Source organism: Streptomyces sp. NPDC041205 (assembly GCF_055591765.1).
In genome coordinates this window covers 889,571-945,959 of record NZ_JBVIZH010000001.1, presented here as the reverse complement: position 1 = coordinate 945,959, position 56,389 = coordinate 889,571, and the positions used below count along the sequence as shown (strand labels likewise).

At 72.3% G+C, this 56,389-nt stretch carries 51 protein-coding genes (2 of these 51 cut by a window edge); 28 read left to right on the top strand and 23 right to left on the bottom strand.

From position 1 onward, the window contains the following. From ACZ6BG_RS04215 to ACZ6BG_RS04175, 9 genes are all read left to right on the top strand, one after another. Positions 1–1,713: the 3' portion of a S41 family peptidase gene (locus tag ACZ6BG_RS04215; protein ID WP_468996675.1), read on the top strand. The gene continues 1,533 nt to the left of window position 1, outside the view; 1,713 of the gene's 3,246 nt are visible here — the last part of the coding sequence; its start codon lies off the left edge, out of view; it ends in the stop codon at positions 1,711–1,713. 303 nt (positions 1,714–2,016) lie between these two features. Next, positions 2,017–2,370, top strand: coding sequence for a histidine triad nucleotide-binding protein (locus tag ACZ6BG_RS04210; RefSeq protein ID WP_468449665.1), 354 nt, complete (start codon positions 2,017–2,019; stop codon positions 2,368–2,370). 54 nt (positions 2,371–2,424) lie between these two features. Continuing rightward, positions 2,425–3,333, top strand: a complete 909-nt coding sequence (locus ACZ6BG_RS04205; RefSeq protein ID WP_468996673.1) for a ribonuclease Z — start codon at positions 2,425–2,427, stop codon at positions 3,331–3,333. An 80-nt stretch (positions 3,334–3,413) separates the two neighbouring features. Further along, complete coding sequence (locus ACZ6BG_RS04200) at positions 3,414–4,415, top strand: adenosine deaminase (RefSeq protein WP_468996671.1); 1,002 nt, start codon at positions 3,414–3,416, stop codon at positions 4,413–4,415. 66 nt (positions 4,416–4,481) lie between these two features. Next, positions 4,482–5,636 carry a carbohydrate kinase family protein gene (locus ACZ6BG_RS04195; protein ID WP_468996669.1) on the top strand — a complete coding sequence of 385 codons (1,155 nt, stop codon included), beginning with the start codon at positions 4,482–4,484 and terminating at the stop codon, positions 5,634–5,636. 144 nt (positions 5,637–5,780) lie between these two features. After that, on the top strand, positions 5,781–7,982 hold the full coding sequence (locus tag ACZ6BG_RS04190) for a PhoH family protein (protein WP_468996667.1): 2,202 nt from the start codon (positions 5,781–5,783) through the stop codon (positions 7,980–7,982). A 15-nt stretch (positions 7,983–7,997) separates the two neighbouring features. Beyond that, positions 7,998–8,495, top strand: a complete 498-nt coding sequence (gene ybeY / locus ACZ6BG_RS04185; protein ID WP_030357706.1) for an rRNA maturation RNase YbeY — start codon at positions 7,998–8,000, stop codon at positions 8,493–8,495. A 4-nt stretch (positions 8,496–8,499) separates the two neighbouring features. Beyond that, positions 8,500–9,807: a hemolysin family protein gene (locus ACZ6BG_RS04180; RefSeq protein WP_468996664.1), complete on the top strand. Its 1,308-nt coding sequence runs from the start codon at positions 8,500–8,502 to the stop codon at positions 9,805–9,807. Next, the gene (locus ACZ6BG_RS04175) at positions 9,804–10,160 is read left to right on the top strand and encodes an MmcQ/YjbR family DNA-binding protein (RefSeq protein ID WP_468996661.1); all 357 of its coding nucleotides are present in this window, start codon (positions 9,804–9,806) and stop codon (positions 10,158–10,160) included. The genes ACZ6BG_RS04180 and ACZ6BG_RS04175 overlap by 4 nt, the downstream gene beginning before the upstream one ends. A 31-nt stretch (positions 10,161–10,191) precedes the next feature. Here ACZ6BG_RS04175 and ACZ6BG_RS04170 read toward each other — a convergent pair whose 3' ends face one another. After that, a complete protein-coding gene (locus tag ACZ6BG_RS04170; protein ID WP_468996659.1) occupies positions 10,192–11,670 on the bottom strand; it encodes an MFS transporter in 1,479 nt (492 codons plus the stop codon). 85 nt (positions 11,671–11,755) lie between these two features. Here ACZ6BG_RS04170 and ACZ6BG_RS04165 point away from each other — a divergent pair, with 85 nt between their 5' ends. From ACZ6BG_RS04165 to era, 3 genes are all read left to right on the top strand, one after another. Beyond that, positions 11,756–12,664 carry a helix-turn-helix transcriptional regulator gene (locus ACZ6BG_RS04165; protein WP_468996657.1) on the top strand — a complete coding sequence of 303 codons (909 nt, stop codon included), beginning with the start codon at positions 11,756–11,758 and terminating at the stop codon, positions 12,662–12,664. 30 nt (positions 12,665–12,694) lie between these two features. Further along, a complete protein-coding gene (locus ACZ6BG_RS04160) occupies positions 12,695–13,048 on the top strand; it encodes a cytidine deaminase (RefSeq protein ID WP_468449656.1) in 354 nt (117 codons plus the stop codon). Between the two features lie 286 nt (positions 13,049–13,334). Continuing rightward, positions 13,335–14,297 (top strand): GTPase Era, encoded by a 963-nt coding sequence (era, locus tag ACZ6BG_RS04155; protein ID WP_468996654.1) that lies wholly within the window; start codon positions 13,335–13,337, stop codon positions 14,295–14,297. A 173-nt stretch (positions 14,298–14,470) separates the two neighbouring features. On the opposite strand, the gene ACZ6BG_RS04150 is transcribed toward era, so the two are convergent. The 3 genes from ACZ6BG_RS04150 to ACZ6BG_RS04140 all read right to left on the bottom strand — a co-directional run bounded on the left by ACZ6BG_RS04150 (position 14,471) and on the right by ACZ6BG_RS04140 (position 17,396). Continuing rightward, entirely contained in the window at positions 14,471–15,910 is a 1,440-nt protein-coding gene (locus ACZ6BG_RS04150; RefSeq protein WP_468996652.1) for a GH1 family beta-glucosidase, read from the bottom strand. Positions 15,911–15,996: 86 nt separating this feature from the next. Beyond that, positions 15,997–16,263 (bottom strand): protealysin inhibitor emfourin, encoded by a 267-nt coding sequence (locus ACZ6BG_RS04145; protein ID WP_468996650.1) that lies wholly within the window; start codon positions 16,261–16,263, stop codon positions 15,997–15,999. Between the two features lie 59 nt (positions 16,264–16,322). Next, complete coding sequence (locus ACZ6BG_RS04140) at positions 16,323–17,396, bottom strand: M4 family metallopeptidase (protein WP_468996648.1); 1,074 nt, start codon at positions 17,394–17,396, stop codon at positions 16,323–16,325. Between the two features lie 324 nt (positions 17,397–17,720). Between ACZ6BG_RS04140 and leuA the strand changes: the two genes are divergently transcribed. The 6 genes from leuA (at position 17,721) to ACZ6BG_RS04110 (ending at position 26,769) form a co-directional block, all read left to right on the top strand. Next, positions 17,721–19,445, top strand: a complete 1,725-nt coding sequence (gene leuA / locus ACZ6BG_RS04135) for a 2-isopropylmalate synthase (protein WP_468996646.1) — start codon at positions 17,721–17,723, stop codon at positions 19,443–19,445. A 306-nt stretch (positions 19,446–19,751) separates the two neighbouring features. Beyond that, a complete protein-coding gene (locus ACZ6BG_RS04130; protein ID WP_468997919.1) occupies positions 19,752–20,429 on the top strand; it encodes a TerB family tellurite resistance protein in 678 nt (225 codons plus the stop codon). A 145-nt stretch (positions 20,430–20,574) separates the two neighbouring features. Further along, positions 20,575–22,689 carry an MMPL family transporter gene (locus ACZ6BG_RS04125; RefSeq protein ID WP_468996644.1) on the top strand — a complete coding sequence of 705 codons (2,115 nt, stop codon included), beginning with the start codon at positions 20,575–20,577 and terminating at the stop codon, positions 22,687–22,689. Positions 22,690–22,816: 127 nt separating this feature from the next. Then, on the top strand, positions 22,817–24,352 hold the full coding sequence (locus tag ACZ6BG_RS04120) for a sensor histidine kinase (RefSeq protein WP_468996642.1): 1,536 nt from the start codon (positions 22,817–22,819) through the stop codon (positions 24,350–24,352). A gap of 5 nt (positions 24,353–24,357) precedes the next feature. After that, entirely contained in the window at positions 24,358–25,035 is a 678-nt protein-coding gene (locus ACZ6BG_RS04115) for a response regulator transcription factor (RefSeq protein ID WP_468997916.1), read from the top strand. Positions 25,036–25,692: 657 nt separating this feature from the next. Continuing rightward, positions 25,693–26,769 (top strand): sialidase family protein, encoded by a 1,077-nt coding sequence (locus ACZ6BG_RS04110; protein ID WP_468996640.1) that lies wholly within the window; start codon positions 25,693–25,695, stop codon positions 26,767–26,769. Between the two features lie 489 nt (positions 26,770–27,258). Here the strand turns inward: ACZ6BG_RS04110 and ACZ6BG_RS04105 are convergent, their stop codons facing one another. The 5 genes from ACZ6BG_RS04105 to ACZ6BG_RS04085 form a co-directional block, all read right to left on the bottom strand. Next, the gene (locus tag ACZ6BG_RS04105) at positions 27,259–28,200 is read right to left on the bottom strand and encodes a dihydrodipicolinate synthase family protein (protein ID WP_468996637.1); all 942 of its coding nucleotides are present in this window, start codon (positions 28,198–28,200) and stop codon (positions 27,259–27,261) included. After that, positions 28,197–29,282: an oligopeptide/dipeptide ABC transporter ATP-binding protein gene (locus ACZ6BG_RS04100; protein ID WP_468997914.1), complete on the bottom strand. Its 1,086-nt coding sequence runs from the start codon at positions 29,280–29,282 to the stop codon at positions 28,197–28,199. The genes ACZ6BG_RS04105 and ACZ6BG_RS04100 overlap by 4 nt, the downstream gene beginning before the upstream one ends. After that, on the bottom strand, positions 29,275–31,278 hold the full coding sequence (locus tag ACZ6BG_RS04095) for a dipeptide/oligopeptide/nickel ABC transporter permease/ATP-binding protein (RefSeq protein WP_468996633.1): 2,004 nt from the start codon (positions 31,276–31,278) through the stop codon (positions 29,275–29,277). Before ACZ6BG_RS04095 ends, ACZ6BG_RS04100 begins: the two co-directional genes overlap by 8 nt. Beyond that, a complete protein-coding gene (locus ACZ6BG_RS04090) occupies positions 31,278–32,237 on the bottom strand; it encodes an ABC transporter permease (protein ID WP_468996631.1) in 960 nt (319 codons plus the stop codon). Before ACZ6BG_RS04090 ends, ACZ6BG_RS04095 begins: the two co-directional genes overlap by 1 nt. Positions 32,238–32,339: 102 nt before the next feature. Beyond that, positions 32,340–33,968, bottom strand: coding sequence for an ABC transporter substrate-binding protein (locus tag ACZ6BG_RS04085; RefSeq protein WP_468997912.1), 1,629 nt, complete (start codon positions 33,966–33,968; stop codon positions 32,340–32,342). 274 nt (positions 33,969–34,242) lie between these two features. Between ACZ6BG_RS04085 and ACZ6BG_RS04080 the strand changes: the two genes are divergently transcribed. Together ACZ6BG_RS04080 and ACZ6BG_RS04075 are read left to right on the top strand one after the other, a co-directional pair. Continuing rightward, positions 34,243–35,004 carry a FadR/GntR family transcriptional regulator gene (locus ACZ6BG_RS04080; RefSeq protein WP_468997910.1) on the top strand — a complete coding sequence of 254 codons (762 nt, stop codon included), beginning with the start codon at positions 34,243–34,245 and terminating at the stop codon, positions 35,002–35,004. Beyond that, the gene (locus ACZ6BG_RS04075) at positions 35,001–36,938 is read left to right on the top strand and encodes a beta-galactosidase (protein ID WP_468996629.1); all 1,938 of its coding nucleotides are present in this window, start codon (positions 35,001–35,003) and stop codon (positions 36,936–36,938) included. The genes ACZ6BG_RS04080 and ACZ6BG_RS04075 overlap by 4 nt, the downstream gene beginning before the upstream one ends. Here ACZ6BG_RS04075 and ACZ6BG_RS04070 read toward each other — a convergent pair. After that, entirely contained in the window at positions 36,887–37,765 is an 879-nt protein-coding gene (locus ACZ6BG_RS04070) for an NmrA family NAD(P)-binding protein (RefSeq protein ID WP_468996626.1), read from the bottom strand. The two genes, ACZ6BG_RS04075 and ACZ6BG_RS04070, sit on opposite strands and share 52 nt — an antisense overlap. Beyond that, the gene (locus tag ACZ6BG_RS04065; protein ID WP_468996624.1) at positions 37,758–38,180 is read right to left on the bottom strand and encodes a nuclear transport factor 2 family protein; all 423 of its coding nucleotides are present in this window, start codon (positions 38,178–38,180) and stop codon (positions 37,758–37,760) included. Before ACZ6BG_RS04065 ends, ACZ6BG_RS04070 begins: the two co-directional genes overlap by 8 nt. A 117-nt stretch (positions 38,181–38,297) precedes the next feature. Between ACZ6BG_RS04065 and ACZ6BG_RS04060 the strand changes: the two genes are divergently transcribed. The 3 genes from ACZ6BG_RS04060 to ACZ6BG_RS04050 all read left to right on the top strand — a co-directional run bounded on the left by ACZ6BG_RS04060 (position 38,298) and on the right by ACZ6BG_RS04050 (position 40,612). Further along, entirely contained in the window at positions 38,298–38,924 is a 627-nt protein-coding gene (locus ACZ6BG_RS04060; RefSeq protein WP_468996622.1) for a TetR/AcrR family transcriptional regulator, read from the top strand. 33 nt (positions 38,925–38,957) lie between these two features. Beyond that, positions 38,958–39,914: an ornithine cyclodeaminase family protein gene (locus ACZ6BG_RS04055; protein WP_468996620.1), complete on the top strand. Its 957-nt coding sequence runs from the start codon at positions 38,958–38,960 to the stop codon at positions 39,912–39,914. An 80-nt stretch (positions 39,915–39,994) separates the two neighbouring features. Beyond that, complete coding sequence (locus ACZ6BG_RS04050; RefSeq protein WP_468996618.1) at positions 39,995–40,612, top strand: hypothetical protein; 618 nt, start codon at positions 39,995–39,997, stop codon at positions 40,610–40,612. Here the strand turns inward: ACZ6BG_RS04050 and ACZ6BG_RS04045 are convergent. Further along, positions 40,572–40,796 carry a DUF397 domain-containing protein gene (locus tag ACZ6BG_RS04045; protein WP_468996616.1) on the bottom strand — a complete coding sequence of 75 codons (225 nt, stop codon included), beginning with the start codon at positions 40,794–40,796 and terminating at the stop codon, positions 40,572–40,574. The two genes, ACZ6BG_RS04050 and ACZ6BG_RS04045, sit on opposite strands and share 41 nt — an antisense overlap. Further along, positions 40,778–41,620: a helix-turn-helix domain-containing protein gene (locus ACZ6BG_RS04040; RefSeq protein WP_468996615.1), complete on the bottom strand. Its 843-nt coding sequence runs from the start codon at positions 41,618–41,620 to the stop codon at positions 40,778–40,780. Before ACZ6BG_RS04040 ends, ACZ6BG_RS04045 begins: the two co-directional genes overlap by 19 nt. Positions 41,621–41,885: 265 nt before the next feature. Here ACZ6BG_RS04040 and ACZ6BG_RS04035 point away from each other — a divergent pair, with 265 nt between their 5' ends. After that, positions 41,886–42,101 carry a hypothetical protein gene (locus ACZ6BG_RS04035; RefSeq protein WP_468996613.1) on the top strand — a complete coding sequence of 72 codons (216 nt, stop codon included), beginning with the start codon at positions 41,886–41,888 and terminating at the stop codon, positions 42,099–42,101. 272 nt (positions 42,102–42,373) lie between these two features. On the opposite strand, the gene ACZ6BG_RS04030 is transcribed toward ACZ6BG_RS04035, so the two are convergent. Continuing rightward, entirely contained in the window at positions 42,374–42,724 is a 351-nt protein-coding gene (locus ACZ6BG_RS04030; protein WP_468996611.1) for a hypothetical protein, read from the bottom strand. 146 nt (positions 42,725–42,870) lie between these two features. Here ACZ6BG_RS04030 and recO point away from each other — a divergent pair, with 146 nt between their 5' ends. Further along, complete coding sequence (gene recO / locus ACZ6BG_RS04025; RefSeq protein WP_030357672.1) at positions 42,871–43,620, top strand: DNA repair protein RecO; 750 nt, start codon at positions 42,871–42,873, stop codon at positions 43,618–43,620. 35 nt (positions 43,621–43,655) lie between these two features. Then, positions 43,656–44,477 carry an isoprenyl transferase gene (locus tag ACZ6BG_RS04020; protein WP_468450181.1) on the top strand — a complete coding sequence of 274 codons (822 nt, stop codon included), beginning with the start codon at positions 43,656–43,658 and terminating at the stop codon, positions 44,475–44,477. A gap of 64 nt (positions 44,478–44,541) precedes the next feature. On the opposite strand, the gene ACZ6BG_RS04015 is transcribed toward ACZ6BG_RS04020, so the two are convergent. From ACZ6BG_RS04015 to ACZ6BG_RS04000, 4 genes are all read right to left on the bottom strand, one after another. Beyond that, complete coding sequence (locus ACZ6BG_RS04015) at positions 44,542–44,955, bottom strand: Fur family transcriptional regulator (protein WP_468996608.1); 414 nt, start codon at positions 44,953–44,955, stop codon at positions 44,542–44,544. A gap of 103 nt (positions 44,956–45,058) precedes the next feature. Next, a complete protein-coding gene (locus ACZ6BG_RS04010) occupies positions 45,059–45,952 on the bottom strand; it encodes a metal ABC transporter permease (RefSeq protein ID WP_468996606.1) in 894 nt (297 codons plus the stop codon). 10 nt (positions 45,953–45,962) lie between these two features. Then, the gene (locus ACZ6BG_RS04005; RefSeq protein WP_468996604.1) at positions 45,963–46,739 is read right to left on the bottom strand and encodes a metal ABC transporter ATP-binding protein; all 777 of its coding nucleotides are present in this window, start codon (positions 46,737–46,739) and stop codon (positions 45,963–45,965) included. Between the two features lie 41 nt (positions 46,740–46,780). Continuing rightward, the gene (locus ACZ6BG_RS04000) at positions 46,781–47,794 is read right to left on the bottom strand and encodes a metal ABC transporter substrate-binding protein (protein WP_468996602.1); all 1,014 of its coding nucleotides are present in this window, start codon (positions 47,792–47,794) and stop codon (positions 46,781–46,783) included. A 256-nt stretch (positions 47,795–48,050) separates the two neighbouring features. On the opposite strand from ACZ6BG_RS04000, the gene ACZ6BG_RS03995 reads away from it, so the two are divergent. After that, on the top strand, positions 48,051–49,430 hold the full coding sequence (locus ACZ6BG_RS03995; protein ID WP_468996600.1) for a glycine--tRNA ligase: 1,380 nt from the start codon (positions 48,051–48,053) through the stop codon (positions 49,428–49,430). 74 nt (positions 49,431–49,504) lie between these two features. Beyond that, entirely contained in the window at positions 49,505–49,720 is a 216-nt protein-coding gene (locus ACZ6BG_RS03990) for a hypothetical protein (RefSeq protein WP_468449632.1), read from the top strand. A 108-nt stretch (positions 49,721–49,828) separates the two neighbouring features. On the opposite strand, the gene ACZ6BG_RS03985 is transcribed toward ACZ6BG_RS03990, so the two are convergent. The 5 genes from ACZ6BG_RS03985 to ACZ6BG_RS03965 all read right to left on the bottom strand — a co-directional run. After that, on the bottom strand, positions 49,829–51,478 hold the full coding sequence (locus tag ACZ6BG_RS03985; protein ID WP_468996598.1) for a GMC family oxidoreductase: 1,650 nt from the start codon (positions 51,476–51,478) through the stop codon (positions 49,829–49,831). 104 nt (positions 51,479–51,582) lie between these two features. Next, a complete protein-coding gene (locus tag ACZ6BG_RS03980) occupies positions 51,583–52,167 on the bottom strand; it encodes a TetR/AcrR family transcriptional regulator (RefSeq protein WP_468996596.1) in 585 nt (194 codons plus the stop codon). 93 nt (positions 52,168–52,260) lie between these two features. Beyond that, positions 52,261–53,277: an aldo/keto reductase gene (locus ACZ6BG_RS03975; RefSeq protein ID WP_468996594.1), complete on the bottom strand. Its 1,017-nt coding sequence runs from the start codon at positions 53,275–53,277 to the stop codon at positions 52,261–52,263. A 125-nt stretch (positions 53,278–53,402) separates the two neighbouring features. Continuing rightward, the gene (locus ACZ6BG_RS03970) at positions 53,403–54,863 is read right to left on the bottom strand and encodes an MFS transporter (protein WP_468996591.1); all 1,461 of its coding nucleotides are present in this window, start codon (positions 54,861–54,863) and stop codon (positions 53,403–53,405) included. A gap of 95 nt (positions 54,864–54,958) precedes the next feature. Further along, positions 54,959–56,389: the 3' portion of an MFS transporter gene (locus ACZ6BG_RS03965; RefSeq protein WP_468996589.1), read on the bottom strand. The gene runs 42 nt beyond the window's last position; the window shows 1,431 of its 1,473 coding nt (coding positions 43–1,473); its start codon lies beyond the right edge, outside the window; it ends in the stop codon at positions 54,959–54,961.

Genomic DNA, 56,389 nt, shown 5'->3' with positions numbered 1-56,389 from the left:
GGCGGCGCCCGGCCGCACCTGATCACCCTCGCGGCCACGACGCCCTCGCCGTTCGGGCCGCAGCGGCACGGCCGGGCCTTCGACACCCCGGACACCCCGCACGCCGAGACGCCCGACAGCGAGGGCACGCCCACGACCCGCGTCGACCTCGACGGGCTCGCCGAACGCGTCGTGCCGTTCCCCGTGGAGGCCGCCCGCTACTCCACGCTGCGCGCCGCCAAGGACGGCCTGCTGTGGCTGCGCCACCCCGTGCACGGCGTGCTCGGCGCGTCCCGGGCCACGCCGACCGACCCCGACCCCAGCTCCGAGCTGGAGCGCTACGACCTCACCCAGCACCGCGTGGAGGAACTCGCCGGTGTCGCCGAGCACTTCGTGGTCACCGGTGACGGCAAGCGGGTGCTGCTGTGGGCCGACGGCAAGCTGAAGGTCGTGCCCAGCGACCGGCGGGCGTCCGCCGACGAGGACAGCGACACGAACATCACCGTCGACCTCGGCCGCGTACGCCAGTACATCGACCCGGCCGCCGAGTGGCGCCAGATGTACGACGAGGCGGGGCGCCTCATGCGGGACAACTTCTGGCGGCCCGACATGGGCGGCGTCGACTGGGACGGCGTCCTGGAGCGCTACCGCCCCGTCCTCGCCCGCGTCGCCACCCACGACGACCTCGTGGACCTGCTGTGGGAGGTCCAGGGCGAACTCGGCACCTCGCACGCCTACGTGACGCCGCGCGGCGGCTGGGGCGGCGGCCGCCAGGGGCTGCTCGGCGCGGACCTCTCGCGGGGCGAGGACGGGGCGTGGCGCGTCGACCGCGTGCTGCCGTCCGAGACGTCCGACCCGCACGCGCGCTCGCCGCTGGCCGCGCCCGGCGTCGCGGTGCGCGCGGGCGACGCGATCCTCGCCGTCGGCGGGCGGCCCGTCGACCCGGTGACCGGGCCCGGCCCGCTGCTCGTCGGCACCGCGGGCAAGCCCGTCGAGCTGACCGTGTCGCCCGCGGGCGGCGGCGACCCCCGGCACGCCGTCGTCGTCCCCGTCGACGACGAGGAGCCGCTGCGCTACCACGCGTGGGTCGCCGACCGGCGGGCCTACGTCCACGAGCGCTCCGGCGGTCGGCTCGGCTATCTGCACGTGCCCGACATGCAGGCGCCGGGCTGGGCGCAGATCCACCGGGACCTCAGGATCGAGGTCGCCCGCGAGGGCCTGGTCGTGGACGTGCGCGAGAACCGCGGCGGGCACACCTCGCAGCTCGTCGTGGAGAAGCTGGCGCGCCGCATCGTCGGCTGGGACCTGCCGCGCGGCTCCGGGCCGCTCAGCTACCCCGGGGACGCGCCGCGCGGGCCCGTCGTCGCCGTCGCCAACGAGTTCTCCGGCTCCGACGGCGACATCGTGAACGCCGCGATCAAGGCCCTCGGCATCGGTCCCGTCGTCGGTACGCGCACGTGGGGCGGCGTCGTCGGCATAGACAGCCGGTACCACCTCGTCGACGGCACGCTGGTGACGCAGCCCAAGTACGCCTTCTGGATGGAGGGGTACGAGTGGGGCGTCGAGAACTACGGCGTCGACCCGGACGTCGAGGTCGTGGTCACGCCCGAGGATTACGCCGCCGGGCGGGACCCGCAGCTCGACGAGGCCGTACGCGTCGCGCTGGCGGCGTTGGAGGAGAGCCCGGCGAAGGCTCCGCCGGAGTTGCCCGGGACGGGGGCGCCGTCGGCCTGACGGTCACCGCCGCGGCCGGGGGGGGGGGGGGGCACCGCGGTCCTCGCGGTCACCGCCGCGGCCGGGGGTACCTGCCCTCGGCCCGGTCCCGGCCGCGCCCTCGGCCGGGCCCCCTGTCCGCTCCGCCGCTCCGCGGCGGGTCTCCCACCCGCCCACCCGGCTCGGTCGGACCCACAGCCGCCCCCGCGGCCACCGCCCCCGCCGCCCTCGGCCCGACCCCGCGCACCCCGCCGCCCCACCACCCCCGCACCCCCCCGATACCATGCGACAAAAGTGACCCCAGTGACCCGGGAGAGTGTCCCCATGGCGGGAGAACCGCAGGCCGACTGCCTGTTCTGCAAGATCGTCGCGGGTGACGTACCCGCGACCGTCGTGCGGGAGACCGAGACGACCGTCGCCTTCCGCGACATCAACCCGCAGGCCCCCACGCACGTCCTGGTCATCCCCAAGGCGCACTACCCGGACGCCGCGTCGCTGGCCGCCGCCGATCCGAAGGCCGCCGCTGACGTGCTGCGGGAGGCCGGTGAGGTCGCCGCCGAGGAGAAGGCCGAGAGCTACCGCATCGTCTTCAACACCGGTGCGGGCGCCGGGCAGACCGTCTTCCACGCGCACGCCCACGTCCTCGGAGGCCGCGGCCTCCAGTGGCCCCCCGGCTAGCCGATCCAGCACCGCCACCCCCGCCCTCACCCCGAACAGCTGGGACAACCTCCTGTGTCCGCACGTGAATTGGTGGTCCTCGGCACCGCGAGCCAGGTACCGACCCGTCAGCGCAATCACAACGGCTACGTCCTGCTCTGGGACGGCGAGGGCATCCTCTTCGACCCCGGCGAGGGCACGCAGCGCCAGATGCTGCGTGCCTCCGTCGCCGCGCACGACCTGAACCGCCTCTGCGTCACGCACTTCCACGGCGACCACAGCCTCGGCCTCGCGGGCGTGATCCAGCGCATCAACCTGGACCGCGTGCCGCACCCCGTCACCGCCCACTACCCGGCGTCCGGCCAGCACTTCTTCGACCGGCTGCGGTACTCGACGGCCTACCGCGAGACGGTCGACCTCGCCGAGGCGCCGGTCGCCGCCGACGGCGTCATCGCGCGCACCCCCTCGTACCGCCTGGAGACGGCGAAGCTCTCCCACCCCGTGGAGGCGTACGGCTACCGCCTCGTCGAGCCCGACGGGCGCCGCATCCTGCCCGCGCTGCTCGCCGAACGCGGCATCAAGGGGCCTGACATCGGGGTGCTGCAGCGCGAGGGCAGCCTGCGCGGCGTGACGCTCGACGAGGTCAGCGAGGCGCGCCGCGGACAGCGGTTCGCCTTCATCATGGACACCCGGCTGTGCGAGGGCGTGCACGCCCTCGCCGAGGGCTGCGACATGCTCGTCATCGAGTCGACGTTCCTCGACGAGGACCACCGGCTCGCCTCCGACCACGGCCATCTCACCGCGGGTCAGGCCGCGGGCGTCGCCCGGGACGCCGGGGTGCGCCACCTCGTCCTCACCCACTTCAGCCAGCGCTACGCCGACCCCGCGGTCTTCGAACAGCAGGCGCGGGCCGCCGGGTTCGAGGGCGAGCTGACGGTCGCGCGGGACCTGATGCGCGTACCGCTGCCCAAGCGCAGCCCCTGAACCCCCTGCCCGAGCCTCCGGCCCACCTGAGCCACCCGAACCACCCGAACCACCTGAGCCACCGAGAGAAACGCGCCACCATGCCCCTCCCCAAGGCCGAACTGCACCTGCACATCGAAGGCACCCTCGAACCCGAGCTCGCCTTCGCGCTCGCCGAACGCAACGGCGTCCAACTGCCGTACGCAGACACCGAAGAGCTCCGCAAGGCCTACCTCTTCGACGACCTCCAGTCCTTCCTCGACCTGTACTACGGCCTGATGGCCGTCCTGCGCACCGAGGCCGACTTCGAGGAACTCGCCGACGCCTACCTGGCGCGGGCCGCCGCGCAGGGTGTGCGGCACGCCGAGATCTTCTTCGACCCGCAGGCGCACACCGCGCGCGGCGTCCCCTTCGCCACGGTCGTCGAGGGCCTCGGCCGCGCCCTGGACCGCAGCGAGGAGCGGCACGGCGTCTCCACCCGCCTCATCCTGTGCTTCCTGCGCGACCAGTCCGCCGAGTCGGCCCTCGCGACCCTGGAGGAGGCCAAGCCCCATCTGCACCGCATCACCGGCGTCGGCCTCGACTCCGCCGAGGTCGGCCACCCGCCGAGCAAGTTCGCCGCCGTGTACGAGGCCGCGGGCGCGCTCGGGCTGCGCAAGGTCGCGCACGCGGGGGAGGAGGGCCCGGCCGCCTACGTGCGCGAGGCCCTCGACGTGCTCGGGGTGGAGCGCATCGACCACGGGCTGCGCTGCATGGAGGACCCGGAGCTGGTGGAGCGCCTGGTGCGGGACCGGGTGCCGCTGACGCTGTGCCCGCTGTCCAACGTACGGCTGCGGGCCGTCGACATCCTGGAGAAGCACCCGCTGCCGCAGATGATGGCGGCCGGACTGCTGTGCACCGTCAACTCCGACGACCCCGCCTACTTCGGCGGCTACGTCGACGACACCTTCCACGCCGTCCACGAGGCCCTGGACATCGGCCCGGAGGGGCTGCGGGAGCTGGCCCGCAACTCCTTCGAGGCCGCGTTCCTGGACGGCGGCCCCGAGGAGGAGGCGCTGCGCGCGCGGTACCTCGCGGAGGTCGCGGCCTACACGTTCGACTGACGGACACCGGGCCGTCCCCGCGGCGTGCGACGGCGCGGTGTCACAGGCCTGGGTTACGTTGCCCTCATGGCCGTACCACCCGCTGTACCACCTGGCGCATCGCCACAGACACCCGCCGCGGCTGCGGAGACCGTCGTCGATCCCCTCAAGTCGGCGCGCAGGGCGGGCGATCCGCCCTGCGACGTGTACCTCACGGGGACCGTCTTCCTCGACATCATCTTCACCGGCCTCGACTCCGCGCCCGTGCGCGGCACCGAGTCGTGGGCGCGCGGCATGGGGTCGAGCCCCGGCGGCGTCGCCAACATGGCGAGCGCCCTGGCCCGGCTAGGCCTGCGCACGTCCCTGGCCGCCGCCTTCGGCGACGACCACTACGGGGAGTACTGCTGGGACGCCCTGGAGCGCGGCGAGGGCATCGACCTGTCGTCGTCACGGACCGTGCCCGGCTGGCACTCGCCGGTGACGGTCTCGATGGCGTACGAGGGCGAGCGGACCATGGTCAGCCACGGCCACGAGCCGCCGCCCGACGCGGACTCCCCGGACGGCGGCGCCCCGAAGTGCCCGCCGCGGGCGCGCGCCGCCATCGCCTCCCTGGTGCCCGGGGCGCGGGCGCCCTGGATCGCCGCGGCGGCCCGGCGCGGCACCCGGATCTTCGCGGACGTCGGCTGGGACGACACCGGGGCCTGGGACCTGGCCGCGCTGCCCGACCTGGCGCACTGCGAGGCGTTCCTGCCGAACGCGCAGGAGGCCATGCGGTACACGGGCACCACCTGCCCCCGCGCCGCCGCGCACGCCCTCACCGAGCACGTGCCGCTCGCCGTGGTCACCCTCGGTGCCGAGGGGGCGTACGCGGTCGACGGGCGCACCGGCGAGACCGCGTCGGTGCCCGCCATCGAGGTGGAGGCCCTCGACCCCACCGGGGCGGGCGACGTGTTCGTCGCGGGCTTCGTCACCGGCACGCTGGCCGGGTGGCCGCTCGCCGACCGGCTCGCCTTCGCCGGGCTCACCGCGGCGCTGTCCGTGCAGGAGTTCGGCGGCTCCCTGTCGGCGCCCGGGTGGGCGGAGGTGGCGGCCTGGTGGCGGCGCGTCGGCGAGTTCGACGAGCAGGACCCGGTGGCCCTGCGGCGGTACGCCTTCCTGGAGGCCCTGCTGCCCGCGGGCGGCGGCCGGGCCTGGCCGCTGCGGCGCGCGGTCCCGACGATCGGCTTCGGCCGCTCTCTGTAGGCCCCTCGGTTTCCGGCCCGCCCGTGCCCGTCCCGGAAAACGGCTTAGGCCTTGTCAGTGGCGCGTCGTACGCTTGGCAGTGCAGAAGTCGCCTCGCGGCGAGTCCCGTGACGAGGAGGATGAGCAGGCCTTCAGAGCCGGCCCATGACGCACACACCGACAGCTCAGAATCCTGCGCAGCCGCAGGACGCGGAACAGGACACGGCACGGAAGCGGGCGCCCGGAAAGGGCATCGGCAAGGCTCATTTCTCCGTCCCGGCCAAGCACCCCATGGTGATGGTCCTGGGCTCCGGAGACGCGCTGCTGCGAGTGATCGAGACGGCCTTCCCGGCGGCCGACATCCACGTCCGGGGCAATGAGATCAGCGCGGTCGGTGACGCCCACGAAGTCGCCCTCATCCAGCGCCTGTTCGACGAGATGATGCTGGTGCTCCGCACCGGACAGCCGATGACGGAGGACGCGGTGGAACGCTCGATCGCCATGCTCAGGGCGGACGACAGCGGCGAGGCGGACGGCGAGGAGACCCCGGCCGAGGTCCTGACGCAGAACATCCTCTCCTCCCGCGGCCGCACCATCCGCCCCAAGACGCTCAACCAGAAGCGGTACGTCGACGCGATCGACAAGCACACGATCGTGTTCGGCATCGGCCCCGCGGGCACCGGCAAGACCTATCTGGCCATGGCCAAGGCGGTCCAGGCCCTGCAGTCCAAGCAGGTCAGCAGGATCATCCTGACCCGCCCCGCGGTGGAGGCGGGCGAGCGCCTCGGCTTCCTGCCCGGCACGCTCTACGAGAAGATCGACCCGTATCTGCGCCCGTTGTACGACGCGCTGCACGACATGCTGGACCCGGACTCGATCCCGCGCCTCATGGCCGCGGGCACCATCGAGGTCGCTCCGCTGGCGTATATGCGAGGGCGTGCCCAGCCTGTCTTCACGAACGTCCTGACGCCCGACGGCTGGCGTCCCATCGGCGACCTCCAGGTCGGTGACCTGGTCATCGGCTCGAACGGTGAACCCACCCCGGTCCTTGGTGTCTACCCGCAAGGGGAGAAGGACGTCTTCCGCGTCACCGCCCAGGACGGCGCCTGGACCCTCTGCTGCGGCGAACACCTGTGGACGGTCCGTACGGCATCGGACAGGCGCCGCGACGAGCCGTGGCGGGTCATGGAGACCCGGGAGATGGTCGGCAACCTCCGCGCCGCGCACGCCCGCCGGTACGAACTGCCGATGCTCACCGCACCTGTCTGCTTCCCTGAGCGCGAAGTTCCCATGGACCCGTATGCGCTCGGGCTCCTGCTCGGAGACGGCTGCGTGACCGGCTCCACCACCCCGTCCCTCTCCACCGAGGACGTGGAACTCGTCCGCGCCTTCGAGGCGGCTGTCCCCGGCGTCACCGTCCGGCACAAGGGCGGACCCGACTACGTGCTCAACCGGACGAAGTCTCCTGGCGATGTGATGACCCTGGAGAACCCGGTGACCCGTGTGATGAGGGAACTGGACCTGCTGGGCACCCGATCACACTCCAAGTTCGTGCCCGACGGCTATCTGTTCAACTCCGCCGAGGTCCGCCTCGCGGTTCTCCAGGGTCTGCTGGACTCGGACGGCGGGCCGGTGGCACAGGCCGACCGGACGTGCCGCGTCCAGTACTCGACCACGTCGATTCTGCTCCGCGACCACGTGATCGCGCTGGTCCAGTCCCTGGGAGGCGTCGCCTACACCAGGCGTCGCGCCGCCGCGCACCGCAATCGGAGCACTGCGCTCGCCGCGCACCGCAATCGGAGCACTGCGCTCGCCGCGCACCGCCGAGACTCTCATCAGGTCGACATCCGTCTCCCGGAGGGCATCGAGCCCTTCCGTCTCGCACGTAAGCGGGACGCGTACCACGCGGCCGGGGGCGGCGGCCGTCCGATGCGTCACATCGACACCATCGAGCCTGCGGGTCGCGAGGAGACGGTCTGCATCCAGGTGGCCGCCGAGGACTCGCTGTACGTCACGCAGGACCACCTGCTGACGCACAACACCCTCAACGACGCGTTCATCATCCTGGACGAGGCGCAGAACACGAACCCCGAGCAGATGAAGATGTTCCTCACCCGCCTCGGCTTCGAATCGAAGATCGTGATCACGGGCGACGTCACGCAGATCGACCTGCCGAACGGCACGAAGTCCGGTCTGCGCCAGGTCCAGGACATCCTCGACGGCGTGGACGACGTGCACTTCTCGCGGCTCACGTCCTCCGATGTCGTACGGCACAAGCTCGTCGGCCGTATCGTCGACGCGTACGAGAAGTACGACAGCCAGCACGGCACCGAGAACGGCTCCCAGCAGGGCCGCAGAGGAAAGTAGCGGGACAGGCGCACCATGTCGATCGACGTCAACAACGAATCCGGAACCGAGGTCGACGAGCAGGCGATCCTCGACATCGCCCGCTACGCGCTCGCGCGGATGCGCATCCACCCGCTCTCCGAGCTCTCGGTGATCGTCGTGGACGCCGACGCCATGGAGCAACTGCACATCCAGTGGATGGACCTGCCCGGGCCCACGGACGTCATGTCCTTCCCCATGGACGAGCTGCGCCCGCCCATGAAGGACGACGACGAGCCCCCGCAGGGCCTCCTCGGCGACATCGTGCTCTGCCCCGAGGTCGCCCTCAAGCAGGGCCAGGAGGCGCCGACGCAGCACTCCATGAACGAGGAGCTCCAGCTCCTCACCGTCCACGGAGTGCTGCACCTGCTCGGGTACGACCACGAGGAGCCCGACGAGAAGGCCGAGATGTTCGGCCTGCAGGCGGCCATCGTCGACGGTTGGCGCGCGGAGCAGGGCCTCACCGGCCCGTCCCCGGCGCCCACCGTCTCCTGACGCCATGTCCGTCCAGCTCATCGCCGGCGCGGTCGCCCTGATCGTGGTGGCCTGGCTCGCCGCCTGCGCCGAGGCGGGCCTGGCCCGTGTCTCCAGCTTCCGCGCCGAGGAGGCCGTGCGGTCCGGCCGGCGCGGCAGCGCGAAGCTCGCGCAGGTCGCCGCCGACCCCGTCCGCTATCTGAACGTGGCCCTGCTCGTGCGCGTGACCTGCGAGATGGCCGCCGCCGCCCTCGTCACGTACGCCTGCCTGCAGGCCGTCGACGTCACCTGGGAGGCGCTCGCCATCGCCATCGGCGTGATGGTGCTCGTCAGCTATGTCGCGGTCGGCGTCTCCCCGCGCACCATCGGCCGCCAGCACCCGCTGAACACGGCCACCGCGGCGGCGTACGTCCTGCTGCCGCTCGCCCGCGTCATGGGCCCCATCCCGCCGCTGCTCATCCTCATCGGCAACGCCCTCACCCCCGGCAAGGGCTTCCGGCGCGGCCCGTTCGCCTCCGAGGCCGAGCTGCGGGCCATGGTCGACCTCGCCGAGAAGGAGTCCCTGATCGAGGACGACGAGCGCCGCATGGTGCACTCCGTCTTCGAGCTCGGCGACACCCTCGTGCGCGAAGTCATGGTCCCGCGCACCGACTTGATCTCCATCGAGCGCTTCAAGACCGTCCGGCAGGCGCTGACGCTCGCGCTCCGCTCGGGCTTCTCGCGCATCCCCGTGACCGGCGAGAGCGAGGACGACGTCGTCGGCATCGTGTACTTGAAGGACCTCGTCCGCAAGACACACATCAACCGCGACGCCGAGAACGACCTCGTCTCCACGGCCATGCGGCCCGCGACGTTCGTCCCCGACACGAAGAACGCCGGGGACCTGCTGCGCGAGATGCAGCAGGAGCGCAACCACGTGGCCGTCGTCATCGACGAGTACGGCGGCACCGCGGGGATCGTCACCATCGAGGACATCCTCGAGGAGATCGTCGGCGAGATCACCGACGAGTACGACCGCGAGCTGCCGCCCGTCGAGGAGCTCGACGGCGAGTGCTACCGCGTCACGGCCCGTCTCGACATCGGCGACCTCGGCGAGCTGTACGGCCTTGAGTCCTACGACGACGAGGACGTCGAGACCGTCGGCGGGCTGCTCGCCAAGGCTCTCGGGCGGGTGCCGATCGCCGGGGCCTCGGCCGTCGTGGACCTCCCCGACGGGCGCGCCCTGACGCTCACCGCCGAGGCGGCGGCCGGGCGGCGCAACAAGATCATCACGGTCCTCGTGGAGCCGGTGGCCCAGGCGGGCCCCGGCTCCGGGGAAGGCGCCGCGCGATGACCCCCGCCGAACTACGGGCGTTCTGCCTGTCCTTCAACGACGCCGTCGAGGAGTTCCCCTTCCGGCCCGAGACGTCGGTGTTCAAGGTCGCGGGGAAGATGTTCGCGCTGTCCTCCCTGGACGCGGAGCCGCTGACCGTGAACCTCAAGTGCGAGCCGGAGATCGCCCTCCAGCTGCGGGCCGCCCACCCCGAGATCGTCCCGGGCTGGCACATGAACAAACGCCACTGGAACACGGTGTCCCTGGCCGGGGCGCTCCCCGACCGCCAGGTCAGGGAACTCGTAGAGGACTCGTACGACCTGGTGGTGGCGGGGCTGCCCCGGGCGGTGCGGCTGCGGCTGGACCGGCCCTAGGGCCGGTCGGGGCCGGGGTCCGAGTCCGGGATCAGGGGCGGCGCCGGCGCAGGCCGACGGCCACCAGGGCCGCCGTGACCAGGATGATCAGGGCGTCGAGGGCCAGGACGGTGCGGGTGCCCGCGAGGACGTCCGTCGACGTCGTGGCGAGGACGCCGAGGAGGGGGATGCCGATGGTGATGCCCACCTGCTGGGTGGAGGTGACGAGCCCGGTGGCGAGCCCCTGCTCCGCGTCGGGCACGCCCGACGTCACCGTCACCCCGTACGAGACGATCGCACCGAGGTGGAACATGCTGGCCACGGAGATCGCGGCGGTCGCCAGCCACACGGACCACATCTGCTCGCCCACCGCGATGAGCGCCGCCACGAACAGACCCTGACCGAGCAGCGACCCGATCAGCGTGCGGCGCGGGCCGAAGCGGCCGATGACCTTGGGCGCGAGCATGCCCGCGACGACGGACAGAACGCCCTGCACGCCGAAGACGAGGCCGGTCTGGAAGGCGGACAGGTCGAGGACGTCCTGGAAGTAGAGCGTCAGGACGAAGACGACCGTCGACATCATCGAGAAGGTGACGAGACCGCCGAGGTTGCCCCAGGCGACCGTGCGGCGCCGCAGCATCGGCAGGGACACCAGCGGCGAAGCGGCGCGCGACTCGACGTACCCGAAGAGGGCGAGCAGCCCGACGCCCGCGATCAGCGTGACGATGACGTCGGTGCCGCCGAAGCCGCGCTCGGCGGCGGTGGACAGCGCGTAGATGAGGGCGAGCAGCCCGCCGGTGACGGTGAGGGCGCCGGGGATGTCGAGGCGGGGCCGGTCCGGGGTGCGGGACTCCGGGAGCAGGCCGGGGGCCAGCGGGAGCACGATCAGGGCGAACAGGGTGAGCAGGCCCATGGTGGAGCGCCAGCCGAGGGTGTCGGTGAGGACCCCGCCGAGGACCATGCCGACGGTGAAGCCGAGGGAGAGCAGCGTGCCGGAGATGCCGAGCGCGCGGTCCCGCTGCGGGCCCTCCGGGAAGGTCGTGGTGAGCAGCGACATGCCGGTCGGCACGATCGCCGCCGCGCCCACGCCCTGCAGCGCCCGCCCGGCGAGGAACGACGCCGGGTCCCACGCGAGCGTCGCGAGCAGCGAGGCCGCGCCGAACAGCGCGAGCCCGCCGAGGAACAGCCTGCGCCGCCCGAAGAGGTCGCCGAAGCGTCCGAAGAGCAGCAGGAAGCCGCCGGACGGCAGCGCGAAGGCGGTGACGGCCCACTGGAGCGCGGCATGGCTCATGCCGAGGTCCGAGCCGAGGACGGGCAGGGCCACGTTCAGCACGGAGAAGTCGAGGGCGACCATGAACTGCGCGGCGCACAGCACGAAGAGGATGAGCCGGTCGCGGTGGGAGAGCCGGGGCGGGGGCCCGGCGGGAGCGGTGGCCCGCGCGGCGGCCTTGGGGGCGGCGGCCTTCGGGGCCGCGGTGGTGGTCGAGGTGCCTGCGGCGGTCGGGGAGGGAGCGGAAGTGTCTATCGCCATGGTCGACAGCCTCCGTCGGCCGGAATAGCCGTGGGGAGCGGGAACTTATGCTGGTGGTGCGAACACCAGGCGCAACCGCGTACGGATGACAGGGGGAGCGGTGGTCAGCCAGGCCGAGGAGCGGGCCGACGGGACGAGGACGCGTCGACGGGTCGAGCTGCGGGACTTCCTGATGAGCCGACGGGCCCGGGTGACCCCGGCGGAGGCGGGTCTTCCGGAAGGAGGCGGGCGGCGCCGCACGCCGGGGCTGCGGCGCGAGGAGGTCGCCGTGCTCGCGGGCGTCGGGGCTTCCTGGTACCAGTGGCTGGAGCAGGGCCGGGACATCTCCGTGTCCCCGCAGGTCCTGGACGCCGTGGCCCGGGTCCTGAAGCTGTCCGGCACCGAACGGCGCCACCTGTACGTGCTCGCGGGCCTCAACCCGCCCGTGCCGCAGGCCGAGGAGGGCGCCGCGGACATGTGCGAGGGCCTGCGGCGGCTCATCGACACCTGGATGCCGTACCCGGCGCACATCATGGACCGCTACTACAACTGCGTCATCTACAACGACGCGGCCGCGATGGTCCTCAGCATGCGCCCCGGGACCACCCAGAACTGCATCCTCGACTTCTTCACCGACCCCATGTACCGCTCGCGCAACGTGAGTTGGGAGCAGAACGCGGTGACTCTCGTCGCGCAGTTCCGCGCGGCCTGCTCCGAGCATCCCGAGGACGAGGGCTTCCAGGAGCTGCTCGCGCGGCTGCACGCCTCGGGCGAGGAGTTCACCTCGTTGTGGGAGCGGCAGGACATCCGGCCCGCCGGCCAGGTCCACAAGGAACTCGACCATCCGCTCGTCGGCATCCTGCACGTGGAGTCCACCGCCCTGAAGGTGCCCGCGCGGCCCGACCTCACGATCGTGCTGCACACGCCGCTGCCGCTGGCCGACACCGCGGAGAAGCTCGCCTGGCTGGCGTCCCCGGAGGCCCGGCGCGGGGCGATGTACCGGGTGGCGGGCTGAGCCGCCTGGGCGGCTCCTTATGCTCGTGCCATGACTGAGTCCACCGACCTCGGCCCCGAGGACCAGAAGATCGTCACCCTCGCCCGCTCGGCCCGCGCCCGCAACGGCGTGCCGGAGGGCGCGGCGGTGCGGGACGAGACGGGGCGTACGTACGTCGCCGGGACCGTCGCCCTCGACTCCCTGCGCCTTTCCGCGCTGCGCACGGCCGTGGCCATGGCGGTGGCGTCCGGCGCGGAGTCCCTGGAGGCGGCGGCGGTGGTGTCGGGGGAGGCGGGCCTGAGCGCGGAGGATCTGGCGGCGGTGCGGGACCTCGGCGGGGCCGGTACGCCCGTGTTCCTCGCGGGACCGGATGGGTCGGTCCGACTGACGGCTGAGGCGGGCTGACCTTCGCGGGGCGCCCCGGTCCCGCCCCTTCCCGAAACCGGGGGCGCTGCCCCCGGGCCGCCGGGGTGGGGGTCCCGTGCGGGTGGGACAGCCCCCGCCGAATCGGCGCTCCGCGCCTCGTCCTCAATCGCCGGACGGGCTGAGACGTTGCCGGGGCGGGTGGGCGGGGGACAGCCCGCCCGGCGTTTGAGGGCGAGGCGCGCAGCGCCGAAAGGGCGGGGAAAGGGGCGCAGCCCCAGCCGACGGGCACCGCCCAGGGCGCCCCCGCCCGAAAAGATCAGGGACAATGGACGCCATGAGCGTGCGTACCCCTTCACCCGAGCCGTCCGAGCAGGCCGCCCACCGCGCCGGTTTCGCCTGCTTCGTAGGCCGCCCCAACGCGGGCAAGTCCACCCTCACGAACGCTCTGGTCGGCAAGAAGGTGGCGATCACCTCGAACCGGCCGCAGACGACGCGGCACACCGTGCGCGGCATCGTGCACCGCCCCGAGGCCCAGCTGATCCTGGTCGACACCCCCGGTCTGCACAAGCCCCGCACGCTGCTCGGCGAGCGGCTCAACGACGTGGTCCGCGCCACCTGGGCCGAGGTCGACGTCATCGGGTTCTGTCTGCCCGCCAACGAGAAGCTCGGGCCCGGTGACCGGTTCATCGCCAAGGAGCTGGCGTCGATCAAGAAGACGCCGAAGATCGCGATCGTCACGAAGACCGACCTCGTCGACAGCAAGGCCCTCGCCGAGCAGCTCATCGCCATCGACCAGCTCGGCAAGGAGCTGGGCTTCGAGTGGGCCGAGATCGTGCCCGTCTCGGCGGTCGGCGAGAAGCAGGTCGACCTGCTCGCCGACCTCCTCGTCCCCCTCCTGCCGGAGGGGCCCGCCCTCTACCCCGAGGGGGATCTCACCGACGAGCCCGAGCAGGTCATGGTGGCCGAGCTGATCCGTGAGGCGGCTCTTGAGGGCGTGCGGGACGAGTTGCCGCACTCCATCGCCGTGGTCGTCGAGGAGATGCTGCCCCGCGAGGACCGGCCCGCCGACAAGCCGCTCCTCGACATCCACGCCTTCGTGTACATCGAGCGGCCCAGCCAGAAGGGGATCATCATCGGTCCCAAGGGCAAGCGGCTGAAGGACGTCGGGATCAAGTCCCGCAAGCAGATCGAGGCGCTCCTCGGTACGCCCGTCTACCTCGACCTGCACGTCAAGGTGGCCAAGGACTGGCAGCGCGACCCGCGCCAGCTGCGCAAGCTGGGCTTCTGACCTCGCGGGTGCGCCCCAGTCCCGCCCCTTCTCCGAAACCGGGGCTGCGCCCCCTGGACCCCCGCTGATCGGCGCTCCGCGCCTCGTCCTCAAGCGCCGGACGGGCTGAAATCTTGCCGGGGCGGGCTGGAACTTGACTGCACCGGCGAAGCTTCGCCGCTCCGGTGAGATTCTCAGCCCCTCCGGCGTTTGAGGAGCGGGGTCTGGGGCGGAGCCCCAGGATCGGGAAGGGGCGGGACTGGGGCGTTCTGCGCGAGCAACTCCTGCCGCAGCCACCCGTACGACGCCTTCGGCGTCCGGGCCTGCGTGGCGTGGTCCACGTGGACGAGCCCGAACCGCTGCGCGTACCCCTCGGCCCACTCGAAGTTGTCGAGGAGGGACCAGACGAAGTAGCCGCGGACGTCGACCCCGGCCTCCAGCGCGCGGTGCAGGGCGCGCAGATGACCGTCGAGGTAGCTGATGCGCTCCTGGTCGTCCAGGCCGTCGTAGGAGCAGCCGTTCTCGGTGATGAGGAGGGGCGGGAGCCGGTCGGCGTAGCGGTCGCGGAGGGCGAGGAGGAGCTCGGTCAGGGCGTCGGGGACGACGGGCCAGCCGAAGGACGTGGTGGGGTGGCCCTCGATCGGCCGCGGGGAGAAGGGGAGTTCGGGGGGCAGGGTGAGGCCGGAGAACTCGGTGGCGGCGGGCTCAGCGAGGGGCGCCCCCACCTTCGTGGGCTGGTAGAAGTTGATCCCGTACCAGTCGATCGGCTCCGCGATGACCTTCAAGTCACCGTCCAGGTCGGGGACTTCGGCGCCGAGGAGCTCGGCGATCACTTCCGGGTAGCGCCCGGCGATCAGCGGGTCGGAGAACAGCCGGTTGAGGAGCACGTCGTAGAGGTCCGCGGCCTCGCGGTCCGCGGCGGCGTCGGAGGCGGCCCAGGTCGGCCCGTGGGAGTTCGCCACACCGATGTCGCCCGCGCCCGCGGCCCGCAGCGCGCGCACCGCGAGCCCGTGGCCGAGGAGCTGGTGGTGGGCGGCGGGCAGGGCGTCGAAGAGGAGCTGCTCGCCGGGGGCGTGCTGCCCGAGGGCGTGGCCGAGGAGGGTGTGCTCGGCGGGCTCGTTGAGCGTGATCCACTTCGGTACGCGGTCCCCGATGCGGGCGGCCACCACGGCGGCGTACTCCGCGAACCGGTGCGCGGTGTCCCGGGCGAGCCAGCCGCCCGCCTCCGCCACGGCGAGCGGCGTGTCCCAGTGGAAGAGCGTCGGCACGGGACGTACGCCCGCGGCGCACAGCTCGTCCACGAGGCGGTCGTAGAAGTCCAGGCCCCGCTCGCTGACCTCACCGCTGCCCTGCGGCAGCACCCGCGGCCAGGAGACGGAGAAGCGGTACGCGCCCACGCCGAGGTCGCGGATCAGGGCGACGTCCTCGCGGTAGCGGCGGACGTGGTCGCAGGCCACGGCGGCCGTCGTGCCGTCCTTGACGGTGCCGGGCCGGGCGGTGAAGGCGTCCCACACCGAGGGGCCGCGCTCGTCGGCGGCGCCCTCGATCTGGTGGGCCGATGTGGACACCCCCCACAGGAAGTCGTGGGGGAAGCGGGGCAGCGGTGCGCGCGTCGTCGCCATGCGCGCGATCATCCGTACCGGCCGGTACGGAAGTCAACGCCCGTGCGGCAGACGGTTTCCCGGCACCCGGTACCGCTGCTTCCCGGCGCCCGATACCGCTACGAGCCCTCCTTGAGCACCCGCGTGATCAGCGTCCGCTGGTCCTCCGTGAGCCGGGGGTCCGCGCAGTACACGGTCCGGTCGTCGAGGGTGATCTGGTAGCTGAACCCGTCGGGCACCCCCACGGGGGGCGTGCCCCGGCCGTCGGCCGCCGCCCGCTCGGCCAGGGCGTGCCACTCCTGGGCGTCGGGCCGCGCGGTGGTGTCGACCTCCGCGTGCCGGTCGATGCCCGCGAAACCTCCGGTGCGCTTCACCTGGATACGCATGGGTCCTGTCTACTCCAGGCACCGGCGGCCCGCCAGACGGGCCGCCGGCCACGGCCGGATCAGGTGGCGGGCACCTTGACCTGGGACCAGGCGTCCAGGACGGCCTTGAGCTCCTCGCCGTCGCCGTACTTGGCGCGGGCCGCCGCCACCGTCAGCTTCGCGAAGTCCGTGAAGGAGGCGTCCTGGGCCAGCTCACCGCCGGTCAGGACGGCGTACCAGATCTGTCCCGCCCGCTCCCAGGCGTGCCCGCCGAGCGCGTCGGCGAGGAGGTAGAAGGCGCGGTTGGGGATGCCGGAGTTGATGTGCACGCCGCCGTTGTCGCGGCCGGTGCGGACGTAGTGGTCCATGTCGGCGGGCTGCGGGTCCTTGCCGAGCACGTCGTCGTCGTATGCCGTGCCGGGCTCCTTCATGGAGCGCAGCGCCTTGCCGGTGACGCGCTCGGCGAGCAGGCCCGCGCCGATCAGCCAGTCGGCCTGGTCGGCGGTCTGGCCGAGGGTGTACTGCTTGATCAGCGAGCCGAAGACGTCCGCCATGGACTCGTTGAGGGCTCCGGGCTGGCCGAAGTACGTGAGGTTCGCGGTGTACTGGACGACGCCGTGGGTCAGCTCGTGGCCGATGACGTCCACGGGGATGGTGAAGTCGAGGAAGATCTCGCCGTCACCGTCGCCGAACACCATCTGCTCGCCGTTCCAGAAGGCGTTCCCGTACTCCTCGCCGTAGTGGACGGTCGCGTTCAGCGGCAGGCCGCCGCCGTCGATCGAGTCGCGCTCGAAGTGCTTGAAGAACACCTCGAAGGTCGCGCCGAGGCCGGCGTACGCGCGGTTGACGGTGGCGTCCTTGCCGGGCTTGTCGCCCTCGCCGCGCACCTTGCGGCCGGGCAGATCCGTCCTGTGCTTGGCGTCGTGGATGGTGCGGTGCGGCTTGCCCGCCTCGGCGCCCTTCGGCGCGGCGATCGACGGGGCGCCGATGACCGTGGTCAGACGACGCTGGGTGCGCTCGTAGGCGTCGCGCTGGAGGGTGCGGCGGGCGGCCCGGGAGAGCGCGGGGTCCGAGGACCGGGCGAGCTGGTCCAGGACGACGGGTGGCACGATCGTGCAGAAAACGGGCTCGAAACCCGCTGGGTTGGCGGTCATGTGCGGCAATGTGGCACTGGGTCATGCCGCTGTCACTAGCTGCCACCATGATTGGTGAAATAGCCGTATACGGGTCTACGCCACCCTCCCTAGGTGATATACGGCACGTTTTGTCCGTTACGTCCCTGCGGTCCCGCATACTGATACGCGCCCGCGCATTCCGTGGACCTCGGCTAGGCTGCCCCGCATCATGCGTTTCGGGCTGCTTCTCCTTAGCTGCCGCGGCGAGGGCCTGTAGCAGAGGCCGACCCCCTCCCCGCGGAGTTCGGTGCTGTGCTAGACCGTCGGCCGTCCTTCCGGACCTCCCGAGGAGCCCCGCACACTATGCCGAACTTCCAACGCCCCAGCTCCATGCCGATCCACAAGTACGGCAAGTACGAGCAGGTGGACATCCCCGACCGGACCTGGCCCGACCAGCGCATCACGGTCGCCCCCCGCTGGCTGTCCACCGACCTGCGCGACGGCAACCAGGCGCTCATCGACCCGATGTCGCCCGCCCGCAAGCGCGCCATGTTCGACCTGCTGGTACGCATGGGCTACAAGGAGATCGAGGTCGGCTTCCCGTCCTCGGGACAGACCGACTTCGACTTCGTGCGCTCCATCGTCGAGGACGAGAACGCCATCCCCGACGACGTGACGATCTCCGTGCTCACGCAGGCGCGCGAAGAGCTGATCGAGCGCACCGTGGAGTCCCTGAAGGGCGCCAAGCGCGCCAACGTGCACCTGTACAACGCCACCGCGCCGGTCTGGCGCGAGGTCGTCTTCCGCGGCTCCCGCGACGCCGTCAAGCAGATCGCCGTCGACGGCACCCGCCTGGTCATGGAGTACGCCGACAAGATCCTCGACCAGGACACCGTGTTCGGCTACCAGTACAGCCCGGAGATCTTCACCGACACCGAGCTGGACTTCGCCCTGGAGGTCTGCGAGGGCGTCATGGACGTCTGGCAGCCCGACGCCGACCGCGAGATCATCCTCAACCTGCCCGCCACCGTGGAGCGTTCGACGCCCTCCACGCACGCGGACCGCTTCGAGTGGATGTCCCGGAATCTGTCCCGGCGCCAGTACGTCTGCCTGTCCATCCACCCCCACAACGACCGCGGCACCGCCATCGCCGCCGCCGAACTCGCCGTGATGGCGGGCGGCGACCGCGTCGAGGGCTGCCTGTTCGGCCAGGGCGAGCGCACCGGCAACGTCGACCTGGTCGCGCTGGGCATGAACCTGTTCAGCCAGGGCGTGGACCCGCAGATCGACTTCTCCGACATCGACGAGGTCCGCCGCGTGTACGAGTACTGCACGCGCATGGAGGTCCACCCGCGCCACCCCTACGCGGGCGACCTGGTCTACACCGCCTTCTCCGGCTCCCACCAGGACGCCATCAAGAAGGGCTTCGACTCGATGGAGGCCCGGGCCACCGCCGCGGGCAAGACCGTCGACGACATCGAGTGGGCCGTGCCGTACCTGCCCATCGACCCCAAGGACGTCGGCCGCTCCTACGAGGCCGTCATCCGCGTCAACTCCCAGTCCGGCAAGGGCGGCGTCGCGTACGTCCTGAAGAACGACCACAAGCTGGACCTGCCGCGGCGCATGCAGATCGAGTTCTCGAAGATCATCCAGACGAAGACCGACAGCGAGGGCGGCGAAGTCACCCCCGACGCGATCTGGAGCGTCTTCCAGGACGAGTACCTGCCCAACCCCGACAAGCCCTGGGGCCGCATCCAGGTCAAGAACGGCCAGACGATCACGGACGTCGACGGCACCGACACCCTCACCGTCGAGGCCACCGTCGACGGCGCCGACATCACCCTGACCGGCTCCGGCAACGGCCCGATCTCCGCGTTCTTCAACGCCCTGCAGTCCATCGTCGGCATCGACCTGCGCCTGCTCGACTACCAGGAGCACACGATGAGCGAGGGCGCCTCCGCGCAGGCCGCCTCCTACATCGAGTGCGCCATCGGCGACCGTGTCCTGTGGGGCGTGGGCATCGACGCGAATACGACACGTGCCTCCATGAAGGCCGTCGTCTCCGCCGTCAACCGCGCGGCCCGCTGATCCCGCCGGACTCCCGTTCGACCGGTGCTTTCTCGGCCCCGTCCGCCCTCGTGGCGGGCGGGGCCGCCGCGTGTCCGGGGGCTGGTCCAGGCCAGCAACCGGCCATCTCCCGTACGGGGTACTGACGCGGCATCACGGATGTGGCTAACATCACGCCAACGCGGCAGGGCTGCCGCGGCGTCATGGAGGTGCGTGGTGCTGCCAGATCGGGGACGAAAAGGCCGGGAATCCCGCATCTTCGGCAGGACCGCACCACTGGGCGATCCGGGCGCCCGCGACACCGGCCGCCCCCGGGTCTTCGCGCGGCTGGCGCACCGCGGCCGCGGCCCCCGCCTGATCGGCACCCGCACCGTCTGGACCACCGTCTGCGACGGCGAGTTCTTCTGCCCCGGCTGTGGCGGTGACCGCAACTACCAGCGCCGCACCGGCCGCCGCCGCTTCGTGCTCCTCGGCGTGCCGCTGTTCTCCCGCGGCGAGGCCGGGCCGGTCGTCGAATGCGCCGCCTGCCAGGACCACTTCGGCGTCGACGCCCTCGACCACCCCACGACCGTCCGCCTCTCCGCGATGCTCCGCGACGCCGTGCACACCGTCGTCCTCGCCGTCCTCACCAGCGGCGGCAGCACCTCCCGCACCGCCCTCGACGCGGCCGTCACCACCCTGCGCGGCGCCGGCTTCGACGACTGCACCGAGGAGCGCCTCGCCGCCCTCATCGAGGCACTCGCCGCCGACACCGGCCGCCTCGGCGACCCCGACTGCGTGCCCGGCCTCGCCATCGAACTCCACGAGGCGCTCGGCCCGCTGGCCCCGCACCTCGCGCCCGCCGGACGCGAGGCGCTGCTCCTGCAGGGCGCGCGGATCGCGCTCGCCGACGGGCCGTACACGCCCGCCGAACGCGATGTGCTCGCCACCGCGGGCTGCGCGCTGACCATCGACCCCGACGACGTGGCACGGCTGCTGGTGGCGGCGACGCGGACGCCCAGCTGACGTACTCCCCAGGGAGTAACGAAGGCCCGGCGCCACCCCCGGGTGTAACACCCAACTCGCCCTCGGGCGCGACGAATCGATCCCCTCGCGGCGGAAGCCTGGAAGGCGCAAGCCACCAGACACCGCCACGGAGGGAGGCCCACCGATGGGGGCCGCATCAACGACGAAGCGCCGACGGCCACGCGCCGTGCCCTGGGTGCTGCTCGGCCTGTGGGTCGCCGTGCTCGCGCTCGCCGGCCCGTTCGCCGGGAAGCTCGGGGACGTCCAGCGCGACCGGGCCGTGGACTATCTGCCCGCGAGCGCCGACTCCACGCAGGTCGCCAAGGTCCAGGAGCGGCTGCCCGGCGGCGAGACCACCGAGCTGGTGCTCGTCTACCACCGCGACGGCGGCCTCAGCGCGGCCGACCGGAAGACCGCGGCGGAGCAAGCGGACGCCGTAGGACGTGAGTTCAAGCTCGTCGCGACGCCCACGGGGGTGGCGTCGAAGGACGGGGCGACCCTCATGTACCCGGTCGCGACCAACGCGCCGGGCACGGACGAGGAGAAGCGGGACGCCTTCGTCAACGACGTACGGGACATCGTGAAGGCTCCCGGCGGCCCCGGCAGCACGGACGGCCTGAAGGTCGACGTCGGCGGGTCCGGCGCGCTCGCCACCGACGCCAGCGAGGTCTACGGCTCCCTGGACGGCCCGCTGCTCTACACCACCGTCGGCGTCGTCGCGATCCTGCTCATCCTGATCTACCGCAGCCCGCTCCTGTGGCTGGTGCCGCTCGTCGTCGCCGGAGTCGCCAACTACCTCTCCATGGGCGTCGCCTACGGACTCAACCAGGCCTTCGACACCTCGGTCAGCGGCCAGAGCTCGGGCATCATGACCATCCTCGTCTTCGGCGCGGGCACCGACTACGCCCTGCTGATCGTCTCCCGCTACCGCGAGGAACTGCGCCGCTTCGAGCGGCCGTACGACGCCATGCGCACCGCCCTGCGCGGCTGCGGGCCCGCCGTCATCGCTTCCTCCGGCACCGTCGCCGCGGGCCTGCTCTGCCTGCTGGCCGCCGACCTCAACAGCAGCCGGGGCATGGGGCCGCTGGGCGCCGTCGGCGTGCTGTGCGCGCTCGTCGCCATGCTGACGCTGCTGCCCGCGCTGCTCGTGCTCCTCGGGCGGCGGGTGTTCTGGCCGCTGGTGCCCGCGTTCGGCAGCGAGCCGAAGAAGCGGAAGTCCCTGTTCCAGTCGATGGGTTCGTCCGCCGGACGCCGGCCCGTCACCGTGCTCGTGTCCGGCGGCGTCCTGCTCGGAGCCCTGGCCCTCGGCGCCTTCGCCCTGCCCGGCAACCTCAAGCAGGAGGACACCTTCACCAGCAAGCCCGACTCCATCGCCGCGATGGAGACCCTCGCCGCCGCCTACCCCGAACGCGGCACCCAGCCCATCAGCGTCATCGCGCCCACCGACCGCGCCGACCGCGTGCTCGCCGACGCGCGGGGCGTGCCCGGCGTCGACAGCGCCGAGCGCGGCCGGAGCTCGCGGCAGTGGACCGAGATCTCCGTCGTCGCCAAGGCCCCGCCGCAGACGGCGGCGGAGACCACGACCATCGAGAAGCTCCGCGACAAGCTCGACCCAGGAGGCGCGTACGTCGGCGGGCCGAGCGCCGAACAGATCGACCTGAAGGACACCAACCGGCGGGACATGTGGGTGGTGGTCCCGATCGTCCTGGCAGCGGTCCTCCTCATCCTCGTCGTCCTGCTGCGCGCCCTGATCGCCCCGCTGCTGCTCCTGCTCGCGGTCGTCGCGGTGTGGGGCGCCTCCCTCGGCATCGCGGGGCTCGTCTTCGGCCCCGTCTTCGGCTTCGAGGGCACCGACCCGGGCCTCGGCCTGCTGTCCTTCTGCTTCCTCGTCGCCCTCGGCGTCGACTACGGCATCTTCCTCATGCACCGCATGCGGGAGGAGTGCCTGGCCGGGGCGGAGACCGGGACGGCCGCGCTCACCGCGCTGCGCACCACCGGCGGCGTGATCGCCTCCGCGGGCCTCGTCCTCGCCGCGACGTTCGCCGTCCTCACCAACATGCCGCTGGTCCAGCTCGTCGAACTCGGCTTCGTCATCGCCGTCGGCGTGCTCCTGGACACCTTCCTGGTGCGGACGTACCTGGTGACGTCCGCGAGCCTCGCCCTCGGCGACAAGGTCTGGTGGCCGGGACCGCTGTCCAAGCGGCGGACCCCGCCACCGGCCCCCGAGCCCAGCGCCTCGGAACTGGTCCGCGCCCCCTGACCCCCGACGCTCGCTGAACCCATCCGTCCGGCGCCCCTCCCTGTCGGAGGGGCGCCGCCCTACAGGAAGATGAGGGCCACACATGGGCGTACCCGCGACGCGTGTACGAGAAGGGGGAGCCGACGACGTGCCCAACCCGCCGTCCGCCTCGCGCCCCTGGTGGCCGTTCTCCGGAGCGGCGCCGGGGTCGCGGCGCGCCCTGCGCGAGGACGCGCTGCTCGCGGCGCTGCTCGCCGCCCTCGCCGCCGTGCTCGCCCAGGTCCTCCAGGACGGCCGGACCCCCGACCCGCTCGGCTGGACGCTCCTCCTGGCCGCCCACGTCCCGCTGATCTGGCGCCGTGAACGCCCCATGACGGTGCTGCTCGCCGTCATGGCGCTCATCGGCCCGTACCACGCCCTGGACTACGACCACGCGGCCGCGACCCACGTCGGCATGGTCGCCCTCTACTCCGTCGCCGTCTCCGGGCGCCCCCGCCGCACCCTCCTGACCGGCGTCCACATCATCGGCATCATCCTCGTCGTCAACTCGGGCGTCGGCGGGGACCCGGTCACCGAGGTCGTGCGGATCACCGGCTGGATCGTCGCCGTGCTGGTCTTCGGTACGTACGTCCGTGTCCACCGGCAGTACGTCGCCTCCGTCGTCGAACGCGCCGAGCGCGCCGAACGCACCCGCGAGGAGGAGGCGCGGCGGCGCGTCGCCGAGGAGCGCCTTCGGGTCGCCCGCGACCTGCACGACCTGCTCGCGCACAGCATCACCCTGGTCGGCGTGCAGACCTCGGTCGCCGCGCACGTCCTCGCCGCCGACCCCGACCGCCTCGACCGCGCCGCCATCGCCGGCGCCCTCGACGACATCGCCGAGACCTGCCGCACCGCGCGCGGCGAACTCCGGGCCACCCTGGAGGTCCTGCGCACCGCGGGCCCAGGACCCGCCGACGCCCCCGACGAGTCCCGCGGCCCCCTCCCCGGCCTCGACGGCCTCGTCGACCTCGCGGACGCGGCCCGCACGGCGGGCGCGAAGGTCGACCTCGCGGTCAGCCTCCCCGACCCCCCGGTGCCGCCCGCGGTGGGCGCGGCGGCGTACCGCATCGTCCAGGAGGCCCTGACGAACGCGGTCCGGCACGGCGGGCCGGGGCCGAGTGTGGCGGTGGGGATACGCGAGGAGGGCGGGGAGCTGAGGGTGACGGTCCGGGACGACGGGGGTTCGGCGGGCGCCGGGGGCTTCGGGGACGCGGGGACGGGAGCCGCCGGGGGGCGGTTCGTGCCGGGGGACACCGGGGCGCCTTCGGGCTCGGCCGGTCGGGCGGGGGCTTCGGCTGCTTCGGCCGCACCGGTTGCTTCGGCCGCTGGTACGTCGGCGGGCGGGAAGGCGGGCCCGGCTCCCGGCGCACTGGCGACGGCGAACGGAGGGCCGCCGCCCGCCACGTGGGGCGTTGTGCACCCGGACGGGGAGACGGCCCCGTCCCGCCCCGGGGCCGTCTCCCCGTCCCGGAGCGGGACCGGACCCACGGGAACCGGGGACGCGCCCGGGTTCGGGCTCATCGGGATGCGGGAGCGCGCCCGGAGCGTGGGCGGGACGTTGGAGGCGGGGCCGCGGACGGGCGCGGGCCGGGGATTCGAGGTGGTGGCGGTGCTGCCGTTGGGCGAGGAGAGAAGAGCCGAGTGAGCCGAATGATCCGGGTACTGCTCGCCGACGACCAGGCGCTGGTGCGGGCGGCCTTCGCCATGCTCGTGGAGTCCGCACGGGACATGGAGGTCGTGGCGCAGGCCGGGTCCGGCCGCGAGGCCGTCGACCTCGCCCGGGCCGAGCGGGCCGACCTCGTCGTCATGGACGTCCGCATGCCCGACCTCGACGGCATCGAGGCCACCCGCCTGATCGCCGCCGACGAGGACCTGGCGGGCGTGAAGGTCCTGATGCTCACCACGTACGACACCGACGAGCACGTGGTGGAGGCGCTGCGCGCGGGCGCGTCCGGCTTCCTGGTCAAGGACACCAAGCCCGCGGAGCTGCTCGACGCCATCCGTACCGTCGCCGCGGGCGAGTCGCTCCTGTCGCCGGGCCCCACCGGACGCCTCATCGCCCGGGTGCTGCGCCAGCCGCAGCCCCCGCACGCCGAAGCCCCCGCGCCCGCCGCGCTCGGCGCCCTCTCCGACCGCGAACGCCAGGTCCTGACGCTGGTCGCGCGGGGCCTGAACAACACCGAGGTGGCGGAGGCGCTCGGGCTCAGCCCCCTGACCGCGAAGACCCACGTCAGCCGGATCATGGGGAAGCTGGGAGCGCGGGACCGGGCGCAGCTGGTGATCGTGGGGTACGAGTCGGGGTTGGTGACGCCGGGGGCGGGGGGTTAGGGGGGTTAGGGGGGCTGAGGGGCGCCTCGGCTCCGGCGGGTCGTTCCGGGGCCGATGCCCCGCGCGGTGCCCTGGCCGGGGCCCTCGATCCCGGCGGCGTCACACCTTCCCTCAGGCCGGGGACACCCTCCCCGAAGCACCTCCGTCACTCTCCTGCGTCAACACAGCGTCAACTCCGTCGTTACACAGGGGTATTGTCGTACCGCCCGAGGCGCATTAGCTTCACGCGCGACGTCCTACGTCCCACGTCCCGTCGTGAGGAGCCGTATGAGCCGTACGAGCCGCGTGATCCAGAGACGACGTCCACCCGTTCGGAGCATGCTGTCGGGCCGGGACGGGGAGGTCGGCGAGGGCCGTCAGGGCCGTCAGGGCCTTGCGGGACACCAAGGCATCCTGGGCCTCCGCAGCCTCCGCAGCCTCCGCAGCCTCCGCAGCCTCCGCAGCCTCCGCAGCCTCCGCAGCCTCCGCAGCCTCCGCAGCCTCCGCAGCCTCCCGGGCCTCCGAGGTCTCCAGGGCCTCCGGAGCCTCCGAGCCCCCCGCCGCAGCCGCCCTCGCCTCACCGCCGCCACCCTCGCCCTCTCCGCCGCCCTCGCGCTCACCGCCTTCAGCCGCCCGGGCGCCGCCCCCGCCCCCCTCCTCCCCGGCTGCGCCACCTCCGTGCCGTACACCGCCGACACCAACGGCTACGACACCTTCCGCATCCCCGCCGTCGTCCGCACCGACCGCGGCACCCTGCTCGCCTTCGCCGAGGGGCGGCGCGCCAGCGCCTCCGACACCGGCAACATCGACGTCGTCCTGCGGCGCTCCACCGACGGCGGCTGCACCTGGGGCCCCCTCGCCGTCGTCGCCGCGGGGCGCGGTGACACCCGCGGCAACCCGGCGCCCGTCGTCGACCCCGTGACCGGGCGCGTCGTGCTGCTCACCTCCTACAACAGCGGTGCCGTCACCGAGGGGCAGATCATGCGCGGCGAGGTCACGGCCGCGCAGAGCCGGCGGGCCTTCGTGCAGAGCAGCGCGGACGACGGCCGTACGTTCTCCGCGCCGCGCGAGATCACCGCCGCCGTGAAGCGGCCCCAGTGGCGGTGGTACGCGACCGGGCCCGGGCACGCCGTCGCGCTCACCCGCGGGCCGTACGCCGGGCGGCTCGTCGTGCCCGCCAACCACTCCGCCGCGCCCGCGCCCGGCTCCTCCGACACCGGGCAGGAGCCCAAGTACTACGGCGGGCACGCCCTCTACAGCGACGACCACGGGCTCAGCTGGCGCATCGGGTTCGTCGACGACTCCTATGACGGTGAGCACAACTCCAACGAGTCCGCGGCCGCGCAGCTTCCCGACGGGCGGTTGTACCTCAGCTCACGGGATCAGCACGGGGTGGCCGTGGGCAATCGGCTCGACAGCTACTCCAGCGACGGCGGGCGCACACTCGACCGGCCCTACGCCGTCCAGCCCTCCCTCAACGACGTGCCCGTCGTGCAGGGCGGGCTGCTTCAGCTCCGGGGCTGGGGGGAGCCGCTGCTCTTCTCCGGCCCCTCCGTGCCCACCGCCCGGCAGGCCATGGCCCTCTGGCGCAGCCGCGACGGGGGCCGGACCTTCGGCAAGCTCCTCACCCTGTCCCAGGACCGGGCCGGCTATTCGGACCTGGTCCAGGTGGGGCCCGGGACGGTCGGCCTGTTGTACGAGACGGGGGTCGCCGGGACGTATGAGCGGGTGGTGTGGCGGCGGGTGGCGGTATAACCCTGCGGGGCTCCCCAATCCCGCCCCTTCCCGACCCGGGGGCTGCGCCCCCGGACCCCCGCTGTCGGCGCTCCGCGCCTCGTCCTCAAGCGCCGGACGGGTTGGAATGGGGTGAGTGTCCCGTGCGGGTGGGACGGGCCTCCGCCGAATCGGCGCTCCGCGCCTCGTCCTCAAGCGCCGGACGGGCTAGAGGGTGCCGGGGCGGGCTGGGAACGCGCGGGTGCGTTTCAGCCCCTGCGCGGCCGCGCTCCAGCTCGTCCGAGGCCGCACTCCAGTCCCGCCCAGAGCTGCATTTCAGCTCGTCCGAGGCTGCGCTCCAGCTCGTCCGGGGCTGTATTTCGGCTCGGTCCGGGGCCGCGCTTCAGTCCGCCCAGAGCTGCATTTCAGCTCGTCCGAGGCTGTATTTCAGCCCCTCCGGCGTTTGAGGAGCGGGGTCTGGGGCGGAGCCCCAGTTCGGGAAGGGGCGGGACTGGGGCGCACCCGCGAGGCCTACAGCAACCCCGCCGCGGCCAAATGCTTGCCCACCTGCTCCGTCTCGGCCTCGGACAGCGGGACCTGGGGCGCCGCGGTGAGGGGGCAGTCGATGATGCCGCGGAGGTGCAGCGCGGCCTTGAACGCCCCGAGGCTGGAGGAACTGGCCCCCATCCGCAGGGGGTCACCGACGCCGACCATGCGGAACAGTGCGCACAACCGTTCCTGCTCGGCCCGAGCCCGCTCCCAGTCGCCCGCGCGGGCGTAGCGGTAGAGGCGTACGTAGCCGTGCGGATCGACGTTCCCGAGGCCGGGGACGACACCGTCGGCGCCCATGGCGAGGGCGGAGTCGACGGTGAGTTCGGAGCCGGTGAGGACGGCGAAGGAGGAGAGGCTGCGGGCGCGGGCGCCGAGGACGACGCGCCGCAGCCCTCCGTCGTCGCCGCTGGAGTCCTTGAGCCCGGCCAGCGCACCGTCGGCGGCGAGTTCGAGGACGAGGTCGGCGTCGAGCTTGGTGTGGACGGAGACGGGGAGGTCGTAGGCGAAGACGGGCAGCGCCCCGCGGGCGGCGACGAGGCGGAAGTGGCGGGCGACCTCGGCGGGATGGGTGCGGGTGTAGAAGGGGGCGGTGACGACGACGCCGTCGGCGCCCGCGTCGGCGGCGGCCCGGACGTGGTCGAGCACGCGCAGGGTGGTCATGTCGATGGCCCCGGCGAGGACGGGCAACTGCCCGCCGACGTACCGGACGACGCGGTCCACGACGACCTCGCGGTGCCCGTCCGGCAGATACGCGGCCTCGGAGGACGAGCCGAGCACGAAGAGACCGTCGACGCCGCCGTCGACCAGATGGTCGACGAGGCGTTCCAGCGAGGCCACGTCCACCTCGTTGTCCGGGGTCAGGGGGGTGCAGACGGGAGGGACGACACCGGTCAACGGGGAGGGAAGGTTCGGCAGGGTCACGGAGTCTCCTTGGGCGTGGCCGTGGCGGCGGCCGTCGCTGCGGACGACTGGCTGACGAGGTCCCGCGTGGACTCGCCCGCCAGTACGGGGTGGTGGCACCGGTACCGATGCTCGGCACCGGCGTCCGCGACGTCCGGCATGGCCGTCGCGCACACCTCGTCGGCCTTCCAGCACCGGGTGCGGAAGGGGCACCCGCTGGGCGGCCGCGTGGCCGACGGTACCGGGCCGACGAGCGGAATCGGGTCGATCGGGTCGAGCAGTCCGGGTGTGGCCGAGAACAGCGCCCGGGTGTACGGGTGCCGGGCGTTGTCGAGGATCTCGGCGGCGGGTGACTCCTCGACGATCCGGCCGAGGTACATGGTGATGACGCGGTCGCTCATCCTGCGGACGGTCTGGATGTCGTGGGAGACGAAGACCAGGGAGAGGTTCAGGCGCTCCTTGAGGTCGAGGAGCAGGTTGAGGATCTGGGCGCGTACGGAGACGTCGAGGGCGCTGGTCGGCTCGTCGGCGACGACGAGCTCGGGTTCGAGGGCGAGCGCGCGGGCGATGGCGACGCGCTGGCGCTGGCCGCCGGAGAGCTGTCCGGGCAGGGCGTCGGCGAGGACGGTGGGCAGGCCGACGAGGCTCATCAGCTCGCGCACCCGGTCGGTGCGCTCGGCGGGGGTGCCGCGGCGGTGCACGTCGAGGGGGTCGCGCAGGATCTGGCGGATGGGCAGGCGGCGGTTGAGGGCCGTCGAGGGGTCCTGGAAGATCATGGCGGTGCCGGTGCCGATCGTGGTGCGGCGCTCGGCGGCGCCCATCTCCCACAGGTCCCGGCCGCGGAACGCGACGAGCCCGGACGTCGGCGGCTGGATGCCGAGGAGGACCTTCGCGAGGGTCGACTTGCCGCAGCCGGACTCGCCGACGACGCCGACGGTCTCGCCGGGGGCGATGGTCAGGTCGGCGCCGGTGAGGGCGTACACCCGGTCGCGGGAGAACAGGCCGCCGGTGCGGGCCTTGTGGACGACGTGTGCGTCGCGCAGCGTGACCAGGGCGGTGGGGTCGTCGTCGGGCAGGTCGCCGGGGGGCACGGTCTCAGCCACGGTCACGGACCGCCTCGCTTCCTGGGAGCCGCGGCTCCGCTGTCTCGACGACGGGTGCGGGATGGTGGCAGGCCGTCCGGTGCCGCATCTCGCCGAGGAGTTCGGGGGCGGTGGTGTGGCACAGGGCGTCGGCGAGCGGGCACCGGTCGGCGAAGCGGCAGCCCGCGGGGAAGTCGGCCGGTGAGGGGACGACGCCCTTGATCTGGGTGAGGCGTTCGGCGGCGGACTCCAGGGAGAGCACGGAGCCGAGCAGGCCGCGCGTGTAGTGGTGGGTGGGGGCCTCGACGAGGTCGGCGGTCACGCCCGTCTCGACGATCTGGCCGCCGTACATGACCGCGACCCGGTCGGTGACGTCGGCGATCAGCGCCAGGTCGTGCGAGACGAGGATGAGGGCGAAGCCCAGCTCGGCGCGCAGCCGCAGCAGGAGTTGGATGACCTGGGCCTGCACGGTCACGTCGAGCGCGGTGGTGGGCTCGTCGGCGACGATCAGCTTGGGGTCGCGGGACAGGGCCATGGCGATGAGGACGCGCTGGCGCTGGCCGCCGGACAGCTCGTGCGGATAGCTGCGCAGGGTGCGGTCGGGGTCGAGGCCGACGAGGGCGAGGAGTTCGGCGGGGGAGCGGTGGCCGCCGCGCCGGACGACCTGCCCCAGCTGGGCGCGTACCGTCATCGCCGGGTTCAGGGACGACAGGGCGTCCTGGTAGATCATCGCCATGTCGTGGCCGAGGAGCCGCCGCCGGGCCCGCATGGGCAGGCCGATCAGCTCCCGCCCGTCGAAGGTGACGTGCCCGCGCACCCTGGCCCCCTTGGGTTCCAGGCCCATGACGGTGAGCGCGGTCAGGGACTTGCCGCAGCCGGACTCGCCGACGAGGCCGAGGACTTCGCCGGGCCGGACCTCGAAGCTGATGCCGTCGACGATGTCGACGCCGGAGTGCCGCTCCTCGAAGCCGATGGCCAGGTCCCGCACGCTGAGCACGGGCGCCCCTTCGGGCAGCGGCCGGGCCCGTGCGCGCAGCCGCGCCGCCGCCTCGGTCAGGCCCGGCAGCTCCAGGACCTCGCCGCTGCCCGGCTCGGGCGCCTCGACCGGGTCGTCCTTGCGTCCGGGGCCGGTGACGTCACGGCCGGACGGCGCGGCCCAGGCGTCGGAGACACCTTCGGAGAGCACGTTCAGGGAGAGCACGGTCAGGAGCATCAGGAGGCCGGGGAAGACCGTCGCCCACCAGCCGCCGATGAGGACCATGTTCTTGCCGTCGGCGATGACGCTGCCCCAGGACGGGTCCGGGGGCCGCACGCCCGCGCCGATGAACGACAGGGACGCCTCGAACACGATCGCCTCGGCGACCTGGACGGTGCAGAACACCAGGACCGGGGCGGCACAGTTGATGGCGACGTGCTTGATGACGATGTGCGGGGTGCGGGCGCCGATGACGCGTTCGGCGACCACGTAGTCCTCGCCGTACTGATCGAGCACGTTGGCGCGTACGACACGGGCGATCGGCGGGGTGAACAGGAAGGCGATCGCGCAGATCAGGACGGTGATGCCGCCGCCGAAGACAGCGACGAGGACCGCCGCGAGCGCGATGCCCGGGAACGCCATGACGACGTCCAGGCAGCGCATCAGCGTCTCGTCGACGGCCTTGCGGGAGGTCGCCGCGACGGCGCCGATGACCGCGCCGACGATCAGCGCGAGCGTCGTCGCGCCCAGGCCGATGGCGAGGGACCAGCGCGCCCCGTACATCAGCCGGCTGAGGATGTCCCGGCCGAGGCTGTCCTGGCCCATCCAGTGGTCGGCGGAGGGGTGGCCGGTGCCGTCGACGAGGGTCTGCTGGTCGAGTGGGTCGTGCGGGGCGATGAGCGGGGCGAACAGGGCGACGAGGACGACGACGGAGACGACGCCGAGGGAGACGCGGGAGAGGACCGGCAGCTTCGCCAGGGCCCGCAGCCGGATGCCGGGCACGGCAAGGCGCTCGGTGAGTTTCTTGCGCGACTGGAGCATCAGGAGGTTCCCCTCAGGCGCGGGTTCACCAGCAGATAGAGGATGTCGATCACCAGGTTCACCACGACGAAGCCGACGGCCGTGGTGATGACGACGCCCTGCACGACGGCCGGGTCACCGTTCTTCACCGCGTCGATCATGAGTTTGCCCATGCCGGGCAGCGAGAAGATCGTCTCGATGACGACCGCGCCGCCGAGGAGGTAGCCGACGCGCAGGCCGAGCACGGTCAGCGGGTTGATGAGGGCGTTGCGCAGGACGTTGCGGCCGACCACCACGACCGGCGGCAGACCGCTGCCGACGGCCGTGCGGACGTAGTCCTTGTCCAACTCCTCCACGACGGCGGTGCGCACGATGCGGGTCATCTGCGCGGCCACCGGCAGGGACAGGGCGAGGGCGGGCAGCGTCATCGTCTTCAGCCAGCCGGTGAAGGAGTCGGCCGGGTTGACGTAGCCGCCGGTCGGGAACCAGCCCAGGTCGACCGCCAGGTACTGGATCATCAGCAGGGCCAGCCAGAAGCCGGGCGCCGCGACGCCGGTCAGGGAGACGACGCGGATGATCTGGTCGGGCAGCCGGTCGCGGTAGATCGCGGCGAGCACGCCGAGCGGCAGGGAGAGCAGCACCGCGACGCCGAGGCCGAGGAAGGTCAGCTGCATCGTCAGCGGCAGCGCGGTGGTGATCTGGTCGATGACGGGGGACCGGGTCAGGACGCTGATGCCCATGTCGCCGCCGATGAGGTCGCCCACGAAGTCGACGTAGCGCACCGGCAGCGGATCGAGCAGGCCGTTGTCCTCGCGGAACTGGTGCAGCTGCTCCTGGGTGGGGTTCGCGCCCTGGAAGAACGCCGACGCCGGGTCGATGTCGGAGAACCGCATCACGAGGAACACGAAGAGCACGATGCCGAGCAGCAGCGGCACGAGCAGGGCGATGCGGCGGGCCAGGATACGCAGGATCGCGGTCACTGCTTGACGCTCCTCTGGTCGCTCACGGCGTACGGCCTCCTCGGGTCGCTCACGGCGTACGGCTCCTCGGGTCGCTCTCGGCGTACGGGTTCCTCAAGTCGCTCAGGCCCACTTGGACTGCAGGAGGTTGATGCCGGGGTAGGGCTGGGCGCGGACACCGGTGAGCTGCTCGGGGTCCCACGCCGTCATCAGCTCGTTGTGCACCACGGGGTACAGCACGGCCTCCTCGGCGACGATGTCGATGTAGTCCTGCACCATCGTCTTCTTCCGGGTGGCGTCCGGCTCGCGTGTCGCCCGGTCCATGAGGCGGAACAACTCCTTGGCGCGGGCGTCCTTCGCCCAGCGGGCGTAACCCATCCACAGGTTGTCGGGCCCGTAGTTGTAATGCATGATCAGGTCGGCCTCGATGCCGAACTGGTTGGGGTTCGAGGCGGCGGCGACGACCTGGTAGTCCTTCTTCTGGTCCATCTTGGTGAAGACGGCCGTGGTCTCCTGCGGGTCGAGCGTGGTCTGTACGCCGATCGCGTCCCAGGACGCCTTGATGGTGGGCAGGCAGTCGACGATCCAGCTGACGTTGACCGCCATGATGTTGATCTTCAGGTCCTCGACCCCGGCCTCCTTCAGGAGCGCCTTGGCCTTCTTCGGGTCGTACGCGTAGACGGTCTTCGCCGGGCGGTAGCTGGGGTTGCCCTCGTTGAGGAAGGACGAGGCGGCCTTGCCGTGCCCCTTCAGGGCGACCTCGATCATCTTCTCCCGGTCGATGGCGTAGTGCAGCGCCTGGCGCACCCGCACGTCGTCGAACGGCTTGTGCGCGGTGTTGAACATCAGGAAGAGGTTGTTCATGCCGGCCCCGCCCTCGACCGTCATGCCGCCCTTCTTCAGCTGCTCGATGTTGGCGTACGGGATGTTGTCGGAGATCTCGGCGTCCGCGCTGGCGCCGGAGATCTTCGCGACGCGCGGGGCCGCGTCGACGATCGTCAGCCAGTTCATCTTCTTGAAGGCGGCCTTGCGCGGGCCGTTGTAGTCGGCGAAGGCCTCGAACGTCGTGTTCGACTTCGGGTGGTGGGCGGTCTGCCGGTACGGGCCCGAGCCGACGGCCTTGCCCTTGGTCGCGTCGTCCCAGGCGCCCGGCTTGGAGTAGACGTGCTTCGGCATGATCTTGGCGAGGGTGAGCCGGGCCGCGCCGTCCGGGAAGGGGAACTTCAGGACCAGCTCCACGTTCCGCGCGTCGACCTTCCTGACCTCCTTCAGCCAGCTCTCGAAGAAGCCCTTGGCCAGCGTCTGCGTCTTCGGGTCCAGGATCCGGTCGAACACGAACACCACGTCGTCGGCGGTGACGGGCTTGCCGTCGTGCCAGGTGGCGCCCGCGCGCAGCTCGAACTTCCAGGTCGTCGCCTTCAGGTCGGCGGGCACCGCCGTGGCGAGCTGGGCGTAGGGCTCCCGGCTGATGGGGTCGGTGCCGAGCAGCGCCTCGTAGATGTGCTCGTTGCCTGCCATCGCGAACGCCGACGCCGTCTGCGTCGGGTCCCAACTGCCGTCGTTGCCATAGCCGATGACGGCCGTCAGGGTGCCGCCGTCCTTGCCGCCGCCACCGGTGTCGTTCGTCGACTCCGGTCCCGAGCAGGCCGCGAGCGTGCCGGTGAGACCCGCTGCCGCGCCCAGGGCGCCGGTGTACTTCAGGAAGGACCGGCGGTCGGGGCCGTGCCCGCCGTCGCGCGTCACGGGGATCAGGTGGCTCACAGTGCCTCCATGAAGGAGTGGGGAGGCCTGCTCCCCAAGTGCCGGGTGAGAGGGAGGTGCAGTGCTTCCGGTGGGAGATCCCACGTCCTACGTCATGCTGGCGTGGCGACCATAAGAGGGCCGGGAGTGCCGGTCAAGAGAACGCGCACGGATCAGAACCTGCTGTTCCCGGATCGGAATTGAGCAACCCTCAGGCCCGCGCCGGCGGCCGCGCGCGCATAAGTCTCGTCCGGAGGTGGGACGTGGGATGTCATCCGTGCCTACGATGTGGCGCATGCCTCAGGAGCCCATCCGTGAACGGCCCGGGCCCGCCCCAAGGCGGTCCGGTGAACGGCGTGTGAGCGGCCAGGTCCAGCGCGAGGTCACGCAGCTGATCCTGGACCGGCGGCTGCGCCCCGGCGCCCTGCTGCCCACCGAGGCCGAGCTGATGGAGGAGCTGGGCGTCAGCCGCAACTCCGTGCGCGAGGCACTCAAGGCGCTGCAGGCCCTCGACATCGTGGAGATCCGGCACGGCTACGGCACCTACGTCGGCCAGGCCTCCCTGACCCCCCTCGCCGACGGCCTGACCTTCCGCACCCTGGTCCAGCTCGCCGACGACTCGCACGCGCTCGCCGAGATCCTCCAGGTCCGCGCGGTCCTGGAGGAGGGTCTTGTGCGTGCGGTCGCGGCGGTGCTCACCGACGCCGAGCTGAGCGGCCTGGAGGATCTGGTGCGGCGGATGGAGGAGGCCGCGGCGGCCGGGGAGGCCTTCCCCGACCTCGACCGCGAGTTCCACGAGGCGCTGTACAGGCCGCTCGGCAACGCACTGGTCACCCAGTTGCTCGGCGCGTTCTGGCACGTCTTCCACCGGGTCGCGGGCGTCCGCGGCTGGTCGCGGGACCCGGCGCCCGACGTCACCGTACGCAGGCACCGCGACATAGTGGCGGCGCTGCGCGCGGGCGACGCGGGCGCGGCGCAGCGGGCGATGGCGGACCACTTCCGCGGCATCGAGGCGCGGGCGGGACAGGAATCGAGAGGTGTGGGATGAGCCCGGACGGCAGCGGCGGCGACGGCGGCGGTAGCGATAGCGGAGGCAATCTGGACCGCTTCTACGACAAGCTGGCGTCCCCCGCGTACGGCGGCGACTACAACCCCGAGCAATGGGGCCCCGACGTGCACGCCGAGGACGTCGAGCTGATGCGCGCGGCGGGCGTGAACCTGGTGACGCTCGGCATCTTCGGCTGGGCCACCACCGAACCGACCCCCGGCGCCTACGACTTCACCTGGCTGGACGCCCACCTGGACCGCCTCGCCGCCGCGGGTGTCGCCGTGTGCCTGGCCACGATGACCGCGTCCCCGCCCCCGTGGCTGGCCCGGCTGCACCCCGAGACGCTCCCCGTCATGGAGGACGGCACCCGCCTGCACCCCGGCTCCCGCCAGCACTGGTGCCCCTCCAGCCCCGTCTTCCGCAGCCACGCGGTGCGCCTGACGGAACGCCTCGCGACCCGGTACGCGGACCATCCGGCGCTCGCCCTGTGGCACATCGGCAACGAGTACGGCTGCCACATCTCGCGGCACTGCCACTGCGAGGTGTCCACGGCGGCGTTCCGCGACTGGCTGCGCGCACGGTACGGGACGGTCGACGCGCTGAACGACGCCTGGTCGACGACGTTCTGGTCGCAGCGCTACAGCACCTGGGAGGAGATCCACACCCCGCGCGCGGCCCCCTCCTTCCGCAACCCGGCCCAGCGCGCCGACTTCCTCCGCTTCTCCTCCGACGAACTCCTCGCCTGCTACCTGGCCGAGAAGGACGTCCTCGCCCGCGTCACCCCGCACACCCCCGTCACCACGAACTTCGTGCCCGTCGCCAAGACCCTCGACCTGTTCCGCTGGGCCCCGCACCTGGACGTCGTCTCGTACGACTCCTATCCCGACCCGCACGACCCGGACGCCGCCCAGCGCACCGCCTTCAGCTACGACGTGATGCGCGGCCTGAAGGCCGGACAGCCCTGGCTGCTCCTCGAACAGGCGCCCTCGGCCGTCAACTGGCGTGCCCACAACGGCCGCAAGCCGCCCGGACGGATGCGCCTGGACAGCTGGCAGGCCGTGGCGCACGGCGCGGACGCGGTGCTGTTCTTCCAGTGGCGCCAGTCGCGCGGCGGCGCCGAGAAGTTCCACTCGGCGATGGTGCCGCACGCGGGCCGCGAGACCCGCGTGTTCCGCGAGGTGACGGAGCTCGGCGCCGAACTCGCCGCACACCCCGACCTGTTGAGGTCACGCCCCGACCGCGCGGACGCGGCCCTCCTCCTCGACTGGCCCAACTGGTGGGCCCTGGAGACGGACGCGCACCCGGCCCCCATCGACTACCTGGACGGGGCGCTCGCCCACCACAAGGCGCTGTACGACGCGTCGGTGGCGTGCGACGTGGTGCCGGTCGACGGGGACCTGGCGGCGTACCGGCTGCTGCTCGTGCCGCACCTGTACTCCCTGTCGCTCGACACGGCCGCACGCCTCACCGACTACGTGCGGGACGGCGGCACGCTCGTCGTGTCGTACTTCTCCGGCATCACCGACGAGCACGACCGCGTGCACCTCGGCGGCTACCCGGGACCGCTGCGCGAGGTCCTCGGCCTGACCGTCGAGGAGTTCGACCCGCGCCCCGACGGAGCCTGGGCGGAGGAGATCCGCCTGGAGGGCGCCGAGCAGATCCTCGCGTACGACGGGGGCGGCCCCGCCGTGACCCGGCACGACTACGGCCGGGGCACCGCCTGGTACCTGGGCCTCGGCCCCGACCCCAAGACGATGCGCGAACTGCTCGACCGGGTGCGGGCGGAGGCCGGGGTGTCGCCCGTCGTGGCGGGCCTCCCCGAGGGCGTGCAGGTGCGGACTCGGGTGACGGCGGCGGGGGAGAGGGTGCGGCTGCGCCTCGATCACCGCGACGGGGCGGTGACGGTCGAGCGCGACCAGGCCTCCCGGCAGTAGTCCGCGAAGGAGCGGGGCGCCCGGCCGGTGAGGCGGGCCACGGTGTCCGTGACGCGGTCCTCGGCGCCGCCCCGGACGGCGTCGTCGAGGGCGGCGAGGACGCGGGCGAACCCGGCGGGCAGGCCGCGTTCCGTGAGCCGGTCGGCGAGCTGCCCGGCCGACACCGCGTGGTGGGTGACCGCTCGTCCCGTGGCGTCGGTGAGCGTCGCCGCCACCTCGTCGTACGTCAGCGCCTCCGGGCCGGTGATCACCAGGTCGTGCTCGGGCGCGGGCACGGCGGTGAGGGCGTGCGCGGCCACCGCCGCGATGTCGTCGGCGTCGACGAACGGCACCCGGCCCGTGCCGGTGGCGGTCGTCAGGACCCCGTCGGTGCGGACGCTTTCGGCGTGCAGGTGGTCGGCGGTGAAGTTCTGCATGAACCAGGACGGGCGGAGCGCGGCCCACTCCTCGAAAACCCCTTCCTCGGCGAGGAGTTGGTGGACCTGGCCGAGGACGGGACCGCCCGCCTCGATGGCCGACGAACTCAGCAGGACCACCCGGGTCACGCCCGCCGCGCGGGCCCGCCGCAGGAACGGCAGCATGACGGCGGCCGGGTCGGGGTCGCCGATCGGCGCCACCAGGTAGACGCGGTCGGCCCCCTGGAGTGCGGGCGCGTGCGTCGCCTCGTCGTACCAGTCGAAGCGGACCGCGCGGGCCCCCGGGTGCGGGGTACGGGCCGAGCGGCTCGTGGCGCGCACGGTGTGGCCGAGGGCGACGAGGCGGGTGGTGAGGCGGCTGCCGGTGGTGCCGGTGGCGCCCGTCACCAGGACGGTGGGTCGCTCAGGCACGGACGGCCTCCTTGAGGGAGGCGGGGGTGCCGAGCGGGTTCCAGTAGTCGCGGTAGTGCGTGAAGCGTCCGCCCTCGGCGGTGACCACGGCGATGTACGTCATGTCGAAGGGGGCGCCCGTCGTGGTGACGCGGCCCGTGGCACGCATCTCGGCGACGATCCTCTCCGGGGCGGTCGTCTCGTGGATGTCGACGTACGGGAAGTCCTCGTACGCGATGTGGTCGCCGAGGCCGCGCAGGTACGCGCCGATGGCGTCCCGGCCCTCGACGCGGCGCGGATAGCCCTCCGGGGCGAAGGGGAACTCGATGACGCCGTCCTCGGCGAACAGGTCGACCCAGCCCGCCACGTCGTCGGCGAGGAGCAGGCGGATGCCCTCGCGGAACAGGTCGGAGGGGGTGGTCGGTGTGCTGGGCATGCTGGTGTCCCGTCCTCTAAGATGTGGACTGTCGGTCCGCTTAACGATACGGACCGCCGGTCCGCTTTGTAAAGGTGTCCCCGTACGAAAGGCCCCGCGCGAGATGACGGTGTCCCCATGACCGAGCGCAAGGCGCGCGCCGACGCGGCGCGCAACCGCGAGGCCGTACTCGCCGCCGCCGACGAGCTGTTCGCGCGCAGCGAGAGCCCGCGCGGGGTGTCCATGGAGCAGGTCGCGGCCGCGGCGGGCGTCGGCAAGGGCACCCTGTTCCGCCGCTTCGGCGACCGCACCGGCCTGATCCGCGCGGTGTTCACGGCCCGCAGCGAGGCGGTGCGCGCCGCCGTCGAGTCGGGCCCGCCGCCGCTCGGCCCCGGCGCGCCCGCCCGCGACCGGGTGCCCGCCCTCCTGGACGCCCTCCTCGACTTCAAGCTCGGCAACCGCCATCTGTCCCTCGCCCTGGAGGAGTCGGGCGGCGGCAGCCCGTACGAGGCGGAGCACTACGGCTGGTGGCACGGCGTCCTGCGGGACGCCCTCGCGGCGACGGCGGCGGTGCCCGACGCCGACTACGCCTCCCACGCGCTGCTCGCGGCCGTGCGGGCGGACCTCGTCGAGCACTTGGTGGCGGTGGAGGGGATGTCGGGGGACGAGATCAGGGGGCGGCTCGGGGAGTACGTGGGGAAGGTGCTGGGCCAGCCCGGCGACCTGCGCCGCCATGCGGCTGCCGGGCCGCCGCGACGTCCGTGAACCCGACTGTGGGGAGGGTGGCACGATCGGGGCATGACGCGTCTGCTGACCCAAGGCGATCTCCTCGCCCTCCTCGACCCGGCCGCCTGCCTCGATGCGCTCGCGGACGGCTTCCGCACGGCGGACGAGGTGTCGGTCGCCGGGCAGCGCGTGCGTTCGGACCTGCCGTTTCCCGGTACGGCGACGGCGCTGATCCCCGGCCTGCTTCCCGGTGTGGAGGCATACACCGTGAAGGTCAACGCCAAGTTCCCCGCCGCGCGGCCCGCGTTGCGCGGGGTGATCTGTCTGTACAGCGGCGCGGACGGCGAACTGCTGGCGCTCATCGACTCGGCGACGGTCACCGCGTGGCGCACGGGTCTTGCCGCCGCCCTCGGCACGCACGCGCTCGCCGCCCCCGACCCGTCGGGCACCGCCGTGCTCGGCGTGGTCGGCGCGGGCGCGCAGGCGGAGCTGATGGTGCGCGGCCTGCGTGCGCTGCGTCGCTTCAGTGGCCTTGCTGTGTACGACACGGACGCGGACCGCGCCGCCGACTTCGCCGCCCGCCACGGCGGCCAGGTGTCCGCGTCCGCCGCCGACGTGTCCGCCCTCGCCGACGTCGTCCTCCTCGCCACCTGGTCCCGCACCCCGCTCCTCGGCCTGGCCGACACCCGCCCCGGCCAGCACCTCACCACCCTCGGCGCCGACGAGCCCGGCAAGCAGGAGCTGGCCGGGGGCCTGTTGCGGGACGCCCACCTCGTCGTGGACGACCGTGAACTGGCGGCGTCCATGGGCGCGTTGGCCGCCGCCGGGCTGCCCGCGTCGGCCGCCGACGCCACCCTCGGCGAGGTGCTGCGCGGCGAGCGGCCCGCCGCCCACGCGGACGGCACCTCGGCCGTCCGCTCCGTCTACGCGCCCGTCGGCCTGCCCTGGCAGGACCTCGCCCTGTCCTGGCTCGCCTTCCGGGAGGCGGAACGGCTCGGCGTCGGCGCGCGCGTCGATCTCCTGGGCTGACCCCGGGTCCGCCGCGCGGCGGAGCTGCTTCGTCCCGGTGGGCGATCCGGGCGGCGGGGCGTGATCGCCAGGCTGGTCCCATGACGACGACCGGCACCCGTACCGAAGTCACCCGTACCGAACTCCCGCCCCCACCCGGCCGGTTGCGCACCTGCTGGGCCGCCGCCCACGCCCGCGCCGACGGCGTCCCCCAGTGGGCGTGGCTGGCCGCGCTCGCCGTACCGCTGACCGCGCTGCCCTCGGGTGTCTGGCGCATCGCGGGCTGGTTCCTCGACGAGAGCAGCCACGACAAACGGGGTGACCTCCCGGCGTGGGTGCCCGGGTGGTCCTACATGCTGTTCCTGTCCCTCGTCTCCGAGCTGCTCGCCTTCACGGCGGTGGGGCTCGTCACGCGCTGGGGCGAGGTGTTCCCGCGCTGGGTGCCGTTCCTGCGCGGGCGTGCGGTGCCGACGATGGCGGCGGTCGTCCCGGCGGCGATCGGCGCCGTGCTGGTCACGGCACTGTGGACGGGCGCGTTCGTGGCGGAGGCGGCCGGGGTGACGATCACGGGCGAGCCGCTCTCCGAGGACTACCCCACGCGGCAGGGCCCTTGGCAGGCTGCGGCCCTCTACGTGAGTTACGCGCCGTTGTTGCTGTGGGGGCCCTTGCTGGGGGCGGTCACCTGGGCGTACTGGCGCCGCCGCCGCACACAGCCGTGAGGAAGGTGGTCCAGGCGGGGGCGCCTATGAGGACGACGGGGCCGCCGTCGGGGTTGGTTTTGCTGTCGCGGACGGGGACGTTTCCGGGGAGCCCGGCGGCGACTTCGACGCAGTTCTCACCGCCGTCGCCGCTGCTGTAACTGCTCTTGCGCCACTGGGCGTTGCTCAGGTCGGCTTCACGCATCGTCTGTGGTCCTCCGCCGCCGACTTGATCAGTATCAGGGACGCCTCCGGCGGCAACGCGGCGGCCCTGAGCAGATCGTAGGATCCCTGCACGCGCTTCACCACTGCTGGTTCGTCCAGGAGATTCCCCCAATGCACGCCTTCTGTATAGACGGCGGGCGGAGCGTCCTCGAACTCCATGAGCCGCATCATCTTGCCCATCCTCGCGTGCGCTCCCGCCACGAAGGGGATCACCTGGATCAGCACCTTGTGCTCGCCCACCATCTGCAACAGGCGATCGAGTTGCGCGGCCATGGTGGCGGGGTCGCCGACCGGCACGCGGAGCGCGGCCTCGTGCAGGATCACCCAGTACTCGGGCCGCGTGACGTCCTTCAGGATGTGGGCACGGTCCATGCGGGCCTGGATCTGCTCGTCGATGTACTCCGGGGTGGCGAACGGATGGCTCGCCTCGTACAGAGCCCGGGTGTACTCCGGAGTCTGCAACAGACCAGGAACCAGCATCGGCTCGAACTCGCAGATTTTCGTTGCCAGCCGCTCCAGCTCCGCTACATGCGCGAAGTAGGCCTCAAACGGCTGGTCCTTGATGAGCTTGCGCCACATTCGCTCGAAAAGGCCATCAGTCCGTAAGGTTTCGTCAATCCGCTGGGCCACATCCAACTGCGGCTTACGAATAGCCTGTTCGAACTGGCCGATGTACCCGCCGGAGACAAAAACCCGCGCACCCAGCTCCACCTGCGTGAACGCGGCCTCCTCGCGCCTCCGCTTGAGCTCGGCGCCGAAGAACTCCCAGGCGGCCTGCCGGGATCCATGAGCACCTTTGGCCATGGATGAACTCCCCTCTTCAGCCTCGCACTTGTAGCGCACAGACTCCTGCCGAGTGTAGGCGGACCGCGTCATCGTGGAGACGTGAAGCGTGAAATCCGATGGCAAAGGGGAGCCACGTGACGGCGATTAACGCCGCAGGCCACCAGCACTCCGCGGGTTGCCTCGAAGAGGTGGAGGAAACAGTGGAAGAATTGCGCGCCGCCCTGGGTCGGACGGGAATTTCTCTGGCGAAAGCGGCCGGGCACGGCCGTGGGGCGGTGACGGCATGAGGCTGCCGATCGGTACGTACGCGGTGGACACGAGGACGGGCAGGGTGGGCCGGGTGATGGGCCACGAGGGCCCGTACGTACAGCTGCGGCCGTACGGGGGCGGCCGGGAGTGGGACTGCGCCCCGGAGGTGCTGAGGACGGCGACGAGCGCGGAGCGGCTGCGCGCGGCGACGGCGTACGCGAACGCCCGCAGCCGGGGGGAGGTGCCTTGACGGTGCGGCCGGGTCGTCAGCCGGACCAGGTGATGTGGCAGACGTAGACGCACTCGTGGCGGGGGATGGCGAGAAAGCTGATGAAGCCGCGCCCGCCCAGAGGTCGAATTCGCGCAGCCCGCCTTCGCGGTCGACCGGCCTGCCGACCCGCTCGCTGTCCGGGCCGAGGGCGGCGAGTTCGGTGGCCAGGCGCTCGACCTCGGCGACCACCCCAGGGGGCAGCCCTTCGGTGAGCTATTCCTCGCTCGGATTCCAGTCCCAGGTCCAGTCGCTCACCGCAGTCCGGCCTCGGCTTCCGCGGCTTCCCGGATCTCGCGGATCTCCGTCACGGCGTCCATGGGGTCGCCTTCACCGGTGCTGACGAAGCGCTCCAGCTCGCGCAGTCGGGCGGCGCGCTGCGGGTGCCGTTCGATCGCCACGAAGACGGCCCAGGAGTGGATGAACGAGCGCAGAGGGGCGAGGCTCTGGATCTGCTGTGCGTTCGTGGTCGCCTCGAAGAGGTGCTGGGTGAGCGCGGGAATCCGGCTGGGCGCGATCTTGGCCACGGCGGCGCGCAGCGCGTCGGGGGTCAGCTCGGGCATCGGGATCAGCGGGCCGTACGGGCCATCGGGTTGCGCGCTCACAGGGCCTCCGGTGCGGACAGGGGTGTCCTCGTACGCTACCGGCCCGCTGGAGAAAACCAGAGGAAACTGGCGGGCGACCGCGATGAACCGTGGCCCGGGGGCGAACCCGTGGCCGTCGGCCTGCCGCCGTACGCGAGAATGGGCCCATGAGCCTGTTCCGTGACGACGGTGTGGTGCTGCGCACCCAGAAGCTGGGTGAGGCGGACCGCATCATCACGCTGCTCACGCGCGGGCACGGACGCGTGCGGGCCGTGGCCCGCGGAGTGCGGCGGACGAAGTCCAAGTTCGGGGCGCGCCTGGAACCCTTCTCGCACGTGGACGTGCAGTTCTTCGCGCGCGGCAGCGAACTGGTCGGCCGCGGGCTCCCTTTGTGCACGCAGAGCGAGACGATCGCTCCGTACGGTAGCGGGATCGTGACGGACTACGCCCGGTACACCGCCGGGACGGCCATGCTGGAGACGGCGGAGCGGTTCACCGACCACGAGGGCGAGCCCGCGGTGCAGCAGTATCTGCTGCTCGTCGGCGGCCTGCGCACCCTCGCCCGCGGCGAGCACGAACCGCATCTCGTCCTCGACGCGTTCCTGCTGCGCTCCCTCGCCGTGAACGGCTACGCGCCCACGTTCAACGACTGCGCGAAGTGCGGCCTGCCCGGCCCCAACCGCTTCTTCTCCGTCGCCGCGGGCGGCTCGATTTGCGCCGACTGCCGGGTGCCGGGCAGCGTCGTGCCGTCGGCGGAGACCCTGACGCACCTCGGGGCGCTGCTCACCGGTGACTGGGCGACGGCCGACTCCTGCGAGGCCCGGCACGCCCGCGAGGGCAGCGGGCTCGTATCGGCCTATCTGCACTGGCACATGGAGCGCGGCCTGCGCTCGCTGCGGTACGTAGAGAAGAACTGACCAAGCTCAGCTAGGAGTGAGAGCCCCCGATGGCAGTGGCACGACGCGGAATCCTCGGACGGAGCCGCCGTGAGTACAAGGCGCCCGAGCCGCACCCCTCCGGCGCGCGCCCGCCGAAGATCCCCGGCGAGCTGGTCCCCAAGCACGTCGCCGTCGTCATGGACGGCAACGGCCGGTGGGCCAAGGACCGCGGCCTGCCGCGCACCGAGGGGCACAAGGTCGGCGAGGGCGTCGTCCTCGACGTCCTCAAGGGCTGCCTGGAGATGGGCGTCAAGAACCTCTCCCTGTACGCCTTCTCCACCGAGAACTGGAAGCGGTCGCCCGAAGAGGTCCGCTTCCTCATGAACTTCAACCGGGACGTCATCCGGCGCCGCCGGGACGAGATGGACGAGCTGGGCATCCGCATCCGCTGGGTGGGCCGCATGCCCAAGATGTGGAAGTCCGTCGTCCAGGAGCTCCAGGTCGCCCAGGAGCAGACCGTCAAGAACGACGCCATGACGCTGTACTTCTGCGTCAACTACGGGGGGCGTGCGGAGATCGCGGATGCCGCCCAGGCCATCGCGCGGGACGTCGCGGCGGGCAGGCTCGACCCGGGCAAGGTCAACGAGAAGACCTTCGCCAAGTACATGTACTACCCGGACATGCCGGACGTGGACCTCTTCCTGCGCCCCAGCGGCGAGCAGCGCACGTCCAACTACCTGATCTGGCAGTCCAGCTACGCCGAGATGGTCTTCCAGGACGTCCTGTGGCCCGACTTCGACCGCCGCGACCTGTGGCGCGCCTGCCTGGAGTACGCCTCCCGCGACCGCCGCTTCGGCGGGGCCATCCCGAACGAGGAGCAGATCGCCAACAGCTAGGCGGCGGGTACGCGAAGGGGCCCGCACCGCCGACCGGCGGTGCGGGCCCCTCGGCCGTACACAGCTACTTCTTGGCGCAGTCCTCACACGTACCGAAGACCTCCACCGTGTGCGCCACGTTCACGAAGCCGTGCTCCGCGGCGATCGCCTCCGCCCACTTCTCCACCGCGGGGCCCTCGACCTCCACGGCCTTGCCGCAGACGCGGCAGACCAGGTGGTGGTGGTGCTCGCCGGTCGAGCAGCGGCGGTAGACCGACTCGCCCTCGTTGGTGCGCAGCACGTCGACCTCGCCGGCGTCGGCGAGGGACTGGAGCGTGCGGTAGACCGTCGTCAGGCCCACGGAGTCACCGCGGTGCTTGAGCATGTCGTGGAGCTCCTGCGCACTGCGGAACTCGTCCACCTCGTCGAGCGCGGCCGCCACAGCGGCGCGCTGCCGGGTGGACCGGCCTCGTACGGGGGGTCCCGCAGCGGTCGTCACAGGTGCCTCCTAGCACTCGTAAGGACTCGTCCGCACTTCGTAGCGCGTCGTCTCTCGCCCGGCCATTGTGCCAGGTCGCTGCCGGACGGTGACCAGAGTGATCTCAGACAGTGACCTCGTCCGACGCGCCCCGCGCACCCGGCACATCCGCCGTGCAGGCCGCTTCGCGCGCCGCGGAGGCCCGTGCCCGTCTGCGCGCCAGCGGCGTCGCGAGCAGCGTGAGCACGATGAACACGCCGATCGTCAGGAGCACGATCGTCGCTCCGGGCGGCACGTCCTGGTAGTACGAGGTGACCGTGCCGCCGAGCGTCACGGAGATCCCGATGGCCACCGCGATCGCGAACGTCGCCGCGAAGCTCCGGGTGAGCTGCTGCGCCGCCGCCACCGGCACCACCATGAGCGCCGACACCAGGAGCAGGCCCACGACCCGCATGGCGACGGTGACCGTGACCGCCGCCGTCACGGCCGTCAGGAGGTTCAGGGCCCGCACCGGCAGACCCGTCACACGAGCGAACTCCTCGTCCTGGCTCACCGCGAACAACTGGCGGCGCAGACCGACCGTGACGAGGACCACGAACGCGGCGAGCAGACAGATCGCCGTCACGTCCTCCTCCGAGACCGTCGACAGCGAGCCGAAGAGGTAGGAGCTCAGGTTGGCGTTCGAGCCGCCCGGCGCGAGGTTGATCAGCATCACGCCGCCCGCCATGCCGCCGTAGAACAGCATCGCGAGCGCGATGTCGCCGCGCGTCTTGCCGTACCAGCGGATCAGCTCCATCGCGACAGCTCCGACCACCGCGACCGCCGTCGCCATCCACACCGGGGATGTGGAGAGCAGGAAGCCGAGGCCGACGCCCGTCATCGCGACATGGCCGATTCCGTCACCCATGAGGGCCTGGCGGCGCTGCACCAGATAGATGCCGACCGCGGGCGCCGTGACGCCGACGAGGGCGGCGGCGAGCAGCGCCCGCTGCATGAACGCGTAGTTCAGGAATTCCATCGCCGGGTCCTCAGGTGAGCAGGCCGGTGCGGACCGGGGCCGCGTCGGCGTCGTGCGGGTGGACGTGGTCGTGGCCGGGCAGCGCGTGCTGGCCGACGGCCTTGGGCGGCGGGCCGTCGTGCAGCACGCAGCCGTCGCGCAGGACGACCGCGCGGTCGATCAGCGGCTCCAGGGGACCCAGCTCGTGCAGCACGAGCAGGACCGACGCGCCCTGCTCGACCTGGTGGCGCAGGGTGGCCGCGAGGACCTCCTGGCTGGCCAGGTCGACGCCCGCCATCGGCTCGTCCATGATCAGCAGCTCGGGCTCGGAGACCAGGGCGCGGGCGATCAGGACCCGCTGGTGCTGGCCGCCGGAGAGGGCGCTCACGGAGTCCTTGGCGCGGTCCGCCATGCCGACCTGCTCCAGGGCGTGCGCCACGGCCTCGCGGTCGGCCCTGCGCAGCACGCCGAAGCGGGCCCGCGAGAGCCGCCCGGACGTGACGACCTCGGTGACCGTGGCAGGGACGCCGCCCGCGGCCGTGGTGCGCTGCGGGACGTAGCCGACCCGCGCCCAGTCCCGGAACCGCCGTCGCGGCGTACCGAAGATCTCGACCGTGCCGCCGGTGGCCGGGACCTGCCCGATGACCGTGCGCACGGCCGTGGACTTGCCGGAGCCGTTCGCGCCGAGCAGCGCGACCACCTCGCCGCGCGCCACGGTGAGGTCGATGCCGCGGAGCACCGGGCGGCCGCCCAGCTCCGCCGTCACCGCGCGCAGGGATATGACGGGCTCACTCTTGGCGTCGGCCATGGCGGGTGCCTTCCGTGACGGTGACGGGCTGGTGGCGGGGGTCACTTGGCGCCGAGGGACTTCTGGAGGGCGGCGAGGTTGGACCGCATCACCTCGATGTAGTCGTCGCCCTTCGACTTGTCCGTGATGCCCTCGATCGGGTCGAGCACGGCCGTCTTGAGCTTCGCGTCCTTCGCGAGGGTCTTCGCGGTCTTGTCGCTGACCAGCGTCTCGTAGAACACGGTCGTGACGCCGTCGGCCGCCGCCATCTCCTGGAGGTCCTTGACGCGGTTCGCGCTGGGCTCGCTCTCCGGGTCCAGGCCGGAGATGGCCTCCTCCGTGAGGCCGTAGCGCTCGGCGAGGTAGCCGAAGGCGGCGTGCGTGGTGATGAAGACCTTCGACTTGGACGCGGTGTCCTTCAGGCCGTTCTCGAACTCCGTGTCCAGGCCCTTGAGCCGCTTCACCAGGGCGGCGGTGTTCTTCTCGTACGTGGCCCTGTGGTCCGGGTCGGCCTTCGCGAAGGCCTTGCCGACGCCCTCGGCGACCTCGGCGTAGCGCACCGGGTCCAGCCAGATGTGGGGGTCCTTGCCGCCGGGGGTCTCGTGGCTGTGGCCCTCGTGGCCGTGCTCCTCCTCGGCGCCGTGCTCGTCGTGCTCGTCGTGCTTGTCGTGCTTGTCGGGGTGTCCGCCGACCTCGTTGCCGTGCTTCTCCATGCTGGTCAGCGAGGCGGCGTCGATCTTGGTCTTGATGCCGGACTGGCCGATGGCCTCGTCGACGGAGGGCTGCAGTCCCTTCAGGAAGAGCGCGGCGTCCGCGTTCTCCAACTGCGCCGTCTGCTTGGCGCTGATCTCCAGGTCGTGCGGTTCCTGGCCGGGCTCGGTCAGCGTCGTCACCTCGACGTCGTCGCCGCCGATCTCCTTGGCCAGGAACTCCATGGGGTAGAACGACGCCACCACGTCCAGCTTGCCCTCGTTGTTCTTGTCCGCCGCGTCGGAGGAGCAGCCGGACAGGGCGGTGACGCCCAGGACCGTGGCGGTCGCGAGGGCGGCGGTGGGTATGAGGCGTCGTACGTTCATGACAGTCATTTTCAACAAAATTGGAAACCGTTGTCAACAAAGTGTCGATCTGTACACAACCGCTCGCGGTGAGCGATGGCTGTACGACCCACCCAACGCCGTCACGCCCCGCCCCGCACGGCCGGAACCCGTCGCGAGCACAACCGATTTGATCCGAGGGGTACGGCCGCCGGTAACCTGAAGCATTCGCTCCTGAGGCATGCGCTTCGTCAGCCCCGAAGCGTGGCTTCGCCGTCGTCGTAATGAAGAGAGCACCGTGGCCGCCGACAAGATCGACACCATCGTCAGCCTGAGCAAGCGCCGAGGCTTCGTCTTTCCGTGCAGTGAGATCTACGGCGGCCAGCGCGCCGCCTGGGACTACGGACCCCTGGGCGTCGAGCTGAAGGAGAACCTCAAGCGCCAGTGGTGGCGCTACATGGTCACCTCGCGGGAAGACGTCGTCGGCATCGACTCGTCCGTGATCCTGGCCACCGACGTCTGGCAGGCCTCCGGCCACGTCGCGACCTTCACCGACCCGCTGACCGAGTGCACCTCCTGCCACAAGCGCTTCCGCGCGGACCACCTGGAGGAGGCCTTCGAGGAGAAGAAGGGCCGCGCCCCGGAGAGCCTCGCGGACATCAACTGCCCCAACTGCGGCACCAAGGGCCAGTTCACCGAGCCCAAGCAGTTCTCGGGCCTGCTCTCCACGCACCTCGGCCCCACCCAGGACAGCGGCTCCGTCGCCTACCTGCGGCCCGAGACCGCCCAGGGCATCTTCACCAACTTCGCCCAGGTGCAGACCACCTCCCGGCGCAAGCCCCCGTTCGGCATCGCCCAGATGGGCAAGTCCTTCCGCAACGAGATCACGCCCGGCAACTTCATCTTCCGCACCCGCGAGTTCGAGCAGATGGAGATGGAGTTCTTCGTCAAGCCGGGCGAGGACGAGAAGTGGCAGGAGTACTGGATGGAGCAGCGCTGGAACTGGTACACCGGCCTGGGCCTGCGCGAGGAGAACATGCGGTGGTACGAGCACCCGAAGGAGAAGCTCTCCCACTACTCCAAGCGCACCGCCGACATCGAGTACCGCTTCCAGTTCGGCGGCTCCGAGTGGGGTGAGCTGGAGGGCGTCGCCAACCGCACCGACTACGACCTGTCGGCGCACGCCAAGGCCTCCGGCCAGGACCTGTCCTACTTCGACCAGGAGGCCGGCGAGCGCTGGACTCCGTACGTCATCGAGCCCGCCGCCGGTGTCGGCCGCACCATGCTCGCCTTCATGCTCGACTCCTACATCGAGGACGAGGCCCCCAACGCCAAGGGCAAGCTGGAGAAGCGCACGGTCATGCGCTTCGACCACCGCATCGCCCCGGTGAAGGTCGCCGTCCTGCCGCTGTCCCGCAACCCGGAGCTGTCCCCGAAGGCCAAGGGCCTCGCGGCGGCGCTCCGGCAGAACTGGAACATCGAGTTCGACGACGCGGGCGCCATCGGCCGCCGCTACCGCCGCCAGGACGAGATCGGCACGCCGTACTGCGTGACGGTCGACTTCGACACCCTGGAGGACAACGCGGTGACCGTGCGCGAGCGCGACACCATGAAGCAGGAGCGGGTGTCCCTCGACCAGATCGAGGGCTACCTGGCGACGCGCCTCGTCGGCTGCTGACGTTCACGCTTTCTTGGCACGAAGGCCCCCGGTTCCGGCCACGGAACCGGGGGCCTTGCTGCACACTGGGCGCCATGCCTTCGACGACCACGAGCAAGGTCAGCAGATGGGACCAGCACGGGCGCGAACATGTCGTCCATGTGCAAAAGGCGGGCGTGCAGCGGCAGTTGACCTGCGACACCTGCGGCTGGAGCCGCAAGGCCCAGTTCCTGCCGTGGCTCAAGGCGGAGGAACACCTGGCGCAGGAACACCAGGCGACGGTGGATCCGTCGGGGTCCGCGGGCTCATAGGCGAGCCCCGAGCCCCGAGCCCCGAAGGGGCGCGGGGAACTGCGCGACCAGCCGCAAGGCACCCGCAGCCGGGATTGCGGCCAAGCCGCCACGGCACGGGCGGAGCGCTTATTCGGCGCTGCGGACCAAGTCGGCCGCCTTCTCCCCGACGGCCAGCGCAGCGGCATTCGTATTGACCGACACGATCGACGGCATCACCGACGCGTCCGCGACCCTGAGACCCCTGACCCCCCGCACCCGGAGGTCCGGCGTCACCACCGCGTCCGGACCCGCCCCCATCGCACAGCTCCCCGCCAGATGGAAGTACGGCCCGGTCGCCGCCGCGAGGAACGCCCGCAGTCCCACCGCGTCCGTCACCCCGGCGCCCGGCAGCACCTCCCGCGCCCCCCACTCGGCGAACGGGCCCGCGGCCGCTATCTCCCGCGCCACCTCAAGGCCGTGCAGCATCCGCCGCACGTCCGACTCGTCGCCGAGATACCCGGGGTCGATCAGCGGCGCCGAGTCCGGGTCGGCGTCGGCGAGCCGCACCGAGCCCCGGGCGCGCGGGACCGTGGCCACGCCGAGGGTGAAGCCGTTCTCCGGCGCCGTCATCGTCGGCGGGTGGTACGGCACGTGGATGAACATCAGCTGCATGTCCGGGCCCGGCAGGGACGCGTCGCTGCGCCAGGCCAGGGAAGCCTCCGAGAGGTTGGCGCGGCCCGCCGGTATCGGCTTCTCGGCCGCGTACACAAGACCGCACAGCGGATGGTCCTGGAGGTTCCGGCCCACCCCCGGCAGGTCGAGGCGCACCGCCACCCCGGCCCGGCGCAGCTCGTCGGCCGGGCCGATGCCGGACAGCATGAGGAGCCGGGGCGAGTCGACGGCGCCCGCGCTGACGATCACCTCGGCGCGCGCGTACGCCCGTACCGTGCCGCCGTCGCGGGTGAACTCCACGCCGGTGCACCGGTCGCCGTCGAAGAGCAGCCGGTGCGCGCGGGAGTCGGTCGAGACCGTCAGGTGCGGGCGGTGTGCGGCGACGGGGCGCAGATAGGCGTCGGCCGCGCTCTGCCGGATGCCGTCGAGGACCGACAGGTCGTGCAGGCCCGCGCCTTCCTGGTGGGCGCCGTTGAAGTCGTCGGTGAGGGGGTGGCCCGCGGCGGCCGCGGCGGCGACGAACGTCCGCGAGAGCGGGTTGACGTCGGCGGCGGGGACGGGGGAGGGGCGCAGGGGGCCGGAGTCACCGCGAAAGGCGGTGCCCGCACCCGAGTTCGCGCCGGACCCCGCACCCGTACCGGCGCCAGAGCCCGCATCGGCACCCGTACCGGCACCGGGCACGGACTCCATCCGCCGGAAGTACGGCAGCAGGTCGTCGAACCCCCAGCCGTCGCACCCCGCAGCCGCCCACGCGTCGTAGTCGGCGCGGTGGCCGCGCAGGAACACCATGGCGTTGATCGCGCTGGAACCGCCGAGGGTGCGGCCGCGCGGACAGGGCGGCGCGAGCCCGCCGAGCCCGCTCTGCGGCACCGACGCGTAGCCGTGGTCCACGTCCGAGCCGAACAGCGACGGCCACGCGGAGGGCGTCGCGAGGTCCGCCTTCGTCTCGCGGGGGCCCGCTTCGAGCAGCAGCACGCTGCGTGCCCCGGCCCCGTCGCCCCGGTCTTCGCTGAGTCGCGCGGCGACGACACATCCGGCCGACCCGGCGCCGACGACGATGTAGTCGGCCTCGACCTCGGCTTCGACCCGCCCGGACTCCGCCAACTCGCTTGCCTCTAAAGCCACTTCATGCCTCCTGTGTCCCACGGGTGTGCCGGGGTTCAGGGAACCAGGAGGGGCGGGGGCGAGTCAGCGGAACAGTGGAATCGGGCGCCCTTGCGAACGCGCGGTCAGGGTCGCAGGCCCCGGACGAGCAGGTCGAGCAGCGAGTCGAAGGCGTCCTTCGCGTCCGCGCGTGACCAGTCCGGCGCGTACACCGGGTCGTGGTACCGGGCCGTGGCCTCGAACAGGGCGCGGGCCGTGACGTCGGCGTCGCAGGGGGCGAACTCGCCGCCCTCGACGCCCTGTCGGACGATCGCGGCGAGCTGCGCGGTGAGGTCCGCGATGTGCTCGTCGACGACCTCGCTGGCCTCGCCGACCAGGACCGTGTACGTCCCGAACAGCTCGGGGTCGTCGCCGGCCTTGTGCTGCTTGGCCTTGAAGAGCCCGGCCAGCCAGCGCCGCAGCCGGTCCTCGGCGGGCCCGTCCGCGTCGACCACGCCGGACAGGGCGTCGGACGTCCGGTCGAGCCAGCGCTTGGTGACCGCTTCGCGCAGCGCGGCCTTGGTGCGGAAGTGGCGGTACACACTGGCGTGGCTGACGCCGAGCACACGGGCCACGTCCACCACGGTCGCCTTGGCGGCGCCGTGCCGGCGCAGCACCTCCTCGGTCGCGGCGAGGATGCGCTCGGCGGTCAGAGTCTCGGTCGTAGCCATGGTCAAGAAGGTACCTGTCGCCACTGACAACCCCGACAGTGCGGACAGCGCAGGCAGCGCAGGCAGTACGGGCGGCGCAGGTGTCCGGTCATGTCAGTGCTCGCTGTCGAGGTGCGCCATCTGCGACTCGGGGTAACGGGCGCCCGCGACGGCGTCGGTGGGGACGGCCTGCTCGATCGCGGCGAGGTCGGCGTCGTCGAGCGTGACGTCCAGGGCGCCGAGCGCCTCGGTGAGCCGGTCCCGGCGGCGGGCGCCGACCAGCGGCACGATCGCTGCGCCGGACCTCGGGCCCTGCGCGAGGACCCAGGCGATCGCGGTCTGCGCGACGCTCACGCCCTTGCTCTCGGCGATCTTGCGCAGGGCGTCGACGAGGTCGAGGTTGCGCTGCAGGTTGTCGCCCTGGAAGCGCGGGCTCATGCCGCGGAAGTCGTTCGCGGCGAGCTGCCGGTCGCGCTCGAAGTGCCCGGAGATCAGGCCGCGGGACAGCACGCCGTACGCGGTGACGCCGATGCCGAGTTCGGCGGCCGTGGGCAGGATCTCGGCCTCGATGCCGCGGGAGATCAGGGAGTACTCGATCTGCAGGTCCGAGATGGGGGCGACGGCCGCCGCGCGGCGCAGGGACTCGGCGCTGACCTCCGAGAGGCCGATGTGGCGGACATGGCCCTTCTCGACCAGCTCGGCGATCGCGCCGACGGTCTCCTCGACGGGGACGTCCGGGTCGAGGCGGGCGATGCGGTAGACGTCGATGTGGTTGACGCCGAGGCGCTGCAGCGAGTACGCGGCGAAGTTCTTCACCGCCGCCGGGCGCCCGTCGTAGCCGGACCAGCCGCCGTCCGGGTCGCGGAGGGCGCCGAACTTCACGCTGGTCAGGGCCTGTTCGCGGTGCGCGGCGGGCGCGCTGCGCAGGGCCTCGCCGATGAGGAGTTCGTTGTGGCCCATCGCGTAGAAGTCGCCGGTGTCGAGGAGCGTGACGCCCGCTTCGAGGGCGGCGTGGATCGTCGCGACGGACTCCGTGCGGTCGGCCTCGCCGTACAGCGCGGACATGCCCATGCAGCCGAGGCCGAGGGCGGAGGTGGTGGGGCCGGTGGTGCCGAGCTTCAGGGTGCGCATGGGGGCTCCTGGGCGTGTGCTGGGTAGGGGGCGGCGAGCGGTCGCCGCGACCACGGCGCGCCTGCGCCGTGTCTCCACCATGCACCCTCGAATGACAGATTTCAAGTTTTGAAATCTGTCATCTGTTAGTTGTCACTTGAAACCCGCTCGGCGGGCTCGTCCGTGGTCAGCCGCTCCGCCGTCCGCCGCGCCGTCCCGCGCGCCCACGCCCCGCTGGTCAGGGCCCCGACGGCCAGGACCGCGGCGCCGCAGCCCGCGATGATCCACCACGCGGGGCGGCTCGCCTCGGTGAAGTCGGCCGCGTACGAATCCGTGTGGGCCGCCGCGACGCCGGAGGCGAGGACCGCGCCGATGACCGCGATGCCGAGGGTCTGGCCGATCTGGCGGCTGGTGGAGGCGACGGCGGCGGCGACGCCCGCCTGGGCGCGGGGCATCCCCGCGACCGCCGTGTTGGTGATGGGCGCGTTGACGAAGCCGAAGCCGAGGCCGAACAGGACGTAGGCGAGGACGCGGCTCGGGACCGCGGTCTCCGCCTCGAAGGCCGCGAAGAGCACCCCGGACGCCGTCATCGCCACGCCCGCGATCAGCAGCGACGGGCGCGGCCCGCGGGCGCCGACCAGCCGTCCCGACAGGGGCGCGCACACCAGCGTCATGGCCGCCATCGGCAGCATCCACAGACCGGCGTGCAGCGCGTCGAGGCCGCGTACGTCCTGGAGGTAGAGGGTGGCGAGGAACAGGAAGCCGCCGAGGGACGCGAACGCCGCGATGGCGATCACGGTGGCGCCGCTGAACGGGGCCGAGCGGAAGAAGCGCAGGTCGATGAGGGGCTCGGCGCGGCGGGGCTCATACAGGAGCAGACCCGCGAAGGCGGTGGCCGCGATGGCCGCGAACGTCATGATCAGCGGCGAGGTCCAGCCCGCCGTGGGCGCCTCGATGATCGCGTACGTCAGGGCGCCGAGCACGCCGATGACCAGGAGCTGCCCGACGGGGTCGGGGCGGCGGGGCTTCGGGGCGCGGGACTCGGGGACGTGGCGGGTGGTGAGGAAGAGGGCCGCGAGGCCCACCGGCAGATTGACCCAGAAGATCGCCCGCCAGCCCACCGAGTCCACGAGCAGCCCGCCGACCAGCGGGCCCGCAGCCATGGAGATGCCGACGACGCCGCCCCACACCCCGATGGCGCGGGCCCGCTCGCGCGGTTCGGTGAACGTGTTCGTGATGATCGACATGGCGACGGGGTTGAGCATCGAGCCGCCGACGGCCTGGACCATGCGGAACGCCACCAGGCACTCCAGGTTGGGCGCGAGGGAGCACAGGACCGAGCCGAGTGTGAACACCAGCAGGCCCGCCTGGAACACCTTGCGGCGGCCGACGCGGTCGGCGGTCGACCCCGCGAGCATCAGGAGGGAGGCGAGGACGAGGGTGTAGGCGTCGATGGTCCACTGCATCCCCGACACCCCGGCGTCGAACTCGCGGCGCATGGTGGGCAGCGCCACGTTCAGGACGGTGTTGTCGAGGCTCACGATCAGCAGGCTCATGCAGCAGATCGCGAGCACGAGCATCCGGCGCCGGTGACTCAGCTCGGGCATACGGCCGACGGTATCCCCAGGCGGCGTGCGCCGCCTCGGCCGGGCTCCGGCCCCACATGAGCACAGCTCCGGCCCCACAGGGGCACACCCCCGCGTCACCCGAGGTCGCGCGGCAGGCGCAGGCTCAGGGCGGCGAGGGCGAGGAGGCCGGTGAGCTGGACGGCGAGGATCGTCGCGAACGCCGCTCGCAGGCCGACGTCGGAGTGCAGGGCCAGGAACAGGGAGCCGAGGGTCGCCACGCCCACGGCCAGGCACGACTGCTGTGCCGTCGCCGCGAGCCCGCTGCCCGCGCCCGCACGCGCGGCGGGTACGGCCGACAGGAGGACGCGGAAGTACAGCGGGAGCTGGAGGCCCTGGCCGAAGCCGCACAGGGCCAGGCCCGGGGCGAGCGCGAGCGGGGTGAGCGCGGACCGCGGCGCCCACAGGACGGTCAGGGCGAGGACGGCGACGCCCGCGCCGTGGACCAGCGCGCACAGGGTCAGGGCGCGGCTGCCGAGCCGGTTCACCAGGCGGGGCGCGAGCAGGGACGCGGTGAACTGGGCGACGCCCATGGGGATCAGGGTCAGGCCCGCCTTGAGGGCGCCGTACCCGAGGCCCTCCTGCAGGGTCACCGCGCTCACGAACATCCAGCCGCTGAACCCGATGAAGATCGGCAGGCCGATGAGCAGGCCCCGGCGGACGCCCGGCTCGCGCATCAGCGACGGCGGCAGCAGCGGGCTGCCGCCGCTCGCCTCCGCGCGGCGCTCCACGGCGGCGAACGCCCACATCAGGAAGGGCGCGGTGGCGAGGGTGAGGACCGACCAGAGCGGCCAGCCCGCCGCCCGGCCCTCGGTGAGCGGGAGCAGGAACGCGGTCAGGCCCGCGGCGAACAGGACCGTCCCGGCGAGGTCGCCGCGGGCCGGACGCTCCGCCCGGCTGTCCGGCACCGCGCGGACCGCGAACACCAGGGCAAGGGCGGCCACCGGCACGTTCACCAGGAACACCATGCGCCAGCCGGTGCCCGCGAGGTCGGCGGCGACCAGGACGCCGCCGAGTATCTGCCCGAGCACCATGGAGACCCCGCCCACGGAGCCGTACAGCGAGACGGCACGCGCGCGCCGCTCCCCGCTGGTCGTCGCGTGGATCGTGGCCAGGACCTGCGGCAGCATCAGCGCGGACGCCGCGCCCTGCGCCACCCGCGCCGCCACCAGCCACCAGGCGGTCGGCGCGAGCCCGCAGGCCAGCGACGTCAGCCCGAAGGCCGCGACGCCCCACAGGAACAGCGTCCGGCGGCCGTGCGTGTCGCCGAGCCTGCCGCCGAGCACGAGCAGCACGGCGTACGCGACGGCGTAGCCCGCGACCACCATCTCCAGGGTGGCGGCGGGGGCGTTCAGGTCGGCCTCGATGTCGGGCAGCGCGACGTTGACGACGAAGAAGTCGATCATCGGCAGGGCGGCGCCGAGGAGGACGGTGATCAGGCCCAGGGGGGTGAGGGCCGCGCCCTTCGAGGGCGCCGGCGTCTCCGGGGCGGTCGAGGACGGGGGAGC

Excerpts from the sequence above, each read along its gene's own strand:
- ACZ6BG_RS04210 (WP_468449665.1), top strand. The coding sequence starts at position 2,017 with ATGGCGGGAGAACCGCAGGCCGACTGCCTGTTCTGCAAGATCGTCGCG.
- ACZ6BG_RS04200 (WP_468996671.1), top strand. The coding sequence starts at position 3,414 with ATGCCCCTCCCCAAGGCCGAACTGCACCTGCACATCGAAGGCACCCTC.
- ACZ6BG_RS04195 (WP_468996669.1), top strand. The coding sequence starts at position 4,482 with ATGGCCGTACCACCCGCTGTACCACCTGGCGCATCGCCACAGACACCC.
- ACZ6BG_RS04190 (WP_468996667.1), top strand. The coding sequence starts at position 5,781 with ATGACGCACACACCGACAGCTCAGAATCCTGCGCAGCCGCAGGACGCG.
- ybeY (WP_030357706.1), top strand. The coding sequence starts at position 7,998 with ATGTCGATCGACGTCAACAACGAATCCGGAACCGAGGTCGACGAGCAG.
- ACZ6BG_RS04180 (WP_468996664.1), top strand. The coding sequence starts at position 8,500 with ATGTCCGTCCAGCTCATCGCCGGCGCGGTCGCCCTGATCGTGGTGGCC.
- ACZ6BG_RS04175 (WP_468996661.1), top strand. The coding sequence starts at position 9,804 with ATGACCCCCGCCGAACTACGGGCGTTCTGCCTGTCCTTCAACGACGCC.
- ACZ6BG_RS04170 (WP_468996659.1), bottom strand. The coding sequence starts at position 11,670 with ATGGCGATAGACACTTCCGCTCCCTCCCCGACCGCCGCAGGCACCTCG.
- ACZ6BG_RS04165 (WP_468996657.1), top strand. The coding sequence starts at position 11,756 with ATGACAGGGGGAGCGGTGGTCAGCCAGGCCGAGGAGCGGGCCGACGGG.
- ACZ6BG_RS04160 (WP_468449656.1), top strand. The coding sequence starts at position 12,695 with ATGACTGAGTCCACCGACCTCGGCCCCGAGGACCAGAAGATCGTCACC.
- era (WP_468996654.1), top strand. The coding sequence starts at position 13,335 with ATGGACGCCATGAGCGTGCGTACCCCTTCACCCGAGCCGTCCGAGCAG.
- ACZ6BG_RS04150 (WP_468996652.1), bottom strand. The coding sequence starts at position 15,910 with ATGATCGCGCGCATGGCGACGACGCGCGCACCGCTGCCCCGCTTCCCC.
- ACZ6BG_RS04145 (WP_468996650.1), bottom strand. The coding sequence starts at position 16,263 with ATGCGTATCCAGGTGAAGCGCACCGGAGGTTTCGCGGGCATCGACCGG.
- ACZ6BG_RS04140 (WP_468996648.1), bottom strand. The coding sequence starts at position 17,396 with ATGACCGCCAACCCAGCGGGTTTCGAGCCCGTTTTCTGCACGATCGTG.
- leuA (WP_468996646.1), top strand. The coding sequence starts at position 17,721 with ATGCCGAACTTCCAACGCCCCAGCTCCATGCCGATCCACAAGTACGGC.
- ACZ6BG_RS04125 (WP_468996644.1), top strand. The coding sequence starts at position 20,575 with ATGGGGGCCGCATCAACGACGAAGCGCCGACGGCCACGCGCCGTGCCC.
- ACZ6BG_RS04115 (WP_468997916.1), top strand. The coding sequence starts at position 24,358 with ATGATCCGGGTACTGCTCGCCGACGACCAGGCGCTGGTGCGGGCGGCC.
- ACZ6BG_RS04095 (WP_468996633.1), bottom strand. The coding sequence starts at position 31,278 with ATGCTCCAGTCGCGCAAGAAACTCACCGAGCGCCTTGCCGTGCCCGGC.
- ACZ6BG_RS04080 (WP_468997910.1), top strand. The coding sequence starts at position 34,243 with ATGTGGCGCATGCCTCAGGAGCCCATCCGTGAACGGCCCGGGCCCGCC.
- ACZ6BG_RS04075 (WP_468996629.1), top strand. The coding sequence starts at position 35,001 with ATGAGCCCGGACGGCAGCGGCGGCGACGGCGGCGGTAGCGATAGCGGA.
- ACZ6BG_RS04065 (WP_468996624.1), bottom strand. The coding sequence starts at position 38,180 with ATGCCCAGCACACCGACCACCCCCTCCGACCTGTTCCGCGAGGGCATC.
- ACZ6BG_RS04060 (WP_468996622.1), top strand. The coding sequence starts at position 38,298 with ATGACCGAGCGCAAGGCGCGCGCCGACGCGGCGCGCAACCGCGAGGCC.
- ACZ6BG_RS04055 (WP_468996620.1), top strand. The coding sequence starts at position 38,958 with ATGACGCGTCTGCTGACCCAAGGCGATCTCCTCGCCCTCCTCGACCCG.
- ACZ6BG_RS04050 (WP_468996618.1), top strand. The coding sequence starts at position 39,995 with ATGACGACGACCGGCACCCGTACCGAAGTCACCCGTACCGAACTCCCG.
- ACZ6BG_RS04045 (WP_468996616.1), bottom strand. The coding sequence starts at position 40,796 with ATGCGTGAAGCCGACCTGAGCAACGCCCAGTGGCGCAAGAGCAGTTAC.
- ACZ6BG_RS04040 (WP_468996615.1), bottom strand. The coding sequence starts at position 41,620 with ATGGCCAAAGGTGCTCATGGATCCCGGCAGGCCGCCTGGGAGTTCTTC.
- ACZ6BG_RS04035 (WP_468996613.1), top strand. The coding sequence starts at position 41,886 with ATGAGGCTGCCGATCGGTACGTACGCGGTGGACACGAGGACGGGCAGG.
- recO (WP_030357672.1), top strand. The coding sequence starts at position 42,871 with ATGAGCCTGTTCCGTGACGACGGTGTGGTGCTGCGCACCCAGAAGCTG.
- ACZ6BG_RS04010 (WP_468996606.1), bottom strand. The coding sequence starts at position 45,952 with ATGGAATTCCTGAACTACGCGTTCATGCAGCGGGCGCTGCTCGCCGCC.
- ACZ6BG_RS04005 (WP_468996604.1), bottom strand. The coding sequence starts at position 46,739 with ATGGCCGACGCCAAGAGTGAGCCCGTCATATCCCTGCGCGCGGTGACG.
- ACZ6BG_RS04000 (WP_468996602.1), bottom strand. The coding sequence starts at position 47,794 with ATGAACGTACGACGCCTCATACCCACCGCCGCCCTCGCGACCGCCACG.
- ACZ6BG_RS03990 (WP_468449632.1), top strand. The coding sequence starts at position 49,505 with ATGCCTTCGACGACCACGAGCAAGGTCAGCAGATGGGACCAGCACGGG.
- ACZ6BG_RS03980 (WP_468996596.1), bottom strand. The coding sequence starts at position 52,167 with ATGGCTACGACCGAGACTCTGACCGCCGAGCGCATCCTCGCCGCGACC.
- ACZ6BG_RS03975 (WP_468996594.1), bottom strand. The coding sequence starts at position 53,277 with ATGCGCACCCTGAAGCTCGGCACCACCGGCCCCACCACCTCCGCCCTC.
- ACZ6BG_RS03970 (WP_468996591.1), bottom strand. The coding sequence starts at position 54,863 with ATGCCCGAGCTGAGTCACCGGCGCCGGATGCTCGTGCTCGCGATCTGC.